Raw genomic sequence first — 41,992 nt, 5'->3', positions numbered from 1 at the left:
TGCTGATGAAATTTTTTAAGTTTTGAATAACAGGGTTGTTAGATATCCCGGAAAAATCATCAATCAGGAAACCCCCTTGGAGGGAATTAAAATAAATACCAAAGCTAATAGCAGCTAGCAACAAAACAAGAATAAGATTTTTAATCTTTTTGGAAGGCATTTTTATAAATAAAATATTTATGGCTGATTCTTTAAAAATTACTTAAAAAATCAGCCATAAAATAAACACTCTTTAAAAATCAATTAAAAATTAGAACCAACTGTTTGCAATGCAGCAGAATAAATCTGCCCGGTAGTATCATTATAAATCCAGCCGTTTGTTAACGAAGTACTAATTGAAGAGGAAACTAGAATATTACTTTGGCTATTGTAAGGATTAACCGGAATACCAAACTGCATTACGCCACCCGGAGAAGAAGATAACTCAGCGCCTGTAGGAAAGCTTGCCGCGCCAGAAGCTGCGGTCTTAGCATACCAAATAGAAATACCGCTACGCAGGCCGCCCAAAGCACCTCTACAAGCAGCTCTCTTAGCATCCTCTTGAAGATTCCAGAATGTGGGCAATGCTACAGCCGAAAGAATACCTAATATTGTAATTACCATTACCAATTCAATTAGCGTAAAACCTTTCTTTTTCCCTGCTATTCTCATCTTCTCACCACCTTTCATATCCTTTTGTAGTTGAGTTAACCTGGCCTTTATTTTTATCATAAGCGTATCTATTAAGAAAAGGGTCAACTAAAGTTCCATCTTTCATAACCCTATAATAATTAAGATACTTATACATAATTTTATAGCTAAAATCCTTTGGTGTCAACTTAATATTTGTAAGTTCCTGAAGCGAAACAGGAAATGAATTATTATTAATTTGATAATGCTGAATTGCCAGCCGCAAATTCATCAGTTCGTTTTTTAACGCCTCTTCCCTTCCCGCTCTCAAAACAATGTTGAAATAATTCGCGAATAAACCTATAAGAATAAATATAACACAAGAAACAACCATCAATTCAAAAACCGAGAATGAACGTTTTACCTTTAGGCTAAACATACCTTTTAAGAAGACCTAAAAACTCTAATCAGGTTCCACATTGGCAAGAATATTGCCAGAGCCATAAGTAAAACCATGCAACCTAAAACCAAAATCAGTATTGGTTCAATGTAAGTACTTAAATTCTTTATCATATAGGCTGCGTCACGGTCATAATAATCAGCAACACTAAAAAGCAGCTCATCAACTCTTCCCGTTTGTTCTCCGACGGCGATCATTTGCACTACAACTGGAGGGAACAGATTACTTACTTTCATTGGCTCAGAAAGCCCTCTACCCTGGCTAACACTTTCCCTGATATTAAGAATCGCGCGAGAAATTATTATATTTCCGGAAGTTCTTGAAGTTAAATCCAGGACTTCCAAAATAGGCACTCCGCTTTTCATCAGTATTGATGTAACTCTCGCAAAACGAGACATTATTAACAAATTAACCAACGGGCCTAAAATCGGAACCTTTAACTTAAAATTATCCCAAATAGGACGGCCCAATTTAGAAGAAATAAATGCCCTAAAAGCGATAATTGCCCCTATTAAACCCAAAATAAACAAAAACCAGAATTTCTGAATCAATACACTTATAAAAATCAAAATCCTAGTTGGCAAAGGAAGTGTGGCATTAAACTGGCCATAAATCATCGCAAATCGCGGGATGACAAAAGTAACCACGATTAAAAATCCAACGCATAACACAAAAAAAGCAATCATCGGATATCTTGTAGCTGCCTTAATCCGGGCTCTTGTATCAATCTGCTGTTCAATAAGGCTATTTAGTCTCTCAAGGATACTTACAATATTTCCACCGATCTCCGCTGCTTTAATCATGCTGACATATACTTCATCAAAAATATTATTATATTCTTTTAAACTCGAAGAAAAACTTGACCCTCCCCGGATATTCCGGGCAATATCCATAATCACTGTCTTAAAATACCTGCTTTTAGTTTGCAGCGCAACCGCTTCAAGGCTTGACAATAAAGGAAGACCTGCTTTCTGTAAGGAGTAAAGCTGGCGGGTAAAAATATTTAGTTCCTCAAGGCCCACCCTTTCAAACCGTTTTAGAAGCGTAAGGGGATTGATTTCTGAAACCTCGGAAAGAGAAATTATAACATACCCCATATCCTGCAGTTTTTTCACGCCATGATCCTTGTTTTCTGCAGCGATTACTCCATTTACTAACCTTGAAAAGCTGTCTCTAGCTTTATACTTAAAATTAGGCATAGCTTCCTTGCTATCTTAAACGAGAGGCGACAAAAAACAAAACAATGGAAAATACAATCAGGAAAACTCCAACAAATTTACTTTCCTTTTCCGAGGGAGCCTTAAACTCAATCACAATTTTGTTCATGCCATCTGATAATTTCTTTAAGACATCTTGTCCTCCGATAAAAAGCAGCCCTAAGATTAGTGTTATTATTGCAAATCCCATCAAAATCGCCATACTTTACCTCCCGGGCACAAGCCCTGCCCTGTTTGCCCTACCAAAGGCACTCTTTGCCTTCTGCCCAGAAAGGGCATATTTGGCAATCATTTATTATGCCAAGGTGCCGATAAGCAAAGATGCGGGTAGGGATTAATTATTTATTACGCTTCTTCAGTAACCCTTAAGACCTCTTCTGCGGTAGTAATGCCTTTTTTTATTTTCTCAATACCATCTTCATATAGTGTACGCATGCCGTTTGATACAGCCACTTTCTTAATTTGGGCTGCATTTGCTTTAGCAGTAACCAGATTTTTAATCTCATCATTAATAACTAAAAGCTCAAAAATGCCTTTTCTTCCCATGTACCCGGTATTCTTACAGTGCATACAACCCTTCCCACGGGAAAATTCAACCTTTTCTTCAATATTCAAGTCCTTGATAACTTCTTCCGAAGGGGTATAATTAACTTTGCATTTGGGGCAAATTACTCTTACTAATCTCTGCGCCAGAATACCTATAACAGAACTTGCGATCAGATAAGGCTCAATCCCCATATCCAGTAAACGCGTAAGAGAACTTGCGGCATCGTTTGTATGCAAAGTTGACAAAACCAAATGCCCTGTTAATGATGCCTGAATCGCAATCTCTGCTGTTTCTTTATCACGAATCTCTCCGACCATAACAATATCCGGGTCCTGCCTTAAGATGCTCCTCAAACCATTTGCAAAAGTAAGACCTGCCTGAACATTAACCTGGGTTTGCCGGATAAGAGGGATTTCATATTCCACGGGGTCTTCAATCGTAATTATATTCTTACCTATATCATTTATTGTAGAGAGTGCTGCGTAAAGCGTGGTAGTTTTACCGGAGCCTGTTGGCCCTGTAACCAAAATTATCCCATTCGGATGTTTAATCAATTTATCAAAAGCTTTTAAATCCAATTCTTGAAACCCTAATTCCGCAAGCCCCAAGAGCACTGATGTTTTATCCAGAATCCTTAAAACAATGTTTTCCCCGTGCATAGTCGGAAAAGTTGAAACCCTCAAATCCAAATTTTTATTTTCCATTTTTAGCTGGATTCTGCCGTCCTGGGGAATACGCGTCTGGGAAATATCCATCTTGGCCATTATTTTAACACGGGAACAAAGAGCGCTTTGCAGATGTTTTGGGATATTCTGAGCTTCATGGAGAATGCCATCTACTCTAAAGCGGATTAACACTGAACTTTCTCCGGGCTCAATATGGATATCGCTGGCCCTTTCTTTAACAGCCTGCATAATTATTAAATTGACTAACTTAATTACAGGAGCTTCCTCAGCAATATCAGACAAACGCTTACCCTGCTTTAACTGCTCCTCCATCTTTTCTTCAGTTAAACCTTTTATTAATTCCTGCGTGCTGCCAATTGAACCATAATACTGATCAATAATTCTTTGTATCATTTCCTCAGTTGACAAAACCACATCAATAGAAGATAATCCGGACTTAATCCTTATTTCATCCATAGCAATGATGTCCTGAGGGTCTGCCATAGCAATAGTTAGGCTGTCCCCAATCTTAAATAAAGGAACAACCCTATATTTCATTGCTATTGATTCAGGAATAAATTTAATAACATCCGGATCAATTAGATAATCGCTTAAGTCAATAAAAGGCACCCCGATTGAATCAGCAATTATATTGCCTATATCAACCTGAGAAATAAAACCCAGTCTTTCAAGAGCTTTATCTATAGTCATGCCGGTCTTTGCTGCTTCCTCTTTTGCGCTATTAATCTGGTCTTGCGTGACTACACCTTTTTTTAAGAGTACATCAATATTTACACTCTTTGACATAAAGCCTCCGTTTAATTAAATCTTAAGACAAGTGGAGCAAATTCTTGATATCGTAAAGCAAAAGCTCAGCCTCAAACGGCTTACAAATAAAAGCATCTGCTCCCATTTCTTTTGCCAGATCCACGTCTCTTTGCTGATCTTTAGCTGTGAGCATTAGTATAGGTAGGTGTGAATATTTAGGGTCTTTCTTGAGCTTCTCACAAACTTCATAACCATTCTTTTTTGGAAGCATAATATCTAAAATTAATAGATCCGGATTAACTTCATCTATTACATTAAGCGCTTCTTGACCGTCATAAGCAAAAAATACTTCGTAATTATTAGCCTCAAGCCTTACTTTGACAAATTTAATTAAATCCTCTTCATCGTCTACAACTAGTATCTTTTTCTTCTCCATCCAAACCTCCTGCATCTGCTTGAAGCACTTCTAAGAGAATACTTCTGTTAGCTTACAGCTATTTAAGCAAATTTGTAATATTATAAAACAGAAGCCCGATTTCGAACGGTTTTGAAATATACGCATTAGCACCTACTTTTTTTGCAAGTTTAATATCCTCTTCTTGTTCTTTAGCAGTTAGCATAATCACAGGGATATTCGCGTATTTCGGGTCTTTTTTCAACTGTTCGCAAACCTGGAAACCATCTTTCTTAGGAAGCATGATATCCAAAACAATCAAATCAGGGTTTACTTCCTCAACCATTTGAAAAGCCTGTTCTCCGTCATAAGCGGCAAATACTGCATAATGATTTACCTCAAGGGCTATCTTAACTGAATCAACAAGGTCTTTTTCATCATCAACAATCAATATCTTCTTCTTTTCCATTAAATTCCCTCCCTAATTAATCTTAAAAACCTATTTCAATAATTCTTTTATCTTAGCAAGCAAAGCATCTGGATCAAACGGCTTAGTAATATACGCATCTCCGCCGACTTTTTGCCCCAGGATAATATCATCTTCCTGCGCCCTAGCGGTAAACAATATTACAGGAATATTTTTATATTTCTCGTCAAATTTTAACATCCGACAGACCTTATAACCGTCAATCTTAGGAAGCATAAGGTCTAATATAATTAAATCGGGTTTTTCCTGCCGGGCTTTATCCAAAGCCTCCTGGCCGTTATAGGCAGTGATAACCTCAAAACCATTGGCCTCAAGGCGCATCTGAATCAATTCAACTAACTGTGATTCATCGTCAACCACAAGAATTCTTTTTTTATCCATGTTGCTTATTCCTCCTGCTTCAAAAGCCCTAAGTTGCCTTGCAATTTAACCTAATAACGAATTAATCTTAGCTAAAAGATCACTATATTCAAAAGGTTTCTCCACATAATGTTTAATTCCTTCAATAGCAAACAAATCTTTCATCCCTGCTTTAGCAGTCAAAACGATAACATTTGTATTTCTCAATGATTCGTCAGCTTTTATTTCCCTGACAAACGAATACCCGTCCATATTGGGCATAAGAATATCTAAAAGGATCAAGTCGGGTTTTTCGCTCTTGGCTTTTAACATGCCTTCCTGCCCATCAGAGGCAGTAACTACGTTAAAATCGTTTAGCTCAAGCCTCATCTTCAACATCTCAACCAAACTTGGCTCATCATCAACTACTAATATCTTTTTCTTTCCCATTCTTTCCTCCGTTTAATTAACTATAATTACTTGATTCTGCTATGAGCACTAAATCCTCATCATTTTTAGCTTCATCAGGAAAAGTAGCGTGCCCAACCTTAATTTTTACTCCCTCTGTCAAATCGTAAGCAGCCAAATATTTTGATATGCCTTCCCTTATCCTGCCAACAACCATTAAAACATTTTCTTTATCACAATCCGGCAGAATCACTATCACCTGCCCGTCTTCTTTTATAACTATATCTTTTTTACGAGTCAAGCTATTTTTAACAATATTAATCATGGAATCAAGTATTGAATAAAGCTTGGTACCCATAAGCCTCATATCTACTATGGCAGTCTTGATAATAATTAAAGAAAGTTTAGAGTCACTCCTTAAGGCTTCTTCAATTTCTTTATCAATATTTTCTTTTAAGGCCTGACGAAAAGTATACTTTGGAAGCATAAAAGTAAACTTGGTGCCCTTCTTAACCTGGCTCTCAACGAAAATATTCCCTTTGTGTAATTCAATAATCCCTTTAACGATTGACAAGCCTAAACCAGTACCTCTGTCTCCAGGGCCCGCAACCCTACCAAATTGTTGGAATTTACTAAATACTTTCGTAAGATCATCTTTGCCAATACCTATTCCAGTATCGGCAACAACACATTCAACCTCATCCCCTAATTCTCTTATTGTGATTTCAACATATCCTTCATTTGTGAACTTTACGCAGTTTCCGGCTAAATTAATAAAAACCTGATTGATTTTATCCGGATCCGCATAAACGTTTATTTTTTCGCTAGGGACATCTAATTTCAAATTAAGCCCTTTTTTCTTTATTTGCGGCTCGAAACTTAACCCGATGTTCTTCACCATCTCGGTTATGTCAAAAAATTCTTTTTTAAGCTCTACTCTTCCTGCTTCCAGCTTAGAGATATCAAGGAGGTCATTGATGATTCTCGCAAGCCTATCAATATTATCTTTTGATGTTGTAAGGATTCGCGCCTGCTTCTCGTTTATCGCTCCGGTTATCCCATCTAACACCAAACTTATCCCTTCTTTTGTAATTGAAAGCGGCGTCCGCAGTTCATGAGAAACGGTGCTTATAAAATCATCCTTGATTCTCTCTAGACGCTTACGCTCGGTAATATCCTCAACTATCATTAAGATTTTTTTACTCCCGCCTTCCTCCAAAGGAATACCCGTAAAATTCCGCACTGTAGTCATCTGCCCAAAATAAGAAGTATATTCAACATTATCAATCTTAAAATATTCGCCGTTAAGCCCAAGTTTTATTTTATCAATAAGGCCGGCCTCTTTATAATGCGCAAAATCAAAAACATTTAAACCCAAGAATTGTTCTCTGGTCTCTCCGGATAGCTTAAGCATAGCATCATTAACATATTCAACTTGTCCCTTGGAGTTTACAATATAAATACCAAACGGAGACTTCTCAATTATTTCCCTTAGCATATTATATGACTTCTTAAGCAGCTCTTCTGAACTCTTACGCTCAGTTATATCAACACTAAAACCAATAATACCGTTAATATTCCCCTTATCGTCTTTAAACGGAACTTTGTCTGTCTGAACCCAGCGTAAACCTTGTTTAGTCTTAAGTAATTCGATAATCCCGAATTTTGGCCTGCCGGAAACGATAACCTCCTTATCATCAGACCAATAAGCTTCAGCGTATTCAGGAAAAAGATCAAACATGGATTTACCTTCCAAGTCTTCTTTCTTCGCTCCTTGGGATTCAGCAAAACTTTTGTTCACCCTAATAAGTTTATTTACCCTATCTTTGTAAAAAATGAAAACCGGAGAATAATCAATAATATTTTGCAATTCTCTTCTTTGTGCATCTAATATATCTTCAAAATGTTTACGTACAGTAATGTCCTCAATAGTTTCAATTGCTGCAATAATATCTCCGTTTACAGACTTGACTGCAGAGGAAATAACCCTAAAATTCCTTATCTCATCCTCAAGCGGAGTTTCAGTTATAGCCTCATGCCTTAATCCATCCTTTAAAGTTTTGCAGGTAGGGCAATAAGAACAAGCTTCTTCCCGCGGGGGCCTATTAAAAACCTTGTAACAAATAGGCTGCTTAGCAGTATCAGCATCCGGGAACCATTGTTTCATCTGATTATTCATTGCAAGAATCTGCATCTGGGGATTAACAAGCGCAACCCCAAGAGTGATATTATCCACTAAACTTTTGTATTTTTCTTCCGATTCTTTTAATGCAGTAGTGCGTTCACCTACTAATAACTCAACTCTTGCTGTACGCCTTGCTATCTCAAAAAGATATGCGGCAAGCAATAAAGTAATTAACAAACCAAGGCAAAACACCCCCCATTTCAAAAGGCTATTGAACCTATGGATAAATACAGAATCCGGATAACAAACAAATTTCCACCTGCGCCCTGCAAAATCAAAATACCTTGTATAGGAAATATCCGCATAAGAATATTTACCCAGCATATTCGTTAATTTGCCAATATTTGGACTAGCCCTTACACGCGTATTATGCAAGTAAATAAAATTGGATATCTCTGGAGAGGTTTCATCATATATCGCAAAATTAATTCCTACCGGAGTCAAGGAAGACAAGGACGTTTCTATAAGCGAGTCAATCGGAACAACCAAAGAAAGAAATCCCTTGAGATTAGCGGTTCGTTGCTCTAGGGTTAAATGAGGTTTATAATCATCGGTTACAGGCAGAAAAAAACGCAGGCCAAAAGCGCCTCCAGAAATATTGAGTTTTTCTAAAAGCCCTATTTTTGAAGTTACCCCAACCCCTCCTGTTTCTAATGCGTTAGCTAAAGAGGCCTTACGGTCAACATCAGAATTAATATCATAACCTAAAATTACTTTAGTAATATTATTGAAAGGCTCAATGAATAAAACCGGAAAATACTCATTTCTTCTGCTGCTTCTTACGAACTTTCCTGACTCATCTCTTTCGGTAATCTGAAAATTCTGAAAACCCTCCCTGCGAATTTTTTCTTCAAAACTAAGCCTTTCTGCATTTCCGACTCTCGGCATCCAATCAATAGATAAAATTTCTTTGTGCCGTTTTAAAATATTTTCAACAAAAATCCTGAATTCATCTCTTTCAACCGAAACACTTGAAGCATAAAAAGAAGCTACCGTTTGAAGCAGTTCTATGCAATCCTGTACTGACTTCTCGATTAAATCAAGCCTTTCATCACAAAAAGAATCAAATTCTTTTATTAAATTGGTCCTCTCAATCTTCTGCGCGCCAAGGAATAAGCCAAAAGATATAACTGCACCTAATAACAATACAAGTGCAACAACATAATATTTACCTTTTACTGAATATTTTTTAATCATACCCAGTTATCCATAAAAAAACCTGGGAATAAAATTCTTTTCCCAGGCAATATATTAATGTGATTAACAACAACCTCAATCGCACCCATAAGTAGTCCTCTTTGTGAATAGATTCAAGGCCTTAAAATTCATATAATTATATCATAACTAACGAGTTGTGCAAGAAAATTACGGCTAAAAATTAAAGTTGGGTTTCTTTATAGGAAAGTATCTTTTTAATCTCTGCCAAAAGCTTTTGGAGCTCAAAAGGTTTCTTAAAATAGCTGACAATCCCAAGGCTATATGCCTTTTTCACATCAACTGTCCCGGCAAGAGCAGAAATAACAATGATTGGTATACCTTGAGTCTGCGAATCCTTATTAAGCATCTCACAGATTTCAAGCCCGCCTAAGGTAGGCATTAATAAATCCAAAAGTATCAGATTCGGTTTAAAACTTTTTATCAAATAAATTACCTGCTTAGGCTCTGTTGTTGACTTAACTTCAAAACCCGCCGGCTCAAGTAAATCAGTAATTAATTTTACGATTTCCGGTTCATCATCCACTATAAAAATTCTTTTTTTATCAGGCATTTTTGCGCTCTCCTCTGTCTAAGCTATTTTTTTAATCACTTTTACGCTTAATTCTATCACAGAGTTCAAATCTTCCAAACTAAAAACACTTACCGGAGAATGTATATAACGGCTTGGCACACTCAACACGCCACAGGGGATACCCTCTCTATTCATGTTAATCATCGCTCCATCAGTCATTCCTCCTTCAAGGACATCCATCTGAAATTTAATTTTATTCTCTCTGGCAGTATCAACCAACATCTCTCTTACTTTTTCGCTTACGATAATTCCTCTACCTGCAGCTTCAATTATCGTAATTGCTGCCCCAGAGCCTAATTTTAAAGTAGACTCACTTTCTTTAATCATCGGGGTGTCTCCTGCGCTCGTAGTATCAATAACAAGTGCAAAATCAGGATCCACTTTAAATGATGAAGTACGGGCTCCTTTAAGGCCTACTTCCTCCTGAACTGTTGCAACTGCAAAAACTTGGGCGCCCGTATTAACCTTCTCCATAATCTTCAATAAAGCATAGCAACCAACCCGGTCATCAATAGCTTTTCCATAACATAGAGAGTTATTCAAAACTCCCGAATTTGGCTCAAAAATAACTGAATCGGCAATTGCCACTTTTTTCTCCGCTTCCTCTTTGGTTTTACATCCTATATCAATAAACATTTCCGTGTATTTTACCACCTTAGATTTCTCTTCTTCCTTTACAAGATGCGGCGGCTTTAAACCAATAATCCCGAAACAATCTCCTTTTTTGGATTTTACAATTACCCTCTGACCGATTAATACCCTGTCATCAATACCGCCGATTTTAATAAAATTCAAATAACCATCTTTAGTAATATGTTTAACTAACAGCCCAATTTCATCCATATGGGCTGCGAGCATAATTTTTTTCTTACCGCTTCCTTTTTTGGCAATCACATTACCGAAATTATCCACCTCCACACTACAGCCTCTCTTTTTAAACTCACTTTGCATAATAGCAGTAATTTCTTTTTCATATCCGGAAACACCTGCTGCATCAATTATTTTTTTTAGCAATGGGTCCATCAGAAACACTCCTTTTGGGCACAAGCCCATCCCGATTCATCAGATAGAATCGGGGATTAATATTAAACTACAATTAATTCGTAATCTAAATTCCCTATTCCTATTTCTTGCGCATACTTAAGCTGTTTTAAGCCATTACGCGACGGATGTGCTTCTTTAAATATATCCCTTCCGGCGGCTTTTAACACTAAATCAAAACAGGCTTTATCTACGCTAACAGGATCCCGAGAAACGAACAACCCCACATCAGGAGCAATCCTAGGGTCATCCTTTGCCAGGCAATCGCATTCCTTGGTAATTTTAATTGCAAAATTGACAAACCCGCACTTTTTCTTTTTAGAATCCAAAATCGCCTTGGCGTATTCTATCATTTTTTCCTGAATTACATTGCCTCCAGACTCCCAATCAACTTCAATAGCACATTGTTTACAAGCAGCAATACAACTTGAGCATCCTATACATTTAGAAGGGTCAATTATTGCTTTCCTATTCTTTAGAGTAATTGCTTGCGCAGGGCAAACCTTGATACATCTTCCGCAGGCGATGCATTGCTTTTCTTTTATAAAAGGAGAAATATTGGAATGCTGCGCGAGCTTGCCTTCGCGGCTGGCACACCCCATACCGATATTTTTCAATGCTCCTCCAAAACCAGTCATAATGTGCCCCTTAAAATGCGCTAACCCCAAAAGAGAATCATACTGCAAAAAAACCTTTAACACCTTTGCAATCTTAATATACTTTTGATTAATTTCCACCTCGCTTACGTTACGAATAACTTTGTCATCCGGAATCAAAACTTTAGCCCCGGAAGTTTTTAATGTAAAACCATGTTCATAAGCAAGCTTTAGATGATCCTTGGAATTATTTCTTCTTCCCTGATAAAGCGTATTCGCATCAATATAAGCTGATGAAGCTTTCATTTTTTTAATCAAGTCAGCTGCCACACGCGAATATTCAGGACGAATATAACCCGTGTTCCCCTCTTCTCCAAAATGCATCTTGATAACTACCTTATCTTTTTCTTTAACAAAACTAAGCAGCCTGCTTTTTTTAAGAAGGCGCTCCAGCTTTTCCCGGATCACGGCACTTCCATCTGAATTATTCACAGGAATAAAAAATACTTTGCTTTTCATTTTATTTAGTCCTTGCGTAAACACAATTTATTGATAAAAGATACTCGTTCGTTAAATCCCTTATTGGTATGCAGCTAAATTCCCTTCCGGAAATAGTTTTCTGCCGGCCAATCCTATTTTCATATATTTTACAATAATATTTTCCACTTTGCACTTTTTCCAGATTTATACATGGATCCTTATCATTTGCCCCACAGCAAGCTCCACAACGGGAACATTTTAGTTCATGCGCTGCAAAATCTTCTTCCTGCTTATTTAAATATTCCTCATTTTCCATCATTATCCCTTTAAATAACGTAACACTGAATCAGCTGCCTCAATGCCTGAGACAAAACATCCGTGCATCCCATGCCCTGGCTGCGTCCAAGCACCCGCAAGAAACAAACCTTTGATTCTTGTTTTTTGAGGAAGCCTATTAATGCTTGACTGGCTTACAGATTGAGAAAAGCCATAAATAGCGCCTTGTGGAGACGAAACATAACGCTCCATTGTCAAAGGGGTTGCTACTTCCATTACTTCAATGTTATTAGTCAATCCGGGCAAGAACTGTTCTGCCCTCTTGATTAGCTTCTTTGCAACTTCATCCTTCTTTTGCTTATATTTTTCTTCTGACAAGTTTTTCCAAGAAGAATAATCCGCTAAAATCATTATCAAAAGGCTTCCCTTCCCGGATGGCACTAAACCGGGGTCTATCTGCGAATGGTCTACAAGCTCCAAAGAGCAGGAATCATAATTCTCCAAAGTAAAAAAAGAAAAATTCTCATCCTGATCGTAAGATTTATTAAGCGAAACTACATATTGCCCCATCCCCAAATCCTTTGCCGGCTTACTTAAACCTAAATAAACCTGAAATGCAGAAATTGATTTCTCTAAGCCCGATATTTCATTTAAGTATTTATTTTTTTGAGCGTTATCATCAATAAAGTTTGTCAACGTATCAATAGCATTTGCATTAGAAACTACAGCATCTGAAAAAAATTCTTCATTGTTTTTAGTTATAACAGACTTAACTTGTTTATTATTACCTATGGAAATTTTTTTTACCTCTGTATTAAACCTTACCTCAGAACCTTCTTTTTTTAATTCAGAAATAATTGCTTCAAACAATTTAGAAAATCCTCCCTTAATATACGCAGTATGATTCTCATAATAGCCCCGGAAAATAATCAAAAAATAAAAAGCGCTTAAACGGCTGGGTGGCAACCCCAAAAAACGCCAGATATCCGTAAACAAAGCCAGAAGTTTTTTATCTTTAATGAACTTCCCTAAAAACTGTTCTGTTGAAATCATGGAAGTCAGGATAATTTGAGGAGAGATTAATGGAGTTAAAGCAAATTTTAGCCACAAAGGCAAATTCAATTCGTAGAATCTGTCAAACTGCTTATTAAATTTATTTATTGCTAAGAAGGCTTTGTCTATTCCGGAAGACTCATGAGGGAAATTATACTTTAGGTAAGAAATAAAATCTTTACACGAACAGTTAACGATAAAATTATGCTCAGGATAAATAATGCGCGCAAAATAATCAAGATCTATATAATTAACCTGATTGCTAATACCGCTTTCATCCAGAAATTTGCGTATCTCTCCATCCGGATTTAAAGCATCAACAACGTGAAGGCTGGACTCAAAAGTAAAACCTTTTCTGCGAAAGCTTGTTGCGAATCCCCCGGGGACTCCCTGCTTTTCCAATAAAAGGATCTTTTTCCCGCTCTTAGATAACTTAAGAGCGCAAATCAATCCCCCGATACCTGCTCCTATTATTATCGCGTCATACTTCATAAGTATAACTAAATTTTATCCATAAAGGAGACTGACTCCTGGATTACTTTATCTTTTTGCTTATCAATTGTAATCATATGATAGGAGTCTTCCAAGGGGACTAACGACTTAAAGCTTGAGCCTATCCGTTCTAGAATATACTGGGCATTACGGATACTAACCATGTCATCCTCTGAGGAATGAATCGCAACGATAGGAGTTTTCACTTTATTTAATTCTCTGACTACTATTTTCGTGAATAGATGGTGCTGATAAAGACAGGCCACAGGGAAAAATGGGCTTCCAAAAAGTAATGTCTTTTTACTAAACTCGCTGGACTTGGCATTTTTATAAAATCTTTCAATTGCTTCCCGGCTATCTTCATCTTTTAAGCCATATGGCCAGTCCTCGCGGATATCAATAGAATTCCTTAAGAAAGGAATAAGAAAAGCGAGATTTAAGAATACCTTCCCCTTGTGCAAAGCCCAACCATCATAAAAAATAGTAGGGGCTAAAGCGACTATCCCTGAGACGTCATCCGGAAAAAGATACGCAAGATGGATTCCAATTAAAGCACCCATCGATAACCCGGAGATGTACACCTTCTTATAATCTTTTCTTAAATTCTTAAGGTCATCAATGCAGCAATCCACCATATCCTGCCATTTAACTTGCTTCAATTCGCCAAGGCTCGAGCAATGCTTAGGTAAAGTGTTGCAAAATACGGTATACCCTGCCTTATTAAGGCCGGTGCCGTAATATTTCATCTCAGAAGGAGTGCCGGTAATCCCGTGAATCAAAAGCACTGCCTTTTCATTACTTCCTTTAAGATAGAAATTAAATTTCTTTGAGCCGTTGTTTTCCATAATTTAAGCAAGTATTATATCATAAATCTTGAATATTACGAATTTTAATTGGCTTCGGATAAGTTTCTGCTATAATGAGCTCGTGCAAAACTCAAATCATGATTTACAATTCTTCGTTTTAGACACAATCAATAGCATATCCAAAGACGACTGGGATAACCTGTTTGATGAAAACATCCTTGAAGGCTACGGCTATCATAAAGCCTTTGAAGAATCACACATAAAAGAATTCACACTTAAATACCTGGTTGCAAAACGAAATAATGCCATTTGTGCGATAATACCTTTCTTCATTTCAGACTTCTCATTCTCTACTTTAATACAGGGTTCATTGCAAAAAATCATCCTTAACATCCAATCTTTTTTTAAGCGCTTCCTTAAAATGAGGATGCTCTTTGTAGGATTCCCCACCACCGAAGAGCTATACCTCGGAATATCAAAAAAAGAAAATAAAAGAGATTTTTTTGAACTCTTGGTCAAAGAATTCTCCAGAATATCTAAGAAAATGAATATAAGCGTAACTCTATTTTTTAATCTTGCGGAAAAAGACAAGCTTCTCGCACAGGTGCTCTATAAAAAAAATTTCGTTAAAATGGAAAATTACCCCAACACAATGCTTGCAATAAAAGGCGAAACCTTTGAAGAATACCTTTCTTCGCTAAGCAGGAATACACGCAAAGATTTTAAACGTAAACTTAGAGATTCTGCGGCACTAACAATACTTACCACTGAGGTTATAGACAACATTGACTCAATAAAGAATGAAATATTTAAACTCTATTTAAATAACTTTTCAGCTTCAGAAGTTCAATTTGAAACGCTTACCCCTGATTTCTTTCAAAATATTTTCAAGTATATGAAAGAAAATGCCAAGATGTTTATTACCCGCTCACCGGATAACAAAATCTTAGCTTTCAACCTTTGTTTAATTAAAAATGATACCTGCATTGATAAGTTCATCGGGTTTGATAAAAAAACTTCCCATAAACTTCACCTTTACCATGCAACATTCCATCACAATATTACCTGGTGCCTTAAGAATAAAATCCGCTACTATCAAATGGGCATTACCGATTATCATCCGAAAATAAGATTAGGCGCAAAATTGATCCCTCTCTTTGTTTATTTTAAATGCACCAATCCAATCCTCTGGCTTTTTGCAAAGCCTATCGCTAAAATTATTCAGCCAAAAAATTTTGATCCGGGATTAAAAAATATTAAGAAGTAATTTTTTTTAACACAAGGCAGGAATTATTTCCACCAAAAGCAGAAGCATTATTTAACGCAATATTTACTTTGTGCCGGCGTGATTTATTTGGAACACAGTCAATATCGCAATCTGGGTCTGGAGTTTCATAATTGATTGTGGGTGGTAAAACATCATCCTTAATAACCAGGCAACAGGTAATAGCTTCAATTGCGCTCGCTGCGCCCATAGTATGCCCCAACATAGACTTTATTGAACTCATAGGGACATTTTTAAAATTATCCCCCAATACTTTCTTTACCGCAAGGCACTCCTCTCTATCATTTACTGCTGTCCCGGTTCCATGAGCGCTTATATAATCTACCTGGCTTGCATCAATATTACTTTCTTTGAGAGCCGACTGCATTGCCTCCTTAATACCTTCTGAATAAGGCGCGGTCATATGCCTCGCGTCAGAGCTTATCCCGTAACCTAAAATCTCCGCGTAAATATTTGCTTTTCTCTTTTTAGCGCTATCCAACGACTCCAACAGCACAACTCCTGCTCCTTCAGCTACCATCATGCCTTTACGATTCTTGTCAAATGGCTGACAGCGTTCTGGGGCTACGGCAAACATCCGGCTAAACCCTATAAAAGCAATTCTTGAGAATCCGTCTGAACCCCCGGCAAAAGCCATGTCAGCTTCTCCATTACTGATAAGATCGAAAGCATAACCTATGGCAAAATTTCCCGCGGCACAGGCATTAGGTATAACATAATTTACACCCTCCAAGCTGAATTCCGAAGCAATACTAGAGGCAAGGTTATTACAAGGGTAATTCGGTATCAAAGAAACATCCAAACCATCTATGCCTTTTTCAATAAAATTACGATTAAGCCTCTCAAGAATACCGGATTCTCCCATTGTAGTGCCCATACAAACCATTGTAGCTTCTTTATCTAAACCTTCTTTTGTCAATCCGGCATCTTCCAAAGCAAGCTTTGCGGCAATCACTCCAAAATACGAACTCCGGCCAAGATTGGATATTTTATCTTTAGGCAGGTATTTAAGAGGATCAAAATCTTTAATCTCTCCAGCGTTATGCACAGCGAAATCTTTTGTATCAAAAGAACCTACTTCGCTAATGCCACTTTTTCCTTCAAGGATAGACTTCCAGAAATTCTCTTTGCCTATCCCAACAGAGGAAACAACACCCAAACCTGTGATAACCACGCGTTTCTTCATTTTTTTAAATTTTCAGGCTGGAGCTTTTTTTGATAAAAACTCTTTTGCTATTGTAACAGTAGCATTCAGGGTATTCATCTCGGAAAGCTTTTGTTCCGGGATGGTAATCTTAAATTTCTTTTCAACCGCGACAAGAATCTCAAGAGCCATTAAAGAATCCATGCCAAGATCTTCAACCAAACGCGCATCCGGCTTAATAGTATTGGGGTCTTTTTCCAACACCTGAGCAATCAAACTCTTTACTTCATTTTCAATTTCAATATCCTGCATTAATCCTCCCTCTGATTGTTAACCAGCATATTTAGAAATAATTAAACTAGAATTCCCTGAATTCGGGCCAAAAGCATTGACCAAAACATTGTTGAGGCTGCATTCCACAGCCTTATCGGAAACAATACCTAAATCACACAAAGAATCTTTTTCCTGATAATTAATTGTGGGAGGAACCATCTGATTTTCTATCGCTAACAAAGCGCAGGCCGATTGGAATGCTCCGGAAGCACTAAAACTTTCTCCAAGCATAGACTTAATCGCGCTCACTTTTACTAAGCTATTTTTCCCAAAAACATCATTGATAGAATCGGCCTCGTATTTATCAAATTCTTGCGTAGAATTAGCCCCTGCCATTACACAATCAACATCATTAGAATCAATCCCTGATTTATTAATCGCAAGCCGCATCGCTTTCTTCAAAGAGTCTCCGGAAACCTCGCACCTTCCAGAGCTTAAAGTATTAAAAAAAGAAGCACTCCCTTTAATTTCAGCATAAATCACAGCTTTGCGCCTTAAAGCACTCTCTAAACTCTCTAACACTAAAACAACAGCGCCTTCACTAAAGATAACACCATTTCTTCTTTTGTCAAATGGGCATGATAATTCCACAGCCCCTTGATTCTGCTTACTTAAAAGCCCGGTCTTATAAAAACCCAAGAAATTATGCAAACTAAGCTCCTCAACTCCTCCTGCCAATACCACGCTCTTCCTACCCGATCGGATAAAATTTGCCGCATAAGCAATTGAATCAATGCCTGAGGAAAAACCATTAGAGATAGTGACATTAAAGCCTTTTATTTTAAATTTTATTGAGGTTTGGCTTACCTGGGCATTAATAACTGTGTTTGGGAAAAAAGATGGATTGACATATTGCGGCCCTTCATTAATTGCAACTTTATCAAAATCACATATGCCTTGCACGCTGCCTAAAGTATTGCCGATTGCAATCCCTACGTCGCGGCAATTCTCTTCGTCTATTTTAAATTTAGCGTCTTCTAAAGCTAATTGCGTAGCGCAACAAAGCAATTTAGCACTGCGATCCAAAACTCTCAAGCCTTCCCTGCCTAAAATCAATCCCGGATCAAAATCCTTAATTTCTCCTGCAAGCTTAGAATTAAAACTCGAAGTATCAAACAAAGAAATTGGTTTAATACCGGAAAAGCCCCCAAAGACAGCTTCTTTAAAAGAATCCCTGCCAGGAGCGCTATTTGGGCTTATTACTCCTAAGCCTGTAACAACTACTCGTAAGTTATCCATGATGAACTATTATTATAAAACCTTCCTAAATTATCTCAAGAAAAAAATTATATTTCTTTTTTTGTAGTCCTACGCAATGCTTTAACCATGCGCTCATACGCTTCTTGCGCGGTTTTTCCCTCTGTCAAGTGTTCGCTGCAGACCGCTGCATACCCTTGGCGATTCTTAATCTTAAAAATATCCACATTAAGATGGCCAATCTTCACTTTAATCTCCTTTCTAAGCTTTCCTTCTCTACCTCAAAGCTTCCGAGATTTCATAAAGTATACCACCGGCGATTTCCGGCTTAGGTAACATAAATTTCCTGGCTGTAACCGTAACCCAAATACCTTTCTTTTCCTGCAGCAGTTTAACCGTTAGAGCTCCCAATAAATCAGAGTCTCCTTGTATCACACCTGAAGCTTTATCTTCTCTTGTAATCCGTGAATTTCTTTTTAAAACCAGAAGAGATGCCTCGTAAACTTTATCGTAGGCAATTTCAAAATTAGCTTCGGCATTATCTTTGCCCAAAAAAGTTGCCCCCACCGCTACCGGTAAAAAGGCTACCCCTGCCAAAGCAGAAACTCCATAAATCTTAGCGCCCTGTATACCAGCTGCCTTCATTGGCTCAGACAAAATCAATGCGGTTAATTGCTGGGCATTGGTAATGTTTTTATATTCTTTTACTAAGTTAATCTCGTAAACCTTTATGACCGGTTCTGGACCTAAGCTGTAATCTTTCATTATAAGCCGGCCCATATTCAGCTTACATAAATCAATCTGCAAAGACATTTCTTTGGATTTTTTCTGAGAAGCTTGCCTTTGCTGTTTTACCACGCTAAGCTCATCAACATTCATTTTTCCTTCTTTATTCTTAACTAAAATTATTTCCTTTAGCACAAAATCAACCTCGGTTAGATGAATTTTTCCGCTCAAAAAAGTTAGCGGATTACATCTTACAATTACCTTTGGGATATCAATCATTATCCCTTTTGGGAAATTGTCAGGATTATACATCTTAAAATTATCAATTCTAACCCCTTGCCTAAAAATCCCCAAAGACATCCAACCGATATTTACAGGAGCCCCTGCTATTGAAGAAGCCACAACTGTCGTCGCAGATTTAACAAGGATATCTTTACCCACAGCAATACACAAGAAGGCAATTATAATGATGGCAATAAGCATCTTTAGTTTATTTTTCTTTCTATCCATCTTTTAACCTCCTCTTTGAGCACAAACATAAGCCTATTCCATTAGATAGGAATAGGAGCAACATAAAAGCATAAAAACCGGGTAGAACAAACCCCGGTTGTAATTTTATTCATATTTACAGAACTTATTAGCATACAAATGGTTATTTTACTGCAAAGTTAACGCGTGGTCAACTAAAAACACTATTATCAAAATTCGCAAAACGCTCTTAAAAATGATATACTTTTTAGTAGGAGAAAAGCCATGGATAAAAAGAAATCAACAATATTAGTAGTAGATGATGAGCCGCAAGTCGTCAATATCCTTAAGGATTTCCTTGGCATTAAAGGATACGATGTATCCGGAGCTTTAAGCGGCGAAGAAGCAATAGAAATGCTCAAATCAAAAAAAGCAGACTTGATCCTTCTTGACATCCTCATGCCCGGGCTAAAAGGGCCTGAAGTGGCAAAAATCGTAAAAAAGCTTTATCCGGATACTAAAATTGTCATAATTACCGCTTTTCCAAAACTGCTCAAAGAAATTGATAAAGACAACATACTTCAGGGAATCTTAATTAAGCCCTTCAAACTCCAGGAGCTCTACCCAAAATTACAGGAATTATTATTACAAAAAGCCTCCTCTGATGAAATAGATAACAAAGAAATTAACGCAAAGACTCTATATATAAAAGCGGACATCCTCATAATTACGCCTTCAATGGAAACATATACTTTCTTACGGGAGCAACTTGAGTTACTCTCCTATCGCGGGCAACAATACGAATTTGACATAGCAACAAAAGAATCAGAAGTTCTTGATAGGGTTGACCTCTTTAAACCGGATATTGTAATCTTCGAAGAAACTTATTTAAATAGCATGGATTATGATTTGCCGGATAAAATCCGCGAATACTCTCCAAAAACTAAAAAAGTATTTTCTTTTGATCTAGCCAACGCTCAAAACGATTATAATAAATTACAAAATCTCATTGCTGTACTTAGGCAAATCTGCATTGAAAATGGGCTTGTGCAGGTAGGTTAATCCTTACTGTATTTCAGTATAACAAACAATCTTCCAATTAATTCCTTTGAAACTTACTGTATCCCAAACGGCTTTTTTTCGTGCCGTTCTATTTAAGCCCTTAATAAGAAAATCGTACTCCCCGAAACCATTTTCCTCTCTGGCAATCCTTTCACAAAAGGCTACGAATTCCGGAAACGGCTTGTAAAATTCATCAGTAAATATATTCCTTCCGGCTTCTTCCTGGTCTTGCCCATAAATCGTCAGCCCGTCAATTTGCATTACCCAGAATTCAACCGCAGTACCCTGAATTACCGGCAAAGCTATTAATTCAATAAACTCCTGAGGTTTTAAAAGCATGCTGACAGAACCTAATAATTCATTTTCACTTGAGAAAACGGGGTATTGAAAATCAACGGAATTCAAACCTTCTACCGAACGAAATACTTTGCTAAAGACAGGTTTTCTAATTTCCTTTAATATAACAACGTGCTCCTGAGCGCTGATATCAACTCCTTCAAATTTTCTATATTCCTCAGGTTCAACTAAAATCATTTTTCCAGCCAAACTTATTGTCGCAGTATCAACCGCATATTTATTTGCTTTATAAAGGTTCTGCAAAACTATCCTTGCATTCTCGGTATCAAGGCCAACAGCGGATAAATCACGGGAAGCCACATTCATACGCGCATCCATTGTTTCAAAAGCCTTATTAACCTTGGTTTTTATTCTTTCTAAAACTACTGAAGCATCAGGAGGCTCTTGAGCAAAACAATTCATAATAGAAAAATACAACAAAAAACAAATAATCGTAAATAATTTTTTCCTCAAAACCTACTCCTTATTTTTCTTAAATAACTCTTTCATCTGCTTTCCAAAATCCTTAAATTGGTCAACTGTGTTAGAAATTTTCTCCATTAATTGCGCTGGATTTTGATTTGAAAGATTTCTCACAGCCGCTCTTAAAATCTCTTTTTTAAGCTGCTTTACGCTAATCTGGGGGTTATCTAACTTGGTATCTATGTTAAACTCAAGGTTCAGGTTTCCGCCTTTATCAGTAAACAAATCAAGTGCGTTCTTGGCAAAATCTGGTTTTGGCATCTCTAATTGCGACTGGGATTCAGAGATAGGCTCTTGAGGCGCATAGATTAAATTATAAAGCTTAAGATTGGACAAAATTGACAGATCATTACTTTTTGCGGTAAGCTTAGAAAGAAACTCCAGCTTCGCTGACTGAAGTTTCTTTGTAGAGATAAAATCGCCATAATATAAAGAAAAATTAGTGATATCTAAATCTTTAACTGTAAACACGGCGTCCATATCTTTTCGGCCAAAATCAACCCAACCGGAAAAATCAAAATTTCCAATTGTTATCCCTTCTGAATTTAAAAGCGAGGAAGACATTTTGAATTTTGTATTTAGCGAAGTTATCGGAACCATAACCTTTGCCACACTAATATTAATCTTATCCATTATAATCTTGAAACCTTCAGCAATAATTTTTTTATCTGTAAAATTAAGGCGGCCATCAATAATAACTAAATCGGTGGCAAAAAACGGGGGTTCTTTACCACCCTGCTTAAATTCAGGAAGATTAAGCTTGCCATTAGCATCTTGGACAAGATTAATAACTGGCTGGGTAATTTGCAATCCACCAAGCACAATTTTGCCAGCAAAAACTCCCAGCAGGTTTGGATAAAATGAGATTTCTTTTACCTTTATAAGTTCGCCAATTGCGAGATTCTTGAGGCTGATAGAAAGAGGAAACTTTATAGAGAATTCATCCAGGCTAACAGGCATATTTAAATTCTGCTTTAACTGGCCAACAATTAAGTTTTTACCATTAGAAGAAATATAAAAAAATAATCCGGCAAATAAAAGCATAAAAATTACTACAAAAATAAATACTATCTTAAGCGCGATCTTCATCTTTCTCCTTTTCTGCCATTTTCAACAAAAGCCACGCTCCTGATAAAAGGCAGATTAACATCATAATACTTGCAAAAATTTTTAATGCAAATGAAATTGAGGTATCATAACGCAGCAAACCAATTTTATTCAAAATAAAATTCCAATCGTGGATTACGCTATCTATCCCAAACGGGCTAACTAACGGAAGTTCCATCGCGCGCGCATCCGCAACATATCTTGCCATGTCAAATAAACTGGTAGATAACCACCCAAAAGAAAGCGCAATTGCAAAATAATCTTTCTGCCGATAAAAATTAAAAGCTAATGCCAAAGGAGCAAACAATTGAAGCAACGAACCACCAAGAATTCCCATAAATTGCCCTAAGAAAGCAAAAACAAAATGGCCTAATTCGTGCACCCCGAGCGTTAGCGGAGAAAGAATACATGTGTATTCGGGATTTTTCCAATACCTTATTAAGAAATAACAAAAGAGTAACAAAAAAGGCAAACGCCAAATCCAAGACTTACCCTTACACCACTTAATAGCATCCCTACGAAATTCCGCAGAAAACTCCTTTAATCCCAGATCTTCTCCTCCTCCCAGATTAATCATGCTCATTTAGCTTGCGCCCGGGCAAGAATAGCTACAGTCTCAATTGCCACTTTAGCTATATCTGTAGCATATTCCCAATCAATATTTTTTGAGGTATCAGTTGAATCGTGATAGCCTTTTCTATGCATATTTTGTAGTTTATTCATATGCTCATTTAAATAAACTACAGGATAACCATTATCAGAGAATATTAATCCGTCACTATTATAAAGATAGCTCTTCTGGGCAAAACGGGTCCTTAATACAGGCTTAAATTTTGTGACCAAAGGTGCGATATCCATAACGATTTTTGCCAGCCTCAAAGATTCTTCCGAATCACCTGGGTTTACTTGAAAAATTTGGTCATTAGCTTGCCTAAAACCTATCGTATCCATTAAAACCAAGCCTTCAATATCAATCCTTTTTTTAAGCAACCAACTTACAAAGAAACGTGCTCCCAAATCATCTGCAGGGAATTCTTCTCCTGTAAAATGGACTAACCAAATAGGATGTTTTGGTTTCAGATCACGTAAGATTTCCGCAGCCCGGAGTAAAACCGCAGTTGAAGAAACATTATCGTCTGCTCCGGGTGAAGAAACACGCTTACCCGAATCTTTAAAAATATCTTCACAGAATGCTGTATCAATATGATCCGCCATTAAAACTGGGCGCAATCTTGAATCGGTCCCCGGGATAATCGCAATCAAGTTTGACTGCGCAACCCCCCGGTAATCAAAACGCTGCCTGACTGTTTTTATCCGTAAAACTCTATAACGCTCAACAAGATAATCCACCAATTCCTCAAGCTGATTATTGGCATCAATGCTATTTTTATCTTTAAAATACATCTTTTTTTTAGTAATAGGAAATTTAACTTCTTCCTCTCCATCTAAAACCAAGACGTCATTCTTATACTTAGAAATAAAATCCGGCGGCCAAGATTTTACTACTAAAGATTCCTTAGGGGCTTCTGATATTTTTTCATAAATAGGCTCCCAAGCAATCTCTGGCGGGAAAATAATTTCACTATTTCTAACTTGGAGCACAAATACGGCGCTTTTTGATTTTAAGCGGGCAGGCTGCGGAATAACTCTGCATGCCGGACAAATCCCGATATCCGCGATTTCATCGGAAATTCTTTGCGCGTATGATTCTTGTTTTTCAATCGGTAACCAAGCTTCAGTAACCAAAGAATCATCTGCGCTGTCAGAAGTCCAAACACAATCACCGAAATACGGCTTGTCATACAAAGCTTTCATATCAAGGATGTCATTGAATATTAAACCAAAATCATCTTTATCTTCCGGCTGTAACAAAACCGGCAAAAATGGCGCAGGGCCTGATTCAGGGATTAAAGACAAAGAAATCATTTTTGAACTTAACCACAACCATTTATCTTTATCATTCTTACGCCATCTTGCAAAAGCCCAAGTCAGCTGGCCATAATCATCCCTTATCGGCCAAGCCTCTACCTCAAAATCATCTACCTTATTTAACAGCAAAGTTTTAATCAATGCTTCCTGAATTATTCTTATTTGATCCCGTCCTCTTTCACGCAGCGATTCCGGCAAAAATACCTGCGTAATTTCACCGGGCTTAAGATTTAAAGCAATTTGACGAGGATTAACATTCAAATAAAGCGGTTGATGCTGTTCTGAATTAGCCTGAAGGCTCAACCATGGACGGGGAAGAAGAAATTTCTGCCAATATTCACTTTCTTCGCTTTGATAACTTTGAGCATTTATTACAAATAAAGAAAAACATGCAAAGATTACAATCAAAAATATACCATAAGATTTCTTAGGCATAATCTAAATTATATTACTTCCTTATATCTTCCAGCCAAGTATTAAACTTATTAACAAATTCTACATACAAATGTTTTTCTTGATCAGAATACAAGTTTTTCTTTTTCATTTCATACTCAATCCTATCCTCAGCACTCTCCTGAACATTCTCTTCAATAGGAATGACAGCAATTAAAGTATCACTCTCTCCATCCCAAGACTCATTCACAGGAAAACCTGCTTTTTTAAGAGGCAGATCCCATGTCGCATCAACAACAACCCACTTCTGGTTAATATATGCCTTACAAGCAAGATGATACGAAATAGGAAGCTTACTGACTATGCTTCGCAATTCATCCGGGTATTGGACCGAAGAAATGTCCCATCTAAAAAGATAAGTAACAAATTTCACAGGAATATTAAGTTTTTCAAACATCTGCTTTAACAAATAGTGCTTCGGTTGACAGGAGCCTTTATTCCCATTTAATAATCCTGCCGGCCCATGGATAATATCATTCAAGTCCGGAGTTATTATGTATGGGATATCTCTTATATGCTCAAACACAGAAATCATCGCTAATCTTAACCCTAAGTTCTTAGTCCAAAGATTAAATTTATCCTCAATAATAATATTGATGCTTTTATTACTACAAGCTTTCTTGTTATCCATCAGAAATCCCTTTTTTTATAAAGTTAACAAATGCCCGTTTTTATTAAGCCATTTATTATACTGGGAAAAATCCGGAATCAGCGCTCTTACTTTTCTCCAGAATTCTTTAGAATGGTCCTTCTGCGATAAATGCACAACCTCATGCACAACCACATAATCAATTACCCCCAAAGGCGCTAAAATTAACCGCCAGCTAAAATTCAAGGTATTCTTCACCCCACATGAGCCCCATCTTCTACAAGCTTTTGTGATGGCTATTGAAGTAGAACGTAAACCGACAACCCTTTCATACTGAAAGACTCTTTCAGAAATTAAATCCAATGCCTTATCTTGATACCACTTAATTAAACTCTCTCTGGCAGTCATTAACATTTTCCTTGGAAACTCCAAAGAATCCGTTAAAAATATATCCTCTCTATCTGATATTTTAAGCGGATAATATTTGCCTAAGTACAGAAACTCTTCTCCATCAACAAACTGCTTAAACGTAATCTCGCTGGATCGCTTCTTAGCAATTTCCTGATGCTTAATAATCCATCTTTTTTTCTTATCTATGAAATTTCTTATAATCCGATTGGGGGTTGTTTGCGGAGCGCGCACTACGAGGCTTGCATCTTTTGCAACAATTAAACAAATAGTTTTTCTTCTAGACCTTATCAACTTATTGATTTTTATCTCATCCATAATTAATAAGGAATCCGGGGGATTTAGGCTGATTATTTTTCCTTAATTATAATTGTAAAGTTCTCTATCTTTATAGGTTTTAGCTTCTTCTCCCATGGCCTGCGATATTCAAACACAAGTGTTAACCTTCCCGGCTTAAGAGCTTTAAAAATCCAAGTTTCTTTACCGGGAGCACCTAATAATTTTGTCTTAGATGCAAAATAATTTGATTTTACAAACTCAATTTTATCATCATTTAAATCACTGCCCAAGCGCCAAAGATATCCGGTTGTCCTATTTGACTCTAATATTATAACGATATTTTCTCCTACGGTAACATTAATTACACTCTCAGAGACAACCTGATCTTTTACGCTCTGCGCGAAACTGGTTACTGTTAAAAGAAATACTGCACAGGTTAACAACACTACAAATAAATTCCTTTTTCCCATCTTATAAACTCCTTTTTACAACAAAAAACCGGAAGATAGATTCTTCCGGTTAATTTTATCACAAATACAACCTAATACAAACACAAAGATTATAAAATTTTAGTGCCTGCGGAACCTATCAAAACTTTTTTTAAAATTACTTTTGGATTTCTTAAACGGCGGCCTCTTTTGAAAAGAAGGCTTTTCTTTATAATTCTCAAAACTCTCTTGAGAAAATTCAGGATGCTTTGAAATTGGCAGAGTTTTTCTGATTAATTTCTCTATACTACGCACATCACTGCTCTGGTCTGGCGTAGCAAAAGAAATCGCATGCCCCTTTTGGCCTGCCCTTCCTGTCCTGCCAATACGATGGACATAATTTTCCGCGTCCTCAGGAAGATCGTAATTAATAACTACTTCTATACCCGTAACATCAATGCCCCTTGCAGCAATGTCAGTTGCAACCAAAACCTTATACCGTCCTGATTTAAAACCATCTAATGCCTGGCGGCGTTGAGCAAGAGAACGATTTGAATGCATTTCAGCAGCATTAACTCCCAATTCCCTAAGATGCTGGGTTAATTTCTTTGCATTATGCTTTGTCCTGGAGAACAAAAGAACCGCACCCTTATATTTAGAAATTAATTTTACCAATAACCGTGCCTTTGCTTCCTTTTTAACGATAAATAATTCCTGCGTAACAAACTCCGCAGCAGTGCCTGAAGGAGCAATCTCAACACAAACAGGAAGCTTCATATGTGTTGACGCAATTTTCATAATTTCTTTGGGCATAGTCGCAGAAAAAAGCATTGTCTGCCTGTCTTTAGGTAGGAAATGGAAAATTTTATCAAGTTGAGGGGCAAAACCCATATCAAGCATTCTATCAGCCTCATCCAAAACAAGCATATTTGCCTCTTCTATCGAGACATTCCACTGGCTCATGTGGTCAATTAAACGACCGGGAGTTGCAACTATTACCCGAGGATTCTTATGAAGCGCCCTAATCTGTTCCTGCATAGGAGCGCCTCCGATAAGACAGGCTGTTTTTATACCAAAGGCATTAGTAAGCGGCTTAAAGGCTTCATCAATCTGCAAAGCTAATTCCCTTGTAGGAGCAAGCACTAATCCGATACCTTTCTTTTGTGCAAGCCTCTGCACCATAGGGATAGCAAAAGAATGCGTTTTGCCTGTCCCGGTTTGAGCAATACCTATAACATCCTTGCCTTCAATAGCTCCGGGTATGGCTTTTTCCTGAATCGGAGTAGGCACAAAAAACTTCAAGTGGCTTAGAACCTCCAGGATCTTAGGTGCTATTCCTAAACCATAAAAAGTTGCACTTTGTTGCTTTTTCACCTCTTGTGGCACAATATTATTTGTCATCTCTTTTTCAAGCTGGAAACTCCTACTCGATCCTCCTGCAATAATTTACTTAAATGAACATGGCAATACTGTTCATGATTATATATACTTAAAATATGTTTGCATCCGCGATACTTGCAAACCCGGCCTTTATATGAAGTCATTACTTTTTTAATAATTACTCCTTTTTTTGCACTAAAATATCCTCAAAGAAACAAAAAACCGTAAAGGTTAGTTGTCTTCCCTTTACGGCCTAAGATTTTCTAATCTTTATTTGAATTTATTATACCTTCCTTTTCTATTTTTGTCAAACCTTCTTTTAATATACTCCGAAACTCTAAAAATGCTTAAATTTGGTTAAACTATAAGCTAAAGCCGAAATAGCTGCCGAGCAAGGAATAGTTAGTACCCAAGCCCAAATAATATTTCCTGCAACTCCCCACTTTACAGCGCTAAGCCTGCGGATTGAACCAACCCCCATAATTGAGCCGGTAATAGTATGTGTTGTGCTTACCGGTATACCAAAAGCAGAGGAAACAAACAGTGTAATTGCAGCGCCAAATTCCGCGCAAAACCCATCTACCGGCTTAAGCTTGGCTATCTTCTGCCCCATCGTCTTTACAATGCGCCATCCCCCTAACATAGTACCTACTGATATCGCAGAATAACAGGCAATTACAACCCAATTAGGAATATAGAATTTACCTCCGAGAAGCCCTGCGCTAAAAAGCAAACTTGCAATAATACCCATGGTTTTTTGCGCATCATTACCTCCATGGCCTATACTGTAAAATGCGGCAGATACCAACTGCCCCTTTCTAAAAATGTGGTCTACTTTTAAAGGAGAGCTCTTTCGGAATAAAGTATAAACAATCACACCTAATAAGAGGCCGAGGATAAGCCCTGCTAAAGGAGAAATAATTATAAAAGTCACTGTCTTTAATATCCCGCTCCAAACAAGAGATTTGGGCCCGGCCTTAACCAAAGCAGAACCAATCATCCCTCCGATTAAAGCATGAGAAGAACTGGTAGGCAGCCCAAAATACCAAGTAATTATATTCCAACCACAAGCTCCAATAAGTGTTCCAAAAATGATACCCTTATCAATAATCGCGATATCAATAATGCCTTTTCCGATAGTATTTGCAACATGCAGGCCAAAAAATAAAAAAGCGATGAAATTAAAGAAAGCCGCCCAAAAAACCGCTAAACGAGGGGATAAAACTCTTGTTGAAACAATCGTAGCTATAGAATTTGCTGAATCATGGAAACCATTCAAGAAATCAAAAACTAAAGCTAACAATATCAGAAAAATAATACTTAATGTCATTTAACTTAAGCCTGTTTTACAAACAAAGATTCAACTACATGCGCAACGTCTTCGCAGATATCAAGGACTGTTTCTGCATCTTGATAAATCTCTTTCCATTTAATTACCGCTATGGGATTTTTTTCTTTTTCAAAAAGTTCGGCGAGCGCCTTATCTCTCATAGAGTCCCCTACATTCTCAAGACGGTTAATCTCAACGCAAGACTCAGAAACAGATTTAAAATTCTTCATATTCCTTAAACCATTCACCGCACAAGCAACAGCAATAACTGAATTTTCAATAACCGAAGCAAACTCAATAAGATTTTTATCCTTACCTGATATTTTATAAATAACTAAACGGTTCATAATTGTATTAATCATATCAATGACGTCATCAATCTCCTTCGTCAAAGTATGTATATCTTCCCGGTCAAAAGGAGTAATAAAAGTCTTATTCAGCTGGTCTATAATAGAATGCGCTGCTTCGTCTCCCAGATGTTCGAGCTCTCTTATTTTCTTATGCGACTCTTCGTTAATCTCGCCTTTAGAGACTATTTGATTAAAAAGCTTCGCGGCATCAACCGCATAACCAATTTGCTTATCAAACAAATCAAAAAAACTAATTTCTCTTGGGAAAAAATTTAAAATCATATTGGTCTCCTTAAACACAAGTTTTCCCTAATCCACCGGATAGAATTAGAGGCAAATTAATTTACATGGTGTTATTATAAACTATAAACATAAATTATCAATATTTTTAAAGATTTGGCATATTCTTTAGAATTATTTTCAAGCTCTTGGAAGGGTAAATATAAACTTACTGCCTTTACCAAATTCGCTCTCTACCCAAAGTTTTCCCTTATGAAGTTCAATTATATCCTTGGCTATTGGAAGGCCAAGGCCTGTTCCTTCTTCTTTTTCCGAAGTAATCCTTTCAAACTTATCAAATATTTTTTCTTTGTATTCATCCGGTATCCCTTCACCGGAATTAAAAATCTCAAAACGTATTTCTTTTTCAACCCCGCTTAGTTTTATATCAATGCTTCCTCCAGGGAGAGTATATTTAATCGCGTTGTTTAAAAGATTTATTATAACTTCTGTCAACTTGTCCCTATCAGCCCAAACTAACCCTGCGCCTGCTGCAACTTCCTCCTTAAGGCTAAGCTGTTTCTTCCAAATCTCCCTCTCATAAACAGGCAGGATTTCTTTCAATAATACTGATATATCGAGCTGTTCTTTTCTTAATCCCATCTTCCCTGATTCAATCTTAGAAACATCCAAAAGGTCAGTTACTAAACGCGTCAGGCGTTCAATATTTTCTTTCGCAGTCCTTATCAAGCTTTCCTGCTTTTGGCTTATTTCTCCGGCGATTCTATCAATGATAAGCCCCAATGATTCGTTGATTATAGCAAGAGGATTCTTAAATTCATGCGATACATTTGCCACAAAGATTGATTTGCGCAAATTAATCTCCTCAAGCTTCTTGTTCGCCTCCTGCAAGGCAACCTGTGCTTTTTTAATCTCGGTAATATCTTTTGCGGAATGTACTATATTTATAACATTGCCAGCATCATCCAACACAGCTGCTGTTGTAACTAACAAAGGCCTGCCTATCTGTAAATCATCCACTTCAGCCGTAACAGATTTTCTACTATCAATAGTGCCCTTTAAAGGGCAAGTCGGCCAATGTTCCGTGGATTTATGAATAATCTCATAACATTTCTTCCCGATAAAATTATCAGGCTTGCCATTTTCGCCAAAAATATCAATAAAAGCTTTATTTGCCTTAACAATGTGCGATTCTGTATCCATAATAAAAACAAGGTCAGGTATAGAATCAAATGTGCGCTGCCATTCTTCCGCTGCCTGCCTTATCTTTTCTTCCTGGCGCTTGCGCTCACTGATATCAAGAACAATTGCCTGGACAACACTGCGGCCGAATAAATCAAAAGCTGAAAGCCTTACTTCTGTTATAAAATTACTCCCATCTGACCTCTGATGCAACCACTCAAACTGGCAAGAACCATTCTCCATTGCTTCATTAATACGCCGAGAAGCTAATGCAACCGAATCCATGCCATCAGGCTGATGAGGTGGAGAAAGTATTCCGGGATTTAAGCCAATTATCTTATTTTTATCGGTAATACGAAACATTCTTAAAGCCGCGGGATTGAAATCAAAAATTCCCCTACTATCAAGCATCATTACCGCGTCAAAGGAATTTTCAAACAATTTACGGAATTTAATTTCATTTTCAACTAAAGCCTCTGCAGAAATAATTCGCAGCTGAATAATAAGTACAAAAACTCCGAAAAATACGAATAGAATGAAAGAAATCGCTATACCGGAAAGCCTGTAATTATATACGAGGTTTTCCCATTTTGACACCATGGTATCCACGCCTAACACCGCGAGTATTTCTTTAGTCTGAAAATCCCTGACTGGGACAAAAGCAGAAACCCAATCACCCCATTTATCTTTATAAGGGCCTATAACCTTACTATCACCTTTCACAAAACAACTGATTAATTCCAGTGGGAAATCCTTATAGCTTTCTCCCGGAGGAGCAAAGCCAGAAGAATCAACAGGCTCAGCATCAACATAAAAGAAAATTTTCCCATCTTTGTAGCCTAACAAATAAGCATATCTTTGCTCAGGAGAACTCTTAAGGACTTCAAAAAGCTGTTCTTTGATTCTTTCATAATCTTCTTTTCCTATATCAGCATCTGAACCGCTGAGATTCTTTATGCGCCGGGGATTAACAGCGCTAGATACAATTTTTGCGTCTCTAAGCAAGTTGTGATTGATTTCCTTCTTGTAATACTCTCCGATCTGCTCAGTAATTATCCAACCAAAGAATAATATAACGTAAACCAATCCTGCAATTATGTATTTCTCCTTCTTGGATTTGGAAGCAACGGGTAATACTTCTGCTGAACGAAAATATAACCACAGGAACAAAGCGGAAATTAAAATAACTAGTGCCCTAATTAACTGTATAGGTATACCTGTGACCTGAAAGAAAGCATCCTGATTAATAAAATTTGCCGGAGGGAACTTCGCATAAGGGACAATAATTTGGCTCAAAGAAAATAGCACCAAAATAATTACTTGAGGCAATACAAAACTGCTTCTTGTCCTTTTAAATATATTCGTTTTAGAAACCTTGAAAAATACAAAAGCAACTAAAAGGCCTCCTATTGCACCAAAAATATACCGGGAAAATACATTGACACCTGTTATACCATCAAGATGCCAGCCTAAAATAAGCAATAGAAATGCTGGAATATAAACCCACCTGCTGAACAAACGTCCATAACTTTTTTCTATATACCATCTTCCAGATTCAAAAAAACAGACTAAAGAAACTATCAAGAAAAAAATAGTAACAACATTGAATATTTCATTGCTAATGGTATGCAATGTCAACAAATTGAGCCAGGCATATATCCCTTGGAAAAAACCAAACCACGCAAGCCATTTCCAAAGCCATTTTTCTTTATGGGAGACAAACAACAGCAGCGAAATTACGGCTATAACGATAAAACTTAAGCCGTAAACAAAAAGGATGTAATCCATCTGACTTAAGAAGAATTTAATCATATATCCTGCCCGCAAAAAAAACAGCCCCTATTTTCATAGAAGCTGTTTTCTGGACTACTTCAGTTTTACCTGACATCAAATAATATCCGCCTGATAATTTCTTTAAATCCCGTTATCTTTCTTCTTTATTATATTTTGATTCTTCAAATTATCAAGTGAATTTATCGCTAAGAAACAGACTATCCTATTTATTTCTAAAATTCGGCTTTAACCCCACCAGTAAAGGAAAATCCGGGCATAGGAAAACCAGATTGAACCTGATATTTACGGTTTAAAAGATTATCTATGTATGCAAAATAAGTTAAGCCTGACTTAAACTTCTTTGATACATTTAGCCCCAAAACAAAAAAACTCTTTACCTTACCTGTATTGTTAGCATCATTAAATCTCACGCCTGTAAATTGGCTCTTTAGTTCAGCAGTCAGCCCATTATGGTCATTATACTTCAAAGAAGAGTCAATTTTATTCTCTGGCTGGTAGACAAGGTACTTATGGGTTTTCTTATCTCTTGCCATTAAAAATGTATAATTAATACCCAATCCAAACTTATCAGAAATATCTACCAAGTTTTCAAATTCTATACCATTGATTGAAGCAGAGCTTACATTCTGTGGCCTCCACATTCCGCTTCCATCATCTGACCACTGGATAAGTTGGTCATAATCGCTATGGTAATAAGTCAAACCCGAAGTGATATATTTATTTAATTTTGTTTCAACCCCGAGTTCTTCAGTTACCCCTTTTTCCGGCTTTAAATTCGGGTCTCCTTCCTCTCCTCCAACCCAAAACCCATAGTAATAGTAATCTGTCCTTGGCCAATATAAATCATTAAAAGTGGGGGCGCGGAATGAACGGCTTACTAAACCATGCAGTTTTATAGCTTCGTTTAAGGTATAAAGAAAATCGAGGTTAGGGTTAAATTGCGTGCCAAAGTTAGAATAATTATCTATTCTGGCACCCAAATTAATCTTTAGTTTATCAAAAAGATCAAAATGGTTCTGCAAATACCCTGCCGTAACATCATATTTATGTTTTGCAGTGGCAGTACTATCATTCATATTCTTGACATAATTAAACCCGCAGACCAAACGGTATAAATCTAATAATTGTTTTTCAAACTGTAAGTCTCCCCCTCTTACCGTGGTTCCATGGATACTTTTATTGCTATAGCCTGATGAAAAATCCAAAAATTCCAATCTATCATAATTCTGATAAACCTTAGCTAATAAAGTAGTCTTGGTATCAGGCTTAAAATTCCAGCTAAAATCAAAAAAACGATTCAAGGTATTTTGCTTATCTTCTAAATCAGGAGTAGAAACCTTATAGGGCACACCCACCCTGCTTTTATAAAAACCGGAATTCAGGCTTAAATTATTTTCACTGTTTAAATCATACCCTAATTTAAGATTGCAATCTTTGGCATTAAGCGTGGAATTCTCACGGAAACCCTCAGAGCTTTGATAGCCTCCACTGATAAGAAAGCCTAATTTTGGAGCCTTTGCCCCATAAAGCATACGTTCAATATACGTCCGGCGGGTGCCAAAACTAGAGTAAATTTCAGCCTTCTGCCCTTCTCTAGGCGGATTCTTAGTAATAATATTAACCACTCCTCCCATAGCAGAACTTCCGTATAGGCTTGAACCGGGGCCATGCATGACCTCAACCCTGGATACATTGTCTAATGGTATAGTTGAAAAATCAACTTCGCCATCCCTAGGATTATTTATCGGCCTGCCGTCCATCAAAACTAGGACCTGGGCACCAGTAGATCCTCGCATCCTAATTGTCTTTGTAGCATTAGGCCCGCCATAATTACTTATATCAACAGAAGTAAGGTTAGTAATGGCGTCTGCCAAGTCTTGCGACCCGCTTTTTTCTATATCCTTTGAAGTGACCACATCAATAGTGCGTCCGATATCTCCGGAAGACTCTTCAATCCTTGAAGCAGTTACAACAATCTTATTTAGATTAACATCTTCTGCCTTTAGATAACCAGGGAGGGATAAAATGCAAGACACTACCAGCGCTATTAAATATTTTTTCATTCTTAAATCCTTTCTCTTCATGCGAGAGTACTTTCCTTATGATAGATGATCGACCGGGCTTATCCCTAAAAGAGATTTACCGTTGCGCGACAGCGCTTGGGCTTACACCAAGACTTCCTTCATCTATCCGGCTTTTCTTCTCAAAAAAAGTTAATTGAATTTTTTAATATCCAAAAACCAGTGTTTCCAAAACCCTTCTTTTAAAATTGGTTGGGCCTCAACTATTTCAATTGGCTTTTTAAATATAGGCCCGTCAATTACTAATGTATGATATTCCCCATTCTCACCACAAGGGCACGCTCCTTTCTTTTTTAATTCCTCAACTAGTTTTTTATCAATTTGGCGGCCAAGGAATTCTTTTCCCATGATATCCGCTTTACAACTTACAATAACCGCCTTAAACCCAGCATCCAAAAATTCATCAATTATTTTCTCGGGATTATTTTCCCATAACGGCTCAACAGCATTAATTTTTAAATCTCCACAAACACGCTCCACCCAACTCTCATGTTCAAGAAGATAGATATCCCCGAATACCATTGAGGCAATTTCACTTCCTCTTATATCATTAACCGCCTCTTTAAATTCTTCCTCATATTCTTTCATGTCAGGGCTAACTTCTTTTTGCACCAAAGGAATCCCCACCAAATCCGCCTGATGCTTAAGAAGCCTTCCTTCAATCCCATGAAAACAGCCACGCTGGGATTCCCGTGAGATAAAATTAAGGAGGCACTTTATCTTGTAGCCTTGTTTAATTGCTTTATAACAAGCTAAACAACTATCCTTTCCCCCGCTCCAAGACGATATTGCTGTTAATTTATCCATTGGCAATTCCTTTCCAATATTATAAAACTAAATAAAATGGCGCACTCAGCCAATTCAATCCCAGCGCCTAATGTATCTCCGGTAATTCCTCCTATTTTTTTCTTAGTCAGCAAGCCGAATAAATAGACAACCCCTGTCATAACTAATAAAATTAATAATCCTTTTGCCTGCCAGATTGCCGCGGAAATTAAAATAACTATAGCTGCAGAAAGCGTAAAGATATTTAAATTCATCCCATCAATAAAAACTTTTGCTTTCCCTTCACTGCGCGCATATGGAAAATTAAACATGAGGAATACTGCCGACCACCTGCCAAGTGCACACATCAAAATAATAGCTTTGATTGTATTTTCAACATCAATTGAAGATAACAATCCGATCTTTAGAATAACAATACTTATAATACTTAACACCCCCATAACTCCAATATGAGGATCACGCATAATACGCAACATTTCTTCCTTTGATCTTACGCTTAATAAAGCATCAAAAGTATCAGCAAGGCCATCAAAATGCATTCCTCCGGTAATAATAATTAGCGCAATCACTGTGATAACACTTGTTGCAAATGAAGTAAAATCTAAATTAATCAACAGAGTATATAACGCCGCAAGCATCAATCCGATTACTAAACCTACAACCGGGAAATAAATAAGAGACCCTGACAGTTTTTTCACAGAAACACTTTTGATCTTTATGGGGAAAATAGTCAAAAACTGTAAAGCTAATAAAAATCTACTCATTACTTACCCCTTTCGGAAACATTAGCGCTTTCAAAGGTCGCCATTTGAGTAAGGATCTTGATTGCAGCATCAGCTAATCCTATACCAAGCGCCCCTCCGGTTCCCTCGCCTAACCTTAAATCCAAATCAATGAGAGGTTTTAATCCGATATAATCCAGAATAAACCTATGCCCCCCTTCAACTGATTTATGCGCAGCTATCATATAATCTTTAACTTTAGGCTCAAGCTTATAAGCAATAAGTGCGGCAGCTCCCGAAATAAACCCATCAATTACTATCGGTATCTTTTTAGAAGAAGCAGCGAGAATTATTCCTACAAGCCCTCCAATCTCAAAACCTCCTACCTTTGATAAAACATCAATTGCGTCACTGGAATCAGGCTTGTTTACTAAAAGCGCTTTTTTAATGATTTCAACTTTATTTTTTAACCCTTTATCATCTAAGCCCGCACCACGGCCTGTTATCTCTTCAATCGACTGCTTTATAAAACAAGCAGTAATTGCACTTGCTGCCGTAGTGTTCCCTATCCCCATCTCGCCTGTTCCAACTATGTCTGCTCCGCGCTTAAATTCATCTTCAAATATTCCTATTCCGGTAGTTATTGCTTTGATCGCCTCTTCTTTTGTCATAGCAGGGCCTTTTGCCATATTCTTAGTGCCATTATTTACTTTCTTAATTAGTAACCTTGGGTTTGGCTTAAGCTCACTTACAACTCCAACATCAGCTACCACAACGCGGGCACCAACATGGTTTGCCAAAACATTTATTGCTGCTCCATTTGCAAGAAAATTGTAAACCATCTGTGCCGTAACTTCTTTTGGATACGCGCTTACTCCCTCATCAGTAACTCCATGATCAGCAGCAAGAGTAAAAATAACTTTATTCCCCAATACCGGATAATCCTTACCTGTAATCCCGCAAATCTGTTTTGCTAATTCTTCTAACCTGCCTAAGCTTCCAAGAGGCTTAGTTAGGTTATCTAATCTCGCTTGAGTCTTCTTGACCAACTCTTGATCAATACCGCTTATATTTGAAATTATCTCATTAATTACCTTCATTTAATCTCCTATATTTTGACTATTTATTATTCTTCTTGATTAATTCAACTTATTTCTTACGCGTCTGTCTTGTCTTTTGTTTTCTCGGGGACGCTTATTTTGCCCCTGCGAGGCAAAATTTCGCTCCCCTGCGGTGCCTCGCTCTGCCTACTTTCTATTTAGCTGGGCATCCGTGCCCGCTCGGCATCCTCGGAGGCCCCGATAAAACAAAAGCCAAGCCATCTGCTGAAACTCTTACTATTATAAATGAATCTGTCGCTTATTCGAGCGAATGTCGATTTTAGGCAAAGCATGCTCGAGTATTTTGGGAATCCCGATGTCCCGACCGACAGGGCGGGACAATATCGGGACGGCGATGCTGTCCGAGGAGCATTTGCTAGAGCAAATGCGACGAGTTCAGCAGCCGCCAAAATACGAGAGACCTTTGCCGTTAAAAAATCGACCTGAGCGAGAAAAACGACAGATTCATTAAAGAACACACGGCAAAAATTTTCAGCGCCGAAAGCAAACACTAAAATTCAAGCTTTAAAGACGGCAGATTCATTTAATACATGTTGCTATTCCGGAAACCGTAAAGAACACTTTGTCAGCTTCTTTTGCTACAACCTGATTAACCCTGCCGGCTATATCACGAAACTCTCTTCCTAATTTAGTTGCAGGGACAATTCCTAATCCGACTTCATTGGAAACAATTATCACAGTTGCTTTCTTTTTCTTTAAATCAACCAACATCTCCTGAATTGCTTTAATGATTTTTTCCTGATTAAATTTATTTAAAACTAAATTTGAAACTAAAAGCGTCAAGCAATCTATAAGGATACAATCGAATGAATTGTCAATTTTCTTTATTGCTTCTGAAACATTTCTTGGCTCTTCATAAGTCTTCCAATTTTTAGGCCTATCTTTCTTATGCAGCTCAATGCGTTTTCTCATTTCCCTATCCAATCCTTCGCATGTAGCAACAAAAGCTATCTTTTTAAACTTTTTCGCTAAACTCACAGCATAAGAGCTCTTTCCGCTCCTTGCCCCGCCTAAAATTAAAATAATTTTGCTCATTATTAATTACTCCAAATGGCTTGCAGCATTAAATAATTTTATCTTTGGTTTATTTTTCATAAATTCAACAATGGTAACACTAGTAGTCTTGGGGACATGGCGCCAAAAATCTTTCTTCTTTAGGATTCCTGTAACAAATATTCCGATTGCTCCTCCGTGACAAACAACAGCAACAGTCTTCCCCCGGTTAGAATCAACAATCTTTCTAATAGCACAGTTTACCCTTTTTTTGAAATCAACCAGTGCTTCTGCTTTAGGAATATTATATTTAAAAGGATTCTCTAACCAACGGCTGTATTCTTTTGGATACTTCTTTAGAATATCATCATGCCTTAACCCCTCCATGACGCCAAAGCTCATTTCGCGCAAACCCTTAACTTGTATAAGCTTTAAACCTTTAAAGATTATCTTTGCGGTTTGAAGTGCGCGTTTTCGGTCACTGGAATATATTTTATGGAATTTATTTCCGGAAAGATGCTTTTTTAATTTTTCAGCCTGAGCTTTGCCTTCTTTGCTCAAACCTATATCCATACACCCACAATAACGCTTTTCTTTATTCCATCTGGTGACACCGTGCCTAATTAAGACTATTTTAGTTGCCACGTTTAACATCTCCCGGCACCAAAACAACATTTGGTTTATGTGTCAAAGGGTTATCGTTTACCAAAACCACTGTTTTATAAACTGCTTCGATATTCTGATAAGTTAACACTTCTTCGGGAGGACCAATTTTAAAAGTTTTGCCGCTATCAAGCAGAACAATACGGTTACAATATGCACTTGCAAGATTAAGATCATGCAAAACAATTATAATTGTTAAATTGTTTTTCTGGTTGAGCCTCTTTAAAAGATCTAACACCTGTATCTGATGTCCAATATCCAGATGCGATGTCGGCTCATCCAGGAATAAAAGGGTTGGTTCTTGCGCAAGCGCTCTTGCGATAATTAAACGCTGGCGTTCTCCTGAACTTAACTCATCAATTCTTTTATCTTTCAAATAAACCGCATCAGTTAATTCAAGGGCGTTTTGAACAATCTCAAAATCTTTTTTTGTCTCAAACTGCAGGCGTTGCAAATGCGGGATTCTTCCCATCAGCACAAACTCCATTACGCTATAAGAGAAATCAATGGGAATATCCTGAGAAACAAATGCGACCTTTTGACAGAATTCCTTTAAATTCATATCAAAGATGTTTTTATCTTCAAAAGTAATCTCTCCGCTTCTTGGAGCCAGAATCCTTGTTGCAAACCTAAGAAGCGTAGTCTTCCCGCTTCCGTTCGGCCCGATAATCCCTACAAAATCACGGCGGTTAACTTCCAAAGATATATCCCTGACAATATCTTCTTTGTAATATCCACCGGTAAGATTCTTAATTTTTAATAAAGATTCCATAATATTAAACTGATGTTGTGTTTCGGCATTTTCGCTTCCGGCGCTGAAAATTTTTGCCGTGCGCTGCGGTTTACTTCGTCGCTACGGCTTAGCGTTCTTATATAGCTGTCCTTCGCTGCTCGTAAATCCTTGCGCACTAATGTTAATAGCTGTGCCAAAAATTTTCTAATGCGCCTACAGCAAAAATGCCGAAACATTAAGATGAATATTAAACTCTCTTCTTCAACAAAACAACAAATACAGGCGTCCCGATGATAGCAGTAATAACTCCTATAGGAATTTCAATCGGAGCAAAAATAGTCCGCGACAAAAGGTCGCAGACAACCATAAAAATCGCCGCAGCCAAACAAGTAATCGGGATAAGCACCTTATGATTAGGCCCAACAACCCTACGCATCATATGGGGGACAATCAAACCAACAAAACCGATAATCCCGCATATACAAATCAAGCTTGCAGTTATCAAAGCAGTTATCAAAATTAAAATCTTCTTTATATTTTGCGCATCTATACCAAGATGCATTGCCTCTTCTTCGCCCATGCTGATTGCGTTTAAATCCTGAGCAAAGAAGTAAATCGCAGCTATCCCCAATAACACCGGAAAAGAAACTAAAAGGATTAATTTATAATCATAGACCTGTAAACTTCCCCAGAGCCACCAAGACACCTCATGCATAGCCTCATTACCGAATATTGAAACAAGAAAAACGATAACCGCGGAAAATGCTATAGAGATAATCACTCCGGAAAGGATTAAAGAATTGCTGGAGATTCTCTTGCCTTCGCTTGCCAGATTATAGACAATTACTATACTTACAACTGCCCCCAAAAAAGCAGCTAAAGGCATATAGATTCTTGAAATCCCCAAAATAACCGCAATCACTGCAGCAAGGCCCGCTCCACTTGAAGTGCCCAACAGATATGGCTCTGCCAAAGGGTTCCTTAAAACTGCCTGTAAAGCAATCCCCGAGACAGCAAGTCCGCTTCCCACAAGAAGCGCTGTTAAAACCCGCAATAAACGCATGTTCAAAATAGCTTGATTCTCCTTAAACAATAACTTGGTTAACGGGATATCCACCGCGCCTTTAACTAAACCAAGGATAATTACAATAACCAATATTAGAAACAAGAAAATAATGCTGAATTTTAATTTAATTTTTTTCATTGGGATATAATTTATTAAACAAAGCTTTTAAGCCAATAGTAATCCTTGGGCCGGGCCGCAGGAATAAATCTGGGTCAATGTCATTAAACACTCTTTTATTCTTAACAGCATCTATATTCTTCCAGCCAAACCGCGATTCAACAAGTTTTATCGGGGATTCTTTATCCATGTAAGCCAATATAATGCATTGGGGATTAAAACTAATTACTTTCTCAGCACTAAAAATACAATATGGCCGCGGTACATCATGCGCAATATTAATTCCACCTGCAAGCGTAATTAATTCGTCAACTAAGGAGCCTTTCCCCGCGGTCATAAGCGGTTCATGCCAAATCTCAACAAAAACTCCGAGCCTCTTTTCCTGCGGGATATTCTTTGATTGAGCAATCACCCCATCAACTTCAGATTTCATTTTCTCAATCAGCTTAGCTGCTTCATTATGCTTTCCCGTAATTTTACCGATATCGTTAATCGTTTCAAAAAGCTCCTGAATATTTACCGGATCAGCAACATAAAAATTTAATTTTAGCCTTTTTAATTCATTAATAACCGGTGCCTGTTCTAATCCGGTGCA

43 protein-coding genes and 1 riboswitch (1 of these 44 running past the window's edge) are annotated in these 41,992 nt (G+C 37.4%); of the genes, 2 read left to right on the top strand and 41 right to left on the bottom strand.

The features are described 5' to 3' along the window. Positions 1–243: 243 nt before the first annotated feature. From PHO70_03990 to PHO70_03915, 16 genes are all read right to left on the bottom strand, one after another. Entirely contained in the window at positions 244–711 is a 468-nt protein-coding gene (locus tag PHO70_03990; protein MDD5432131.1) for a prepilin-type N-terminal cleavage/methylation domain-containing protein, read from the bottom strand. After that, positions 656–1,048, bottom strand: a complete 393-nt coding sequence (locus tag PHO70_03985) for a type II secretion system protein GspG (GenBank protein MDD5432130.1) — start codon at positions 1,046–1,048, stop codon at positions 656–658. Before PHO70_03985 ends, PHO70_03990 begins: the two co-directional genes overlap by 56 nt. A gap of 5 nt (positions 1,049–1,053) precedes the next feature. Beyond that, a complete protein-coding gene (locus PHO70_03980; protein ID MDD5432129.1) occupies positions 1,054–2,268 on the bottom strand; it encodes a type II secretion system F family protein in 1,215 nt (404 codons plus the stop codon). 10 nt (positions 2,269–2,278) lie between these two features. After that, positions 2,279–2,488 (bottom strand): hypothetical protein, encoded by a 210-nt coding sequence (locus PHO70_03975; protein MDD5432128.1) that lies wholly within the window; start codon positions 2,486–2,488, stop codon positions 2,279–2,281. 143 nt (positions 2,489–2,631) lie between these two features. Beyond that, positions 2,632–4,305, bottom strand: a complete 1,674-nt coding sequence (gene gspE, locus PHO70_03970; GenBank protein MDD5432127.1) for a type II secretion system ATPase GspE — start codon at positions 4,303–4,305, stop codon at positions 2,632–2,634. A gap of 22 nt (positions 4,306–4,327) precedes the next feature. Next, positions 4,328–4,702: a response regulator gene (locus PHO70_03965; GenBank protein MDD5432126.1), complete on the bottom strand. Its 375-nt coding sequence runs from the start codon at positions 4,700–4,702 to the stop codon at positions 4,328–4,330. A gap of 58 nt (positions 4,703–4,760) precedes the next feature. Continuing rightward, positions 4,761–5,129, bottom strand: coding sequence for a response regulator (locus PHO70_03960; protein MDD5432125.1), 369 nt, complete (start codon positions 5,127–5,129; stop codon positions 4,761–4,763). Between the two features lie 30 nt (positions 5,130–5,159). Then, on the bottom strand, positions 5,160–5,528 hold the full coding sequence (locus PHO70_03955; GenBank protein MDD5432124.1) for a response regulator: 369 nt from the start codon (positions 5,526–5,528) through the stop codon (positions 5,160–5,162). Between the two features lie 45 nt (positions 5,529–5,573). Continuing rightward, positions 5,574–5,936, bottom strand: a complete 363-nt coding sequence (locus PHO70_03950) for a response regulator (protein MDD5432123.1) — start codon at positions 5,934–5,936, stop codon at positions 5,574–5,576. A gap of 16 nt (positions 5,937–5,952) precedes the next feature. Beyond that, complete coding sequence (locus tag PHO70_03945) at positions 5,953–9,276, bottom strand: CHASE domain-containing protein (protein ID MDD5432122.1); 3,324 nt, start codon at positions 9,274–9,276, stop codon at positions 5,953–5,955. A gap of 181 nt (positions 9,277–9,457) precedes the next feature. Beyond that, positions 9,458–9,847 carry a response regulator gene (locus PHO70_03940; GenBank protein ID MDD5432121.1) on the bottom strand — a complete coding sequence of 130 codons (390 nt, stop codon included), beginning with the start codon at positions 9,845–9,847 and terminating at the stop codon, positions 9,458–9,460. An 18-nt stretch (positions 9,848–9,865) separates the two neighbouring features. Further along, the gene (locus PHO70_03935; GenBank protein ID MDD5432120.1) at positions 9,866–10,891 is read right to left on the bottom strand and encodes a M42 family metallopeptidase; all 1,026 of its coding nucleotides are present in this window, start codon (positions 10,889–10,891) and stop codon (positions 9,866–9,868) included. A gap of 62 nt (positions 10,892–10,953) precedes the next feature. Beyond that, on the bottom strand, positions 10,954–12,024 hold the full coding sequence (locus PHO70_03930) for a DUF362 domain-containing protein (protein ID MDD5432119.1): 1,071 nt from the start codon (positions 12,022–12,024) through the stop codon (positions 10,954–10,956). A gap of 1 nt (position 12,025) precedes the next feature. Next, entirely contained in the window at positions 12,026–12,304 is a 279-nt protein-coding gene (locus PHO70_03925) for a hypothetical protein (protein ID MDD5432118.1), read from the bottom strand. Further along, positions 12,304–13,806, bottom strand: a complete 1,503-nt coding sequence (locus PHO70_03920) for an NAD(P)/FAD-dependent oxidoreductase (protein ID MDD5432117.1) — start codon at positions 13,804–13,806, stop codon at positions 12,304–12,306. Before PHO70_03920 ends, PHO70_03925 begins: the two co-directional genes overlap by 1 nt. Positions 13,807–13,814: 8 nt before the next feature. Then, positions 13,815–14,651, bottom strand: coding sequence for an alpha/beta fold hydrolase (locus PHO70_03915; GenBank protein ID MDD5432116.1), 837 nt, complete (start codon positions 14,649–14,651; stop codon positions 13,815–13,817). Between the two features lie 82 nt (positions 14,652–14,733). Between PHO70_03915 and PHO70_03910 the strand changes: the two genes are divergently transcribed. Beyond that, complete coding sequence (locus tag PHO70_03910; protein MDD5432115.1) at positions 14,734–15,879, top strand: GNAT family N-acetyltransferase; 1,146 nt, start codon at positions 14,734–14,736, stop codon at positions 15,877–15,879. On the opposite strand, the gene PHO70_03905 is transcribed toward PHO70_03910, so the two are convergent. The 5 genes from PHO70_03905 to PHO70_03885 are packed head-to-tail and all read right to left on the bottom strand — an operon-like array spanning position 15,869 to position 19,807. Beyond that, positions 15,869–17,083 carry a beta-ketoacyl-[acyl-carrier-protein] synthase family protein gene (locus PHO70_03905; protein ID MDD5432114.1) on the bottom strand — a complete coding sequence of 405 codons (1,215 nt, stop codon included), beginning with the start codon at positions 17,081–17,083 and terminating at the stop codon, positions 15,869–15,871. The genes PHO70_03910 and PHO70_03905 overlap by 11 nt on opposite strands. 12 nt (positions 17,084–17,095) lie before the next feature. Then, the gene (locus PHO70_03900) at positions 17,096–17,353 is read right to left on the bottom strand and encodes an acyl carrier protein (protein ID MDD5432113.1); all 258 of its coding nucleotides are present in this window, start codon (positions 17,351–17,353) and stop codon (positions 17,096–17,098) included. A gap of 18 nt (positions 17,354–17,371) precedes the next feature. Beyond that, positions 17,372–18,613: a beta-ketoacyl-[acyl-carrier-protein] synthase family protein gene (locus tag PHO70_03895; protein MDD5432112.1), complete on the bottom strand. Its 1,242-nt coding sequence runs from the start codon at positions 18,611–18,613 to the stop codon at positions 17,372–17,374. A gap of 47 nt (positions 18,614–18,660) precedes the next feature. Beyond that, complete coding sequence (locus tag PHO70_03890; GenBank protein ID MDD5432111.1) at positions 18,661–18,819, bottom strand: hypothetical protein; 159 nt, start codon at positions 18,817–18,819, stop codon at positions 18,661–18,663. 28 nt (positions 18,820–18,847) lie between these two features. Continuing rightward, a complete protein-coding gene (locus tag PHO70_03885; GenBank protein ID MDD5432110.1) occupies positions 18,848–19,807 on the bottom strand; it encodes a hypothetical protein in 960 nt (319 codons plus the stop codon). A gap of 243 nt (positions 19,808–20,050) precedes the next feature. Here PHO70_03885 and PHO70_03880 point away from each other — a divergent pair, with 243 nt between their 5' ends. After that, a complete protein-coding gene (locus PHO70_03880) occupies positions 20,051–20,827 on the top strand; it encodes a response regulator (protein MDD5432109.1) in 777 nt (258 codons plus the stop codon). 3 nt (positions 20,828–20,830) lie between these two features. Here PHO70_03880 and PHO70_03875 read toward each other — a convergent pair whose 3' ends face one another. From PHO70_03875 to PHO70_03780, 20 genes are all read right to left on the bottom strand, one after another. Next, the gene (locus PHO70_03875) at positions 20,831–21,637 is read right to left on the bottom strand and encodes a hypothetical protein (GenBank protein MDD5432108.1); all 807 of its coding nucleotides are present in this window, start codon (positions 21,635–21,637) and stop codon (positions 20,831–20,833) included. Positions 21,638–21,640: 3 nt separating this feature from the next. Next, positions 21,641–22,735 (bottom strand): DUF748 domain-containing protein, encoded by a 1,095-nt coding sequence (locus tag PHO70_03870; protein ID MDD5432107.1) that lies wholly within the window; start codon positions 22,733–22,735, stop codon positions 21,641–21,643. Then, the gene (locus PHO70_03865) at positions 22,719–23,336 is read right to left on the bottom strand and encodes a hypothetical protein (protein ID MDD5432106.1); all 618 of its coding nucleotides are present in this window, start codon (positions 23,334–23,336) and stop codon (positions 22,719–22,721) included. The genes PHO70_03870 and PHO70_03865 overlap by 17 nt, the downstream gene beginning before the upstream one ends. Continuing rightward, entirely contained in the window at positions 23,333–25,117 is a 1,785-nt protein-coding gene (locus PHO70_03860) for a M20/M25/M40 family metallo-hydrolase (protein MDD5432105.1), read from the bottom strand. The genes PHO70_03865 and PHO70_03860 overlap by 4 nt, the downstream gene beginning before the upstream one ends. 13 nt (positions 25,118–25,130) lie before the next feature. After that, on the bottom strand, positions 25,131–25,766 hold the full coding sequence (locus PHO70_03855) for a hypothetical protein (protein MDD5432104.1): 636 nt from the start codon (positions 25,764–25,766) through the stop codon (positions 25,131–25,133). A gap of 15 nt (positions 25,767–25,781) precedes the next feature. Next, on the bottom strand, positions 25,782–26,450 hold the full coding sequence (locus PHO70_03850) for a SprT family zinc-dependent metalloprotease (GenBank protein MDD5432103.1): 669 nt from the start codon (positions 26,448–26,450) through the stop codon (positions 25,782–25,784). A 32-nt stretch (positions 26,451–26,482) separates the two neighbouring features. After that, positions 26,483–26,881, bottom strand: a complete 399-nt coding sequence (locus tag PHO70_03845; GenBank protein ID MDD5432102.1) for a protease inhibitor I42 family protein — start codon at positions 26,879–26,881, stop codon at positions 26,483–26,485. A 99-nt stretch (positions 26,882–26,980) separates the two neighbouring features. Continuing rightward, a complete protein-coding gene (locus PHO70_03840; GenBank protein ID MDD5432101.1) occupies positions 26,981–28,240 on the bottom strand; it encodes a DEAD/DEAH box helicase in 1,260 nt (419 codons plus the stop codon). A 316-nt stretch (positions 28,241–28,556) separates the two neighbouring features. Next, a complete protein-coding gene (locus PHO70_03835) occupies positions 28,557–29,549 on the bottom strand; it encodes an inorganic phosphate transporter (GenBank protein ID MDD5432100.1) in 993 nt (330 codons plus the stop codon). A 5-nt stretch (positions 29,550–29,554) separates the two neighbouring features. Continuing rightward, positions 29,555–30,181 carry a DUF47 family protein gene (locus PHO70_03830; GenBank protein ID MDD5432099.1) on the bottom strand — a complete coding sequence of 209 codons (627 nt, stop codon included), beginning with the start codon at positions 30,179–30,181 and terminating at the stop codon, positions 29,555–29,557. Between the two features lie 138 nt (positions 30,182–30,319). After that, a complete protein-coding gene (locus tag PHO70_03825) occupies positions 30,320–33,133 on the bottom strand; it encodes an ATP-binding protein (GenBank protein MDD5432098.1) in 2,814 nt (937 codons plus the stop codon). Between the two features lie 194 nt (positions 33,134–33,327). Then, entirely contained in the window at positions 33,328–35,178 is a 1,851-nt protein-coding gene (locus tag PHO70_03820) for a TonB-dependent receptor (GenBank protein ID MDD5432097.1), read from the bottom strand. 1 nt (position 35,179) lies between these two features. Continuing rightward, positions 35,180–35,324, bottom strand: a riboswitch (adenosylcobalamin (AdoCbl) riboswitch). A 4-nt stretch (positions 35,325–35,328) separates the two neighbouring features. Next, positions 35,329–36,003: a diphthine--ammonia ligase gene (locus tag PHO70_03815; protein ID MDD5432096.1), complete on the bottom strand. Its 675-nt coding sequence runs from the start codon at positions 36,001–36,003 to the stop codon at positions 35,329–35,331. Further along, positions 35,991–36,746, bottom strand: a complete 756-nt coding sequence (cobS, locus tag PHO70_03810) for an adenosylcobinamide-GDP ribazoletransferase (protein MDD5432095.1) — start codon at positions 36,744–36,746, stop codon at positions 35,991–35,993. Before cobS ends, PHO70_03815 begins: the two co-directional genes overlap by 13 nt. Further along, complete coding sequence (gene cobT, locus PHO70_03805; protein MDD5432094.1) at positions 36,746–37,804, bottom strand: nicotinate-nucleotide--dimethylbenzimidazole phosphoribosyltransferase; 1,059 nt, start codon at positions 37,802–37,804, stop codon at positions 36,746–36,748. The genes cobS and cobT overlap by 1 nt, the downstream gene beginning before the upstream one ends. A 540-nt stretch (positions 37,805–38,344) precedes the next feature. Next, positions 38,345–38,860, bottom strand: a complete 516-nt coding sequence (gene cobU / locus PHO70_03800; protein MDD5432093.1) for a bifunctional adenosylcobinamide kinase/adenosylcobinamide-phosphate guanylyltransferase — start codon at positions 38,858–38,860, stop codon at positions 38,345–38,347. Between the two features lie 6 nt (positions 38,861–38,866). Then, positions 38,867–39,463, bottom strand: a complete 597-nt coding sequence (locus PHO70_03795) for a histidine phosphatase family protein (GenBank protein MDD5432092.1) — start codon at positions 39,461–39,463, stop codon at positions 38,867–38,869. Beyond that, positions 39,453–40,253 (bottom strand): ABC transporter ATP-binding protein, encoded by an 801-nt coding sequence (locus PHO70_03790; GenBank protein MDD5432091.1) that lies wholly within the window; start codon positions 40,251–40,253, stop codon positions 39,453–39,455. Before PHO70_03790 ends, PHO70_03795 begins: the two co-directional genes overlap by 11 nt. 208 nt (positions 40,254–40,461) lie before the next feature. Then, the gene (locus PHO70_03785; GenBank protein ID MDD5432090.1) at positions 40,462–41,418 is read right to left on the bottom strand and encodes an iron ABC transporter permease; all 957 of its coding nucleotides are present in this window, start codon (positions 41,416–41,418) and stop codon (positions 40,462–40,464) included. Then, positions 41,405–41,992: the 3' portion of a cobalamin-binding protein gene (locus tag PHO70_03780; GenBank protein MDD5432089.1), read on the bottom strand. 249 nt of this gene lie beyond the right edge of the window; the window shows 588 of its 837 coding nt (coding positions 250–837); its start codon lies off the right edge, out of view; the stop codon is at positions 41,405–41,407. Before PHO70_03780 ends, PHO70_03785 begins: the two co-directional genes overlap by 14 nt.

It is taken from the genome of Candidatus Omnitrophota bacterium, from assembly GCA_028715415.1.
Classification (GTDB): domain Bacteria; phylum Omnitrophota; class Gorgyraeia; order Gygaellales; family Profunditerraquicolaceae; genus JAQURX01.
This window is presented reverse-complemented; position numbering and strand designations above follow the sequence as displayed.

Bases quoted from the DNA above. Each gene is read 5' to 3' on its own strand.
- PHO70_03990 (MDD5432131.1), bottom strand. From the start codon at position 711: ATGATAAAAATAAAGGCCAGGTTAACTCAACTACAAAAGGATATGAAA.
- PHO70_03985 (MDD5432130.1), bottom strand. From the start codon at position 1,048: ATGTTTAGCCTAAAGGTAAAACGTTCATTCTCGGTTTTTGAATTGATG.
- PHO70_03980 (MDD5432129.1), bottom strand. From the start codon at position 2,268: ATGCCTAATTTTAAGTATAAAGCTAGAGACAGCTTTTCAAGGTTAGTA.
- PHO70_03975 (MDD5432128.1), bottom strand. From the start codon at position 2,488: ATGGCGATTTTGATGGGATTTGCAATAATAACACTAATCTTAGGGCTG.
- gspE (MDD5432127.1), bottom strand. From the start codon at position 4,305: ATGTCAAAGAGTGTAAATATTGATGTACTCTTAAAAAAAGGTGTAGTC.
- PHO70_03965 (MDD5432126.1), bottom strand. From the start codon at position 4,702: ATGGAGAAGAAAAAGATACTAGTTGTAGACGATGAAGAGGATTTAATT.
- PHO70_03960 (MDD5432125.1), bottom strand. From the start codon at position 5,129: ATGGAAAAGAAGAAGATATTGATTGTTGATGATGAAAAAGACCTTGTT.
- PHO70_03955 (MDD5432124.1), bottom strand. From the start codon at position 5,528: ATGGATAAAAAAAGAATTCTTGTGGTTGACGATGAATCACAGTTAGTT.
- PHO70_03950 (MDD5432123.1), bottom strand. From the start codon at position 5,936: ATGGGAAAGAAAAAGATATTAGTAGTTGATGATGAGCCAAGTTTGGTT.
- PHO70_03945 (MDD5432122.1), bottom strand. From the start codon at position 9,276: ATGATTAAAAAATATTCAGTAAAAGGTAAATATTATGTTGTTGCACTT.
- PHO70_03940 (MDD5432121.1), bottom strand. From the start codon at position 9,847: ATGCCTGATAAAAAAAGAATTTTTATAGTGGATGATGAACCGGAAATC.
- PHO70_03935 (MDD5432120.1), bottom strand. From the start codon at position 10,891: ATGGACCCATTGCTAAAAAAAATAATTGATGCAGCAGGTGTTTCCGGA.
- PHO70_03930 (MDD5432119.1), bottom strand. From the start codon at position 12,024: ATGAAAAGCAAAGTATTTTTTATTCCTGTGAATAATTCAGATGGAAGT.
- PHO70_03925 (MDD5432118.1), bottom strand. From the start codon at position 12,304: ATGATGGAAAATGAGGAATATTTAAATAAGCAGGAAGAAGATTTTGCA.
- PHO70_03920 (MDD5432117.1), bottom strand. From the start codon at position 13,806: ATGAAGTATGACGCGATAATAATAGGAGCAGGTATCGGGGGATTGATT.
- PHO70_03915 (MDD5432116.1), bottom strand. From the start codon at position 14,651: ATGGAAAACAACGGCTCAAAGAAATTTAATTTCTATCTTAAAGGAAGT.
- PHO70_03905 (MDD5432114.1), bottom strand. From the start codon at position 17,083: ATGAAGAAACGCGTGGTTATCACAGGTTTGGGTGTTGTTTCCTCTGTT.
- PHO70_03900 (MDD5432113.1), bottom strand. From the start codon at position 17,353: ATGCAGGATATTGAAATTGAAAATGAAGTAAAGAGTTTGATTGCTCAG.
- PHO70_03895 (MDD5432112.1), bottom strand. From the start codon at position 18,613: ATGGATAACTTACGAGTAGTTGTTACAGGCTTAGGAGTAATAAGCCCA.
- PHO70_03885 (MDD5432110.1), bottom strand. From the start codon at position 19,807: ATGGATAGAAAGAAAAATAAACTAAAGATGCTTATTGCCATCATTATA.
- PHO70_03880 (MDD5432109.1), top strand. From the start codon at position 20,051: ATGGATAAAAAGAAATCAACAATATTAGTAGTAGATGATGAGCCGCAA.
- PHO70_03870 (MDD5432107.1), bottom strand. From the start codon at position 22,735: ATGAAGATCGCGCTTAAGATAGTATTTATTTTTGTAGTAATTTTTATG.
- PHO70_03865 (MDD5432106.1), bottom strand. From the start codon at position 23,336: ATGAGCATGATTAATCTGGGAGGAGGAGAAGATCTGGGATTAAAGGAG.
- PHO70_03860 (MDD5432105.1), bottom strand. From the start codon at position 25,117: ATGCCTAAGAAATCTTATGGTATATTTTTGATTGTAATCTTTGCATGT.
- PHO70_03855 (MDD5432104.1), bottom strand. From the start codon at position 25,766: ATGGATAACAAGAAAGCTTGTAGTAATAAAAGCATCAATATTATTATT.
- PHO70_03850 (MDD5432103.1), bottom strand. From the start codon at position 26,450: ATGGATGAGATAAAAATCAATAAGTTGATAAGGTCTAGAAGAAAAACT.
- PHO70_03845 (MDD5432102.1), bottom strand. From the start codon at position 26,881: ATGGGAAAAAGGAATTTATTTGTAGTGTTGTTAACCTGTGCAGTATTT.
- PHO70_03840 (MDD5432101.1), bottom strand. From the start codon at position 28,240: ATGACAAATAATATTGTGCCACAAGAGGTGAAAAAGCAACAAAGTGCA.
- PHO70_03835 (MDD5432100.1), bottom strand. From the start codon at position 29,549: ATGACATTAAGTATTATTTTTCTGATATTGTTAGCTTTAGTTTTTGAT.
- PHO70_03830 (MDD5432099.1), bottom strand. From the start codon at position 30,181: ATGATTTTAAATTTTTTCCCAAGAGAAATTAGTTTTTTTGATTTGTTT.
- PHO70_03825 (MDD5432098.1), bottom strand. From the start codon at position 33,133: ATGATTAAATTCTTCTTAAGTCAGATGGATTACATCCTTTTTGTTTAC.
- PHO70_03820 (MDD5432097.1), bottom strand. From the start codon at position 35,178: ATGAAAAAATATTTAATAGCGCTGGTAGTGTCTTGCATTTTATCCCTC.
- PHO70_03815 (MDD5432096.1), bottom strand. From the start codon at position 36,003: ATGGATAAATTAACAGCAATATCGTCTTGGAGCGGGGGAAAGGATAGT.
- cobS (MDD5432095.1), bottom strand. From the start codon at position 36,746: ATGAGTAGATTTTTATTAGCTTTACAGTTTTTGACTATTTTCCCCATA.
- cobT (MDD5432094.1), bottom strand. From the start codon at position 37,804: ATGAAGGTAATTAATGAGATAATTTCAAATATAAGCGGTATTGATCAA.
- cobU (MDD5432093.1), bottom strand. From the start codon at position 38,860: ATGAGCAAAATTATTTTAATTTTAGGCGGGGCAAGGAGCGGAAAGAGC.
- PHO70_03790 (MDD5432091.1), bottom strand. From the start codon at position 40,253: ATGGAATCTTTATTAAAAATTAAGAATCTTACCGGTGGATATTACAAA.
- PHO70_03785 (MDD5432090.1), bottom strand. From the start codon at position 41,418: ATGAAAAAAATTAAATTAAAATTCAGCATTATTTTCTTGTTTCTAATA.